The 57,030-nt window shown below is 73.5% G+C and carries 47 protein-coding genes and 3 rRNA genes (2 of these 50 only partly in view); 27 read left to right on the forward strand and 23 right to left on the reverse strand.

From position 1 onward, the window contains the following. The 4 genes from IE326_RS28170 to IE326_RS28185 all read left to right on the forward strand — a co-directional run. Nucleotides 1–38: ribosomal RNA gene (locus IE326_RS28170) — 16S ribosomal RNA — on the forward strand; it begins 1,487 nt to the left of the window's first position. 286 nt (nt 39–324) lie between these two features. Beyond that, nucleotides 325–3,447 (forward strand): 23S ribosomal RNA (locus IE326_RS28175). A gap of 79 nt (nt 3,448–3,526) precedes the next feature. Continuing rightward, nucleotides 3,527–3,643, forward strand: a 5S ribosomal RNA gene (gene rrf / locus IE326_RS28180). Together the 16S, 23S and 5S rRNA genes form the textbook arrangement of a ribosomal RNA operon. 82 nt (nt 3,644–3,725) lie before the next feature. Beyond that, a complete protein-coding gene (locus IE326_RS28185) occupies nt 3,726–4,712 on the forward strand; it encodes a small ribosomal subunit Rsm22 family protein (protein ID WP_190043683.1) in 987 nt (328 codons plus the stop codon). A gap of 10 nt (nt 4,713–4,722) precedes the next feature. Here the strand turns inward: IE326_RS28185 and ddaH are convergent, their stop codons facing one another. Further along, nucleotides 4,723–5,553, reverse strand: a complete 831-nt coding sequence (ddaH, locus tag IE326_RS28190) for a dimethylargininase (protein WP_337776209.1) — start codon at nt 5,551–5,553, stop codon at nt 4,723–4,725. A gap of 180 nt (nt 5,554–5,733) precedes the next feature. On the opposite strand from ddaH, the gene IE326_RS28195 reads away from it, so the two are divergent. Both IE326_RS28195 and IE326_RS28200 read left to right on the forward strand, forming a co-directional pair. Beyond that, on the forward strand, nt 5,734–6,357 hold the full coding sequence (locus tag IE326_RS28195; protein WP_150227886.1) for a TetR/AcrR family transcriptional regulator: 624 nt from the start codon (nt 5,734–5,736) through the stop codon (nt 6,355–6,357). Between the two features lie 112 nt (nt 6,358–6,469). After that, nucleotides 6,470–7,243: a bifunctional DNA primase/polymerase gene (locus IE326_RS28200; protein WP_190043684.1), complete on the forward strand. Its 774-nt coding sequence runs from the start codon at nt 6,470–6,472 to the stop codon at nt 7,241–7,243. 62 nt (nt 7,244–7,305) lie between these two features. Here IE326_RS28200 and IE326_RS28205 read toward each other — a convergent pair whose 3' ends face one another. The 7 genes from IE326_RS28205 to IE326_RS28235 all read right to left on the reverse strand — a co-directional run bounded on the left by IE326_RS28205 (nt 7,306) and on the right by IE326_RS28235 (nt 14,791). Next, nucleotides 7,306–8,334 carry an SCO2278 family lipoprotein gene (locus IE326_RS28205; protein ID WP_190043685.1) on the reverse strand — a complete coding sequence of 343 codons (1,029 nt, stop codon included), beginning with the start codon at nt 8,332–8,334 and terminating at the stop codon, nt 7,306–7,308. Further along, nucleotides 8,294–9,172: an iron uptake transporter permease EfeU gene (efeU, locus tag IE326_RS28210; RefSeq protein WP_150227883.1), complete on the reverse strand. Its 879-nt coding sequence runs from the start codon at nt 9,170–9,172 to the stop codon at nt 8,294–8,296. The genes IE326_RS28205 and efeU overlap by 41 nt, the downstream gene beginning before the upstream one ends. An 18-nt stretch (nt 9,173–9,190) precedes the next feature. Next, nucleotides 9,191–10,462 carry an iron uptake transporter deferrochelatase/peroxidase subunit gene (efeB, locus tag IE326_RS28215; RefSeq protein ID WP_190043686.1) on the reverse strand — a complete coding sequence of 424 codons (1,272 nt, stop codon included), beginning with the start codon at nt 10,460–10,462 and terminating at the stop codon, nt 9,191–9,193. Next, on the reverse strand, nt 10,459–11,613 hold the full coding sequence (efeO, locus tag IE326_RS28220) for an iron uptake system protein EfeO (protein ID WP_150227881.1): 1,155 nt from the start codon (nt 11,611–11,613) through the stop codon (nt 10,459–10,461). Before efeO ends, efeB begins: the two co-directional genes overlap by 4 nt. A 171-nt stretch (nt 11,614–11,784) precedes the next feature. After that, a complete protein-coding gene (locus tag IE326_RS28225) occupies nt 11,785–12,651 on the reverse strand; it encodes a heme ABC transporter ATP-binding protein (protein ID WP_373310294.1) in 867 nt (288 codons plus the stop codon). Then, nucleotides 12,648–13,715, reverse strand: coding sequence for a FecCD family ABC transporter permease (locus IE326_RS28230; RefSeq protein ID WP_229915779.1), 1,068 nt, complete (start codon nt 13,713–13,715; stop codon nt 12,648–12,650). Before IE326_RS28230 ends, IE326_RS28225 begins: the two co-directional genes overlap by 4 nt. A 32-nt stretch (nt 13,716–13,747) precedes the next feature. Further along, complete coding sequence (locus tag IE326_RS28235; protein WP_190043688.1) at nt 13,748–14,791, reverse strand: heme/hemin ABC transporter substrate-binding protein; 1,044 nt, start codon at nt 14,789–14,791, stop codon at nt 13,748–13,750. A gap of 126 nt (nt 14,792–14,917) precedes the next feature. On the opposite strand from IE326_RS28235, the gene IE326_RS28240 reads away from it, so the two are divergent. The 3 genes from IE326_RS28240 (at nt 14,918) to IE326_RS28250 (ending at nt 18,952) form a co-directional block, all read left to right on the forward strand. After that, on the forward strand, nt 14,918–16,348 hold the full coding sequence (locus tag IE326_RS28240; RefSeq protein ID WP_190043689.1) for an HtaA domain-containing protein: 1,431 nt from the start codon (nt 14,918–14,920) through the stop codon (nt 16,346–16,348). A 119-nt stretch (nt 16,349–16,467) separates the two neighbouring features. Next, the gene (locus IE326_RS28245; RefSeq protein WP_190043690.1) at nt 16,468–18,159 is read left to right on the forward strand and encodes an HtaA domain-containing protein; all 1,692 of its coding nucleotides are present in this window, start codon (nt 16,468–16,470) and stop codon (nt 18,157–18,159) included. A 115-nt stretch (nt 18,160–18,274) separates the two neighbouring features. Next, entirely contained in the window at nt 18,275–18,952 is a 678-nt protein-coding gene (locus tag IE326_RS28250) for a PhzF family phenazine biosynthesis protein (RefSeq protein WP_150227876.1), read from the forward strand. A 105-nt stretch (nt 18,953–19,057) separates the two neighbouring features. On the opposite strand, the gene IE326_RS28255 is transcribed toward IE326_RS28250, so the two are convergent. After that, nucleotides 19,058–19,708, reverse strand: a complete 651-nt coding sequence (locus IE326_RS28255) for a biliverdin-producing heme oxygenase (RefSeq protein WP_030755082.1) — start codon at nt 19,706–19,708, stop codon at nt 19,058–19,060. 118 nt (nt 19,709–19,826) lie between these two features. Next, nucleotides 19,827–20,684 carry a type I methionyl aminopeptidase gene (gene map / locus IE326_RS28260; protein ID WP_150227875.1) on the reverse strand — a complete coding sequence of 286 codons (858 nt, stop codon included), beginning with the start codon at nt 20,682–20,684 and terminating at the stop codon, nt 19,827–19,829. Nucleotides 20,685–20,745: 61 nt separating this feature from the next. Between map and IE326_RS28265 the strand changes: the two genes are divergently transcribed. Next, nucleotides 20,746–20,982, forward strand: a complete 237-nt coding sequence (locus IE326_RS28265; protein ID WP_190043691.1) for a hypothetical protein — start codon at nt 20,746–20,748, stop codon at nt 20,980–20,982. A 30-nt stretch (nt 20,983–21,012) separates the two neighbouring features. On the opposite strand, the gene IE326_RS28270 is transcribed toward IE326_RS28265, so the two are convergent. Together IE326_RS28270 and IE326_RS28275 are read right to left on the reverse strand one after the other, a co-directional pair. Then, nucleotides 21,013–22,317, reverse strand: coding sequence for an MFS transporter (locus IE326_RS28270; RefSeq protein WP_190043692.1), 1,305 nt, complete (start codon nt 22,315–22,317; stop codon nt 21,013–21,015). Between the two features lie 175 nt (nt 22,318–22,492). After that, entirely contained in the window at nt 22,493–23,092 is a 600-nt protein-coding gene (locus IE326_RS28275; protein WP_150227873.1) for a hypothetical protein, read from the reverse strand. Between the two features lie 93 nt (nt 23,093–23,185). On the opposite strand from IE326_RS28275, the gene npdG reads away from it, so the two are divergent. Beyond that, complete coding sequence (gene npdG / locus IE326_RS28280) at nt 23,186–23,896, forward strand: NADPH-dependent F420 reductase (protein WP_150227872.1); 711 nt, start codon at nt 23,186–23,188, stop codon at nt 23,894–23,896. A gap of 148 nt (nt 23,897–24,044) precedes the next feature. After that, complete coding sequence (locus IE326_RS28285; RefSeq protein ID WP_150227871.1) at nt 24,045–24,239, forward strand: hypothetical protein; 195 nt, start codon at nt 24,045–24,047, stop codon at nt 24,237–24,239. On the opposite strand, the gene IE326_RS28290 is transcribed toward IE326_RS28285, so the two are convergent. After that, complete coding sequence (locus IE326_RS28290; RefSeq protein ID WP_190043693.1) at nt 24,236–25,030, reverse strand: site-2 protease family protein; 795 nt, start codon at nt 25,028–25,030, stop codon at nt 24,236–24,238. The genes IE326_RS28285 and IE326_RS28290 overlap by 4 nt on opposite strands. 255 nt (nt 25,031–25,285) lie before the next feature. Between IE326_RS28290 and IE326_RS28295 the strand changes: the two genes are divergently transcribed. Further along, the gene (locus IE326_RS28295; protein WP_190043694.1) at nt 25,286–28,615 is read left to right on the forward strand and encodes an ATP-binding protein; all 3,330 of its coding nucleotides are present in this window, start codon (nt 25,286–25,288) and stop codon (nt 28,613–28,615) included. Nucleotides 28,616–28,637: 22 nt separating this feature from the next. On the opposite strand, the gene IE326_RS28300 is transcribed toward IE326_RS28295, so the two are convergent. The 3 genes from IE326_RS28300 to panB form a co-directional block, all read right to left on the reverse strand. Continuing rightward, nucleotides 28,638–29,495 carry an ABC transporter permease gene (locus IE326_RS28300; protein ID WP_190043695.1) on the reverse strand — a complete coding sequence of 286 codons (858 nt, stop codon included), beginning with the start codon at nt 29,493–29,495 and terminating at the stop codon, nt 28,638–28,640. Continuing rightward, a complete protein-coding gene (locus IE326_RS28305) occupies nt 29,492–30,493 on the reverse strand; it encodes an ATP-binding cassette domain-containing protein (protein WP_190043696.1) in 1,002 nt (333 codons plus the stop codon). Before IE326_RS28305 ends, IE326_RS28300 begins: the two co-directional genes overlap by 4 nt. A 124-nt stretch (nt 30,494–30,617) precedes the next feature. Next, nucleotides 30,618–31,481 (reverse strand): 3-methyl-2-oxobutanoate hydroxymethyltransferase, encoded by an 864-nt coding sequence (gene panB / locus IE326_RS28310; protein ID WP_150227866.1) that lies wholly within the window; start codon nt 31,479–31,481, stop codon nt 30,618–30,620. A gap of 331 nt (nt 31,482–31,812) precedes the next feature. On the opposite strand from panB, the gene IE326_RS28315 reads away from it, so the two are divergent. The 4 genes from IE326_RS28315 (at nt 31,813) to IE326_RS28330 (ending at nt 37,046) form a co-directional block, all read left to right on the forward strand. Further along, complete coding sequence (locus IE326_RS28315; RefSeq protein ID WP_150227865.1) at nt 31,813–33,414, forward strand: MFS transporter; 1,602 nt, start codon at nt 31,813–31,815, stop codon at nt 33,412–33,414. A gap of 100 nt (nt 33,415–33,514) precedes the next feature. Next, entirely contained in the window at nt 33,515–34,315 is an 801-nt protein-coding gene (locus tag IE326_RS28320; protein WP_373310347.1) for a TetR/AcrR family transcriptional regulator, read from the forward strand. A gap of 201 nt (nt 34,316–34,516) precedes the next feature. Continuing rightward, nucleotides 34,517–35,530, forward strand: coding sequence for an endonuclease/exonuclease/phosphatase family protein (locus IE326_RS28325; RefSeq protein WP_373310295.1), 1,014 nt, complete (start codon nt 34,517–34,519; stop codon nt 35,528–35,530). Nucleotides 35,531–35,795: 265 nt separating this feature from the next. Next, nucleotides 35,796–37,046, forward strand: coding sequence for an MFS transporter (locus IE326_RS28330; RefSeq protein WP_150227862.1), 1,251 nt, complete (start codon nt 35,796–35,798; stop codon nt 37,044–37,046). On the opposite strand, the gene IE326_RS28335 is transcribed toward IE326_RS28330, so the two are convergent. Beyond that, on the reverse strand, nt 37,000–38,787 hold the full coding sequence (locus IE326_RS28335) for an NAD+ synthase (RefSeq protein ID WP_150227861.1): 1,788 nt from the start codon (nt 38,785–38,787) through the stop codon (nt 37,000–37,002). The genes IE326_RS28330 and IE326_RS28335 overlap by 47 nt on opposite strands. 149 nt (nt 38,788–38,936) lie before the next feature. On the opposite strand from IE326_RS28335, the gene gadC reads away from it, so the two are divergent. The 3 genes from gadC to IE326_RS28350 are packed head-to-tail and all read left to right on the forward strand — an operon-like array spanning nt 38,937 to nt 42,076. Beyond that, nucleotides 38,937–40,418: a glutamate/gamma-aminobutyrate antiporter GadC gene (gadC, locus tag IE326_RS28340; RefSeq protein ID WP_150227860.1), complete on the forward strand. Its 1,482-nt coding sequence runs from the start codon at nt 38,937–38,939 to the stop codon at nt 40,416–40,418. 13 nt (nt 40,419–40,431) lie between these two features. Next, nucleotides 40,432–41,223, forward strand: coding sequence for a DUF998 domain-containing protein (locus IE326_RS28345; protein ID WP_190043698.1), 792 nt, complete (start codon nt 40,432–40,434; stop codon nt 41,221–41,223). Nucleotides 41,224–41,260: 37 nt separating this feature from the next. Continuing rightward, nucleotides 41,261–42,076 (forward strand): alpha/beta fold hydrolase, encoded by an 816-nt coding sequence (locus IE326_RS28350; RefSeq protein WP_190043699.1) that lies wholly within the window; start codon nt 41,261–41,263, stop codon nt 42,074–42,076. Here the strand turns inward: IE326_RS28350 and IE326_RS28355 are convergent. From IE326_RS28355 to IE326_RS28370, 4 genes are all read right to left on the reverse strand, one after another. Further along, a complete protein-coding gene (locus IE326_RS28355; RefSeq protein ID WP_150227857.1) occupies nt 42,061–42,480 on the reverse strand; it encodes a CBS domain-containing protein in 420 nt (139 codons plus the stop codon). The two genes, IE326_RS28350 and IE326_RS28355, sit on opposite strands and share 16 nt — an antisense overlap. 127 nt (nt 42,481–42,607) lie before the next feature. Next, nucleotides 42,608–43,234, reverse strand: a complete 627-nt coding sequence (locus tag IE326_RS28360) for a DUF305 domain-containing protein (RefSeq protein ID WP_150227856.1) — start codon at nt 43,232–43,234, stop codon at nt 42,608–42,610. After that, nucleotides 43,231–43,908, reverse strand: a complete 678-nt coding sequence (locus IE326_RS28365; RefSeq protein WP_190043700.1) for a thioredoxin-like domain-containing protein — start codon at nt 43,906–43,908, stop codon at nt 43,231–43,233. Before IE326_RS28365 ends, IE326_RS28360 begins: the two co-directional genes overlap by 4 nt. A 119-nt stretch (nt 43,909–44,027) precedes the next feature. Continuing rightward, complete coding sequence (locus IE326_RS28370; RefSeq protein WP_150227854.1) at nt 44,028–44,444, reverse strand: hypothetical protein; 417 nt, start codon at nt 44,442–44,444, stop codon at nt 44,028–44,030. Between the two features lie 212 nt (nt 44,445–44,656). Between IE326_RS28370 and glnA2 the strand changes: the two genes are divergently transcribed. Further along, on the forward strand, nt 44,657–46,018 hold the full coding sequence (glnA2, locus tag IE326_RS28375) for a gamma-glutamylpolyamine synthetase GlnA2 (RefSeq protein ID WP_030755173.1): 1,362 nt from the start codon (nt 44,657–44,659) through the stop codon (nt 46,016–46,018). Between the two features lie 289 nt (nt 46,019–46,307). Then, complete coding sequence (locus IE326_RS28380; protein ID WP_190043701.1) at nt 46,308–46,808, forward strand: GNAT family N-acetyltransferase; 501 nt, start codon at nt 46,308–46,310, stop codon at nt 46,806–46,808. A gap of 24 nt (nt 46,809–46,832) precedes the next feature. Here the strand turns inward: IE326_RS28380 and IE326_RS28385 are convergent, their stop codons facing one another. Then, nucleotides 46,833–47,264 carry a VOC family protein gene (locus IE326_RS28385; protein WP_150227853.1) on the reverse strand — a complete coding sequence of 144 codons (432 nt, stop codon included), beginning with the start codon at nt 47,262–47,264 and terminating at the stop codon, nt 46,833–46,835. Between the two features lie 215 nt (nt 47,265–47,479). Between IE326_RS28385 and IE326_RS28390 the strand changes: the two genes are divergently transcribed. Then, complete coding sequence (locus IE326_RS28390) at nt 47,480–48,763, forward strand: cytochrome P450 (RefSeq protein WP_190043702.1); 1,284 nt, start codon at nt 47,480–47,482, stop codon at nt 48,761–48,763. Continuing rightward, the gene (locus IE326_RS28395; protein ID WP_373310296.1) at nt 48,760–50,001 is read left to right on the forward strand and encodes a cytochrome P450 family protein; all 1,242 of its coding nucleotides are present in this window, start codon (nt 48,760–48,762) and stop codon (nt 49,999–50,001) included. Before IE326_RS28390 ends, IE326_RS28395 begins: the two co-directional genes overlap by 4 nt. A 127-nt stretch (nt 50,002–50,128) precedes the next feature. Here IE326_RS28395 and IE326_RS28400 read toward each other — a convergent pair whose 3' ends face one another. Continuing rightward, entirely contained in the window at nt 50,129–52,318 is a 2,190-nt protein-coding gene (locus tag IE326_RS28400) for a PIG-L family deacetylase (protein WP_190043703.1), read from the reverse strand. Nucleotides 52,319–52,698: 380 nt separating this feature from the next. Here IE326_RS28400 and IE326_RS28405 point away from each other — a divergent pair, with 380 nt between their 5' ends. From IE326_RS28405 to IE326_RS28415, 3 genes are all read left to right on the forward strand, one after another. After that, complete coding sequence (locus IE326_RS28405) at nt 52,699–55,686, forward strand: bifunctional [glutamine synthetase] adenylyltransferase/[glutamine synthetase]-adenylyl-L-tyrosine phosphorylase (RefSeq protein ID WP_190043704.1); 2,988 nt, start codon at nt 52,699–52,701, stop codon at nt 55,684–55,686. Nucleotides 55,687–55,744: 58 nt separating this feature from the next. After that, a complete protein-coding gene (gene sigJ / locus IE326_RS28410) occupies nt 55,745–56,689 on the forward strand; it encodes an RNA polymerase sigma factor SigJ (RefSeq protein ID WP_190043705.1) in 945 nt (314 codons plus the stop codon). Nucleotides 56,690–56,813: 124 nt separating this feature from the next. Further along, nucleotides 56,814–57,030: the beginning of an NAD(P)/FAD-dependent oxidoreductase gene (locus IE326_RS28415; RefSeq protein ID WP_190043706.1), read on the forward strand. It continues 980 nt past the right edge of the window; 217 of the gene's 1,197 nt are visible here — the first part of the coding sequence; the start codon lies at nt 56,814–56,816; its stop codon lies beyond the right edge, outside the window.

Consider the following 57,030-nt stretch of genomic DNA (forward strand, 5'->3'; position numbering starts at 1 on the left):
GTAGCCGTACCGGAAGGTGCGGCTGGATCACCTCCTTTCTAAGGAGCACAGTACCGATTGCAGGCAAACGTTCTGCACGGTCAGCTCATGGGTGGAACGTTGATTAGTTGGCGTGATTCTTCAGAGTCTCCGGTAAGTACTGCTTCGGCGTGGAACACCGGATGAACCGAGAAGGTCGCGCCTGGCACGTTGTTGGGTATCTGAGGGTACGGCCGCAAGGTTGTGTCTTCGCGATGCCGGCCCCAGTGAACCTGGTCTGTATGGATCAGGGTGATGGGTGGCTGGTCGTTGCTTGAGAACTGCACAGTGGACGCGAGCATCTGTGGCCAAGTTTTTAAGGGCGCACGGTGGATGCCTTGGCACCAGGAACCGATGAAGGACGTGGGAGGCCGCGATAGTCCCCGGGGAGCCGTCAACCAGGCTTTGATCCGGGGGTTTCCGAATGGGGAAACCCGGCAGTCGTCATGGGCTGTCACCCACTGCTGAACACATAGGCAGTGTGGAGGGAACGAGGGGAAGTGAAACATCTCAGTACCCTCAGGAAGAGAAAACAACCGTGATTCCGGGAGTAGTGGCGAGCGAAACCGGATGAGGCCAAACCGTATGCGTGTGATACCCGGCAGGGGTTGCGCATGCGGGGTTGTGGGATCTCTTTTCTGTCGTCTGCCGGCGACAGGGCGAGTCAGAAACCGTTGGTGTAGTCGAAGGACATGCGAAAGGTCCGGCGTAGAGGGTAAGACCCCCGTAGACGAAACATCAGCGGCTCGTTGGAGAGACACCCAAGTAGCACGGGGCCCGAGAAATCCCGTGTGAATCTGGCGGGACCACCCGCTAAGCCTAAATATTCCCTGGTGACCGATAGCGGATAGTACCGTGAGGGAATGGTGAAAAGTACCGCGGGAGCGGAGTGAAATAGTACCTGAAACCGTGTGCCTACAAGCCGTGGGAGCGTCGGGCTAGGACTTGTCCTAGCCTCGTGACTGCGTGCCTTTTGAAGAATGAGCCTGCGAGTTTGCGGTGTGTTGCGAGGTTAACCCGTGTGGGGAAGCCGTAGCGAAAGCGAGTCCGAACAGGGCGGTTCAGTAGCACGCTCAAGACCCGAAGCGGAGTGATCTAGCCATGGGCAGGTTGAAGCGGAGGTAAGACTTCGTGGAGGACCGAACCCACCAGGGTTGAAAACCTGGGGGATGACCTGTGGTTAGGGGTGAAAGGCCAATCAAACTCCGTGATAGCTGGTTCTCCCCGAAATGCATTTAGGTGCAGCGTCGTGTGTTTCTTGCCGGAGGTAGAGCACTGGATAGGCGATGGGCCCTACCGGGTTACTGACCTTAGCCAAACTCCGAATGCCGGTAAGTGAGAGCACGGCAGTGAGACTGTGGGGGATAAGCTCCATGGTCGAGAGGGAAACAGCCCAGAGCATCGACTAAGGCCCCTAAGCGTACGCTAAGTGGGAAAGGATGTGGAGTCGCAGAGACAACCAGGAGGTTGGCTTAGAAGCAGCCACCCTTGAAAGAGTGCGTAATAGCTCACTGGTCAAGTGATTCCGCGCCGACAATGTAGCGGGGCTCAAGCGTACCGCCGAAGTCGTGTCATTGCAGCACATAAGGGCCAACGCCCGCTGTGATGGGTAGGGGAGCGTCGTGTGCCGGGTGAAGCAGCCGCGGAAGCGAGTTGTGGACGGTTCACGAGTGAGAATGCAGGCATGAGTAGCGATACACACGTGAGAAACGTGTGCGCCGATTGACTAAGGGTTCCTGGGTCAAGCTGATCTGCCCAGGGTAAGTCGGGACCTAAGGCGAGGCCGACAGGCGTAGTCGATGGACAACCGGTTGATATTCCGGTACCCGCTTTGAAACGCCCAATATCGAGCCCATTAATGCTAAGCCCGTGAAGCCGTTCCGGACCCTTCGGGGAATGGAAAGTGGTGGAGCCGGCGAACCAAGGTGGTAGTAGGTAAGCGATGGGGTGACGCAGGAAGGTAGTCCAGCCCGGGCGGTGGTTGTCCCGGGGTAAGGGTGTAGGCCGTGTGGTAGGCAAATCCGTCACACGTTAAGGCTGAGACCTGATGCCGAGCCGATTGTGGTGAAGTGGATGATCCTATGCTGTCGAGAAAAGCCTCTAGCGAGTTTCATGGCGGCCCGTACCCTAAACCGACTCAGGTGGTCAGGTAGAGAATACCGAGGCGTTCGGGTGAACTATGGTTAAGGAACTCGGCAAAATGCCCCCGTAACTTCGGGAGAAGGGGGGCCATCACTGGTGATGACACTTGCTGTCTGAGCTGGGGGTGGCCGCAGAGACCAGCGAGAAGCGACTGTTTACTAAAAACACAGGTCCGTGCGAAGCCGTAAGGCGATGTATACGGACTGACGCCTGCCCGGTGCTGGAACGTTAAGGGGACCGGTTAGTGACCTTTCGGGGTTGCGAAGCTGAGAACTTAAGCGCCAGTAAACGGCGGTGGTAACTATAACCATCCTAAGGTAGCGAAATTCCTTGTCGGGTAAGTTCCGACCTGCACGAATGGCGTAACGACTTCTCGACTGTCTCAACCATAGGCCCGGTGAAATTGCACTACGAGTAAAGATGCTCGTTTCGCGCAGAAGGACGGAAAGACCCCGGGACCTTTACTACAGTTTGATATTGGTGTTCGGTTCGGCTTGTGTAGGATAGGTGGGAGACTGTGAAGCGGCCACGCCAGTGGTTGTGGAGTCGTCGTTGAAATACCACTCTGGTCGTGCTGGATGTCTAACCTCGGTCCGTGATCCGGATCAGGGACAGTGTCTGATGGGTAGTTTAACTGGGGCGGTTGCCTCCCAAAGGGTAACGGAGGCGCCCAAAGGTTCCCTCAGCCTGGTTGGCAATCAGGTGTTGAGTGTAAGTGCACAAGGGAGCTTGACTGTGAGACCGACGGGTCGAGCAGGGACGAAAGTCGGGACTAGTGATCCGGCGGTGGCTTGTGGAAGCGCCGTCGCTCAACGGATAAAAGGTACCCCGGGGATAACAGGCTGATCTTCCCCAAGAGTCCATATCGACGGGATGGTTTGGCACCTCGATGTCGGCTCGTCGCATCCTGGGGCTGGAGTCGGTCCCAAGGGTTGGGCTGTTCGCCCATTAAAGCGGTACGCGAGCTGGGTTTAGAACGTCGTGAGACAGTTCGGTCCCTATCCTCTGTGCGCGTAGGAATATTGAGAAGGGCTGTCCCTAGTACGAGAGGACCGGGACGGACGAACCTCTGGTGTGCCAGTTGTCCTGCCAAGGGCATGGCTGGTTGGCTACGTTCGGGAGGGATAACCGCTGAAAGCATCTAAGCGGGAAGCCTGCTTCGAGATGAGTATTCCCACCTCCTTGAGAGGGTAAGGCTCCCAGTAGACGACTGGGTTGATAGGCCGGATGTGGAAGCCCAGTAATGGGTGGAGCTGACCGGTACTAATAGGCCGAGGGCTTGTCCTCAGTTGCTCGCGTCCACTGTGTTTGTTCTGAAGTAACGAACTCGCCAAGTATCTGGCTGGAGTTCACATCTTCATAGTGTTTCGGTGGTCATAGCGTTAGGGAAACGCCCGGTTACATTCCGAACCCGGAAGCTAAGCCTTTCAGCGCCGATGGTACTGCAGGGGGGACCCTGTGGGAGAGTAGGACGCCGCCGAACAATCATTGTGGGAAAGCCCCGCACCATCTGGTGCGGGGCTTTCCTGCGTTCCGGGGTCCTACGTGACTTTTATACTGGAGCGGTGAATGCCTCCTCCGCCTCAGCCGACTCCCTGCGCGCCGCTCTCGCCGGACTGCTCGACGGGCTGCCGCCCTCGCAGGCCGCCAAGGCCGTGGACCGGCTGATCGCGCACTACCGGGGGACGACCCCGACCGACGCGCCCGTGCTGCGCGACCGGTCCGACGTGGCCGCGTACGCCGCCTACCGGATGCCCGCCACCTTCGAGGCCGCCCGGGGCGCCCTCGACGCGCTGCGGGACGCCGCGCCGGAGTGGACTCCCGGCAGCCACACGGACGTCGGCGGCGGGACCGGCGCCGCGAGCTGGGCCGTCGCGGAGGCGTGGGACGGGGCCCCGCCGCGTACCACCGTCCTCGACTGGGCCGAGCCCGCGCTCGCCCTCGGGCGGGAACTGGCCGGCGGGGTGCTGGACGCCGAGTGGCGGCGGGAGCGGATCGGGACCGCGCTGCGGCTCGACGACACCGACCTGGTCACCGTCTCGTACGTGCTCAAGGAACTCACCGAGGGGGACAGGGCCGCGCTCGTCGCCGAGGCGGCGCGGGCCGCGCGCGGCGCCGTCGTCATCGTCGAACCCGGCACCCCGGACGGCTACGAGCGGATCATCGCCGCCCGCACCGTCCTCGTCGACGCCGGCCTCACCGTCGCCGCGCCCTGCCCGCACAGCGGCGCCTGCCCCATCGAGCCGGGCACCGACTGGTGCCACTTCTCGGCGCGGGTCAGCCGTTCCTCGCTGCACCGGCAGGTCAAGGGCGGGTCGCTGCCGTACGAGGACGAGAAGTACGCGTACGTCGCCGCCACGCGGTTCCCCGTGACGCCCGCGCCCGGCCGCGTCACCCGCCGGCCGCAGATCCGCAAGGGGCTCGTGCTCCTCGACCTCTGCGGGCCCGACGGGCTCCGCCGCGACACCGTCAGCAAGCGCCACGGGACCCTCTACAAGCAGGCCCGTGACGCCGAGTGGGGCGACTCCTGGCCGCCCGCCGACGAGGACTGAGGGCCGCGGCCTAGGGGCGCAGCTCCTGGGTGCAGCACTTCACGCTGCCGCCGCCCTTGAGGAGTTCGCCCAGGTCGATGCCGACCGGTTCGAAGCCGCGGGCCCGCAGCGGGTCGAACAGGCCCGTCGCCGTCTGCGGCAGCAGCACGTGCAGGCCGTCGCTGACCGCGTTGAGGCCCAGGGCCGCCGCGTCCTCCGCGGTGGCCCGCAGGGCGTCGGGGAAGAGCCGGGCCAGGACGGCCCGGCTGCCGGGGGAGAACGCCTCGGGGAAGTACATGACCTCGTCGCGCTCCTCGTCGAGGACGCACAGCGCCGTGTCCAGGTGGTAGTAGCGCGGGTCCACCAGCTCCAGGCCGATCACCGGCCGACCGAAGAACTCCTGCGCCTCGCCCCGGCAGAGCGGACTGGACCGGAAGCCGCTGCCCGCCAGGATCCACGAGGCCGTCACGGCGAAGTCGCCCTCGCCCTCGTTGACGTGGTCCGGGACCCTCAGGTCCTCCTCCGCCCAGCCGTTGCGGCGGAACCAGGCGAGGTGCGCGTCGGCCTCGGCGGCCCGCTCCGGATACGCGAAGCGGGCGCCGAGCACCCGGCCGCCGACCACGGTCGCGCCGTTCGCCGCGAACACCATGTCCGGCAGCCCCGGGTCCGGGTCGAGGAGTTCCACCGTGTGCCCGAAGGCCCGGTAGCGGTCCCGCAGGTCCTCCCACTGGGCGAGGGCGAGCGGCAGGTCGACGGGCTTCGCCGGATCCATCCACGGGTTGATGGAGTACGTCACCGCGAAGTGCGCCGGTGGGCACATCAGATAGCGGCGGGGCGAGGACTCGCGCGGAGTGGGGCGCAATCGGGCCTCCTCACGGACGGGCGGCCCGCGGGACGGGCCGTGCTTCGGTGGAGCCATGGTCCGCTCTCCGGGGCCCGCGCGCAGTGGACCGTTCGGGTGGTTCGTGCCGCGCACACCCGATCGACACCCGACCGCCCCCTCGCGAGACGGCTCGTCTCGCCTGGTGGTAGATTCGGCGCCATGTCCGAGCCCAAGGCCCCCGACGCCTCCCGCCGCAGCGAGCGCTCCCGCCGCGCCATCTTCGACGCCGCCCTCGCCCTCGTCTCCGAGGCGGGCTACGCGAAGACCACCGTCGAGGGCATCGCCGCCCGCGCCGGGGTCGGCAAGCAGACCATCTACCGCTGGTGGCCCTCCAAGGCGGCCGTCCTCCTCGACGCCTTCCTCGACCTCGCCGCCCGCGCCGCCGAGGAGGCCGGGGCCGCGCCCGGCGAGACCGAGCTGCCCGACACCGGGGACCTCGCCGCCGACCTCCGGCTCGTCCTGCGCGCCACCGTCGACGAGTTCAACGACCCCCGCTACGACGCCCCCACCCGGGCGCTCGCCGCCGAGGGCAGCACCGACCCCGAGCTCGGCGCCCGCCTCACCGCCGCCCTCCTCGAACCCCAGCTGGACGCCTTCGCCCGCCGCATCGAGGCCGCCAGGGAAGCCGGTCAGGTCGACCCCGGCACGGACGCCCGGCTCGCCACCGAGCTCCTCGTCGGGCCCCTCCACCACCGCTGGCTGCACCGCACCGGCCCCCTCACCCACGCCTACGCCGACGCCCTCGTCGCACAGGCGCTGCGCGGCCTCACACCCCGCCCGTGACGAGCGTGAGCGTCGTCACCGGCCCCCGGTTCCCCACTCCGGTCACCCGGGGCGCAGGATGGTGGGACCATGGGCAGAGCCGAACAGGCGAGCATGAGGTGTGAGGGGATAGATGGGCGACGGCATCGGCCGCTACCGCGGCACGGAGGGCAAACTCGCACAATGGCTGCGCAGGCGCCCCAAACGGACCGCGGCCGACGACGGGAACGCCCGAGAGACGCTGCTCCTGGCCGTCGCCGCCGCCGGACTGCCGCTGGCCCCCGCCGCCCACCCCGTCGGCTACAGCTGTTCCTGTGAGCGGATCGGCTGTCCCACCCCCGGCCGGCACCCGGTCTCCTTCGCCTGGCAGACCCAGTCGACCACCGACCGCGCCCAGATCGAGCGCTGGGCGCGGAACGAGCCCCGGGCGAACTTCATCACCGCCACCGGCATGGTCCACGACGTCCTCGACGTGCCGCTGGCCGCCGGCCGGGCCGCCCTCGAACGGCTCCTCGCCGAAGGCGTCGACGTCGGGCCGGTCGCCGAGTCCCCCGACAGCACCGGCGACGGCGGCCGGATGCTCTTCTTCACCGCCACCCGGGGCACCCCCGAGGACGAGGACGAGTGGTGGCCCTGTGAACTCGACTGCCACCCCGAGACCATGGACGAGCACCCCGGCCTGCGCTGGCACTGCCGCGGCAGCTACGTCCTCGTCCCGCCCGCCCGGCTGCCCGGCGACGAGGACGACCACCCGGCCGTCGGCTGGATCCGCGGCCCCGAGCACGCCCTGCCCGACCCGCTGAACCTCCTGGAGACCCTCACCGACGCCTGCGCCCGGCACCTGGCCGAGCGGGACGGCGGGGACGGCCACGAGGCCCACGAGATCGCCTGGCCCCTCACCCGCTGAGCCCGGGGCCCGGACCCGGGACCCGTGGAGCCCGCCGGCCCGGCGGGACCGGAGCCGTACGGTCAGGAGCCCTCGACGGACACCACGCCCTGGAGCCGGCCCGCGAACGTGACCGCGTCGCGGTCGGTGCCCGCCGGCTTCACGAGCACGGCCTGGCTCGACACCCACTCCTTGGTCACCGTGTTCACGACCTCGCCCTTCATCAGGGCCTTCAGCTCCGGACCCACCTTCGGCCGGTAGCCCTTCGCGGTCGTCTGCCGCTCGAAGTGGCGGCTCGCGAAGAAGACCAGCGCCCCGCCGTCCTCCGTGGCGAGCGCCAGCGGCGCGAAGTCGCCCGTGTCGGCGGCCCGGTCGATGAACTGCGTGGCCAGGCCGGGCTTGCGGGCGGTACGGGCCCGCTTCTCGCGCCACTGGCTGGTGTGCGGACCGGCGGCGAACGGACTCGCGCCGCCGTTCCCCAGGTACGCGGCGTACCGCTCGCTCAGCGCGGCGGGCGGGACCGCGAGCGCGTCCGTGCCGGCGGCGACCGGCACCGCGTCCCCCTGCTCCCCGGCGAACTCCGGCACGTCGTCCTTGCCGAGGATCACCAGGTGGGCGGCCTTCCACTGCTGGTCGGGGCCGCCCCGGACGAAGGCGACCAGCCAGCGGTCGTCCGCCTGGGGCGTGCCGTCGTCGCGGCTGGCGTCGGTGTCCGCGACGAACCAGCGCGGCCAGCCCGCCTTCCTGGGGATCAGGAAGCGGGCGTCGCGCAGCTCCAGCGGCCGGTGGTCCGGATTGCCCTCCGGCTGGGTCACCGACTTCGCCTTCAGCCCGGCCTGGTTGATCGCCCCCAGCGGGCCGGTCACCCGGCCGGCGTCGAGCGCCGGGTCGTTGGCCTTGTCGGCGCGGTTGAAGGCGGTGACGAAACCGGCCAGGGCCGCCGTCGCCTCGTCGGGCGTCGCCCCCGGCACGACTGCGGTCTCGCCGTGGACGGTCACGCAGCCGCTCGCCGTCAGTGCCACGGCGGTCGCCGTGGCGACCGCCGCCAGGGTGCCGCCCCGGCGCCGTACCTCAGACCGCCGGGTCTGCCGCTTCGGCCTCAGCCTTCTCATCGGTCGCCTTCTGCTTCTCCACGCGCACGGACGGACCCGACCCTATCGGGGCGAGGAAGAGCGCGAGCGTCGGGACCAGATACAGCGCCCACACCGTGACCTGAAGGACCGTCGGGTCGGGCTGGAAGTTGAACACGCCCTTGAGGAGGGTGCCGTACCAGCTGTCCGGCGGGATCGTCGCCGAGACGTCGAAGGCCCGGTCGGCGAGGCCGCCGAGGAAGCGGGCCTCCTGGAGGTCGTGCACGCCGTACGCGAGGACGCCCGCCGCCACCACGACCAGCATCCCGCCGGTCCAGGTGAAGAACTTCGCCAGGTTGATCCTGAGCGCGCCCCGGTAGAACAGCCAGCCGAGGAACACCGCCGTCAGCAGGCCCAGCACCACGCCGGCCAGCGGGGCGTGGCTGCCGTCGGAGGAGGCCCGTACCGACGCCCACACGAACAGGGCGGTCTCCAGGCCCTCCCGGCCCACGGCCAGGAAGGCGGTGGCGACCAGCGCGCCGGTGCCCATCGCCAGGGCCGCGTCCAGCTTGCCGTGCAGCTCCGCCCTCAGGTGCCGGGCGGTCTTCTTCATCCAGAAGACCATCCACGTCACCAGGACCACGGCGAGGATCGACAGGGACCCGCCGAGCAGCTCCTGCGCCTCGAAGGTCAGCTCCTGGGAGCCGAACTCGAGGCCGGCGCCGAAGGCGAGCGCGATGCCGACGGCCACGCCGATGCCCGTCCAGATCGGCTTCAGGGCGTCCCGGCGGCCGGTCTTCACGAGGTAGGCGATGAGGATGCAGACGACGAGGCTGGCCTCCAGGCCCTCGCGGAGGCCGATCAGGTAGTTGCCGAACACGGCGGGCTCCTTCTGGGGTTACGAGAAAAGGGCGCGGCCCCACCAGTCGTCCGCGTCGCGGACGCCCGGCGGGACGGCGAAGACCGCCGAACCGACGTGCTGGATGTACTCGTTGAGGGCGTCCGACTTGGCCAGGGCGGTCTGCACCCGGACGAAGCCGGCCCGCACGTCCTTCTGGTACGCGAGGAAGAACAGGCCCGCGTCCAGCCGGCCGAGGCCGTCCGTGCCGTCGGTGAAGGAGTAGCCGCGGCGCAGCAGCGTCGCCCCGCCGTTGGAGTCCGGGTGGGCGAGCCGGACGTGGGAGTCCGGCTTCAGCGCCTTCAGGAACGGCTCGTCGTGCTCCTTCGCCTTGCCGACGGCCGCGCCCTCCTTCTTGTCCCGGCCGAAGATGTCCTCCTGCTCGGCGAGCGGGGTGCGGTCCCAGGTCTCGACGTTCATCCGGATCCGGCGGGCGACCAGGTACGAGCCGCCGGCCAGCCAGGAGGCGCCGCCGGCGGCCTCCGCCGGACCGACCCACACGTGCCGGTCGAGGGCGGCGGCGTCGCTGCCGGAGACGTTCCGGGTGCCGTCCTTGAAGCCGAAGAGGTTGCGCGGGGTCTGCGCGTTCGGGGTGGTCGAGGACGTCTTGCCGAAGCCCAGCTGGGACCAGCGGACCGCGACCGTGCCGAAGCCGATCCGGGCGAGGTTGCGGATGGCGTGCACGGCGACCTGCGGGTCGTCGGCGCACGCCTGCACGCACAGGTCGCCGCCGCTGCGCGCCGGATCGAGGTTGTCGCCCGGGAACCTGGGAAGCTCCACCAGGTCCCCGGGCCGCCTGTCCTTCAGCCCGAAGCGCCCGTCGAAGAGCGAGGGGCCGAAGCCGATGGTGAGGGTGAGCCGGGACGGCCTGAGGCCGAGCGCCTCGCCGGTGTCGTCCGGCGGGGCCTCCGGCAGTCCGCCGTACGCGCCCTCGCCGACCTCGCGGCCCGCCGTCATCCGCTCGGCGGCGCGGGTCCACTCCTTGAGGAGCTTCACCAGCTTCTCGCGGTCGTCGGTGGTGACGTCGAAGGCGGCGAAGTGCAGCCGGTCCTGGACGGCGGTGGCGATGCCGGCCTGGTGGGCGCCGTGGAAGGGGACGGCGGCGCCGCTGTCGGCGACGGGCGTCGTGGCGTCGCCGTCGCGGGTCAGCGCCACGGCGCCGCCGGCCACGGCGGCACCGAGGGCGAGGCCGCCGCCGGCGGCGAGGACGGTGCGCCGGGCCGGGCCGGGCGCGGCCCCCGGCTCGTCCGCGCCGGTCGTCCCGGGGGTCACTTGACGACCGCCGCGGCGAGCTTGGACAGCGGCTCGGCCAGCGCGTTGACGCCGTCGGACAGCTCCTTGCGCTGCTCCTTGCCGACCTTGTCGTAGGAGGTGAAGTCGTAACCCGTCTTGTCCGCGCGGTACTTGTCGAGCAGCGCGTTCAGGGCGGCGAACTGCTTGTCGAGGTCGGCGACGAGGGCGGGGTCGTTCTTCGAGGCGACCGGCTTGAGCAGGTCGAAGGACATCTGGGCGCCCTCGACGTTGGCCTTGAAGTCGACCAGGTCGGTGTGGGAGTAGCGCTCCTCCTCGCCGGTGACCTTGCCGGTGGCGACCTCGTCGAGGAGCTCCTTGGCGCCGTTGGCCATGGAGGTGGGGGTGATCTCGGCCTTGCCGACGCGCTTCACCCAGTCCGCGAGGTCCTCGTCGAGGAGGTCGGCGAGCTGCTTCTCGCGGGCGGTGATCTTCCCGTCCTGCCAGAGCGCCTTCTCCAGGCGGTGCCAGCCGGTCCAGTCCTTCGCCGGGTCCTGCCCCTCCTCCAGGCCGTCCTCGCGGACGTCGACCTTCGGGTCGATGTCGCCGAAGGACTCGGCGACGGGCTCGGTGCGCTCCCAGCCGATGCGGGAGGAGGCGTACGCCTTCTTCGCGGCCTCCAGGTCCCCGGCGCGGACGGCGTCGGTGAAGACCTTCACCTTGGGCAGCGTCGCGTCGGCCTGCGCCTGGACGTACTGGCGGTACGAGGCGACGGCGGCGTCCATCTCGGCGGAGCGCTTCGGGGCGGAGGCGCCGCCGGTGAGGGTCACGGCCTGGCGGATGCCGGAGCCGGTCATGCCGGGCTTGCAGACGATCGCGTACGAGCCGGCCTTGATCTCGGCGGTGAGCGTGGCCTTGGTGCCGGGGCCGATGTTCTCGCGCTCGGTGACGATCCGGTCGTCCGGGTAGAGGACGTACACCTCGGTGACCTTGGAGCCGCGGTTCTCCACGTTCAGGGTGACGTGGCCGGCCGGGAACTCCTTCTTCGACAGCTCGCAGGAGTCGTCCTTGGCGGTGACGGTGATGCCGTCGGCGTCCGCCTTGGCGTCGCTCTTCGCGGTGCATCCGGTGACGGCGGCCAGGACGGCTGCGCCCGCCAGGGCGGTGACGGCGGTGGTGCGGACGGCTCGCATCGACGGCTCCAGGACGAGGAGAGGGGTGGGAAAGGCGCTGAGGCGGACCTAACTTAACCGAGGCTTACCTCACTCATGCCCACCCGTCCAGTGATGTGACTCTCACGTCCGGCGCACCGGACACGGGGCGGTCACGGGTGGGCCATGGCCGCCCCATGGCCGGGTCAAGCCTCAGTCAAACGAGGCGTTTTGGGGTGATTTGGCGATCTGGGGGTTCCGGTGCGGGACGACCAGCGGGACGCCCGTCCGCGGGTGCGGGAAGACCTCCACCGGCTGCCGGTAGACCCGGCCGAGCAGCTCCGCGCCGAACACCCCGTCCGGCGGCCCGTCCGCGGCGACCCCGCCGCCGTGCACCACCCCCACCCGGTCCGCGTACGCCGCCGCGAGCCCCAGGTCGTGCAGGACGACCACCACCGCGTCCCCGGCCGCCGCCCGCTCCCGGCAGACCCGCAGCACCAGTTCCTGGTGGCGGAGGTCGAGCGCCGCCGTCGGCTCGTCGAGCAGCAGCAGCCCGGTCCGCTGGGCCAGCACCCGGGCGAGCGCCGCCCTGGCCCGCTCCCCGCCGGAGAGCGCGGCGAAGGGGCGGGCGGCGAGGGCGGTCACCTCGGTCGCGGCCATCGCCTCCGCCACCGCCTCCTCGTCCTCCGCCGCCCGCGCGGTCCCCGCCCACGGGGCGCGGCCCATCCGGACCACCTCCTCGACCGGGAAGGGGAAGGACAGTTCGGCGGTCTGCGGCAGCACCGCCCGCCGCAGCGCCAGCTCGGGCGCGCTCCACGCGCCGGCGGACCGGCCCCCGATCCGTACCGTCCCCGCCGAGGGCGCCAGGTCCCCGGCGAGCACCGACAGCAGCGTGGACTTCCCGGCGCCGTTGGGCCCCACCAGGGCCAGCACCTCCCCGGCGCGCACCGCGATCCGGGCCCCGTCGAGCACGGCCCGGCGGCCCCGCACCACCCGCACCCCGTCCGCCCCGGCGACGAGCCCGCCGGGCTCCACGGCCGCCGGCAGCTCCCGCACCCGCCTCCTGAACACGCCGATCACGCCCAACCACCCTGCTTCCTGCGGGTCCTGCGGAGCAGCCAGAAGAAGAACGGGCTGCCGATGAGGGCGGTGAGGACGCCCAGGGGGAGTTCGGCGGGGGCCGCGAGGGTGCGGGCCGCCAGGTCGCCCGCGGTGAGCACGGCCGCCCCGCCGAGCGCGCTGCCGGGGATCAGGAAGCGGTGGCCGGGGCCGTGCGCCATCCGCAGCACGTGCGGGACGACCAGGCCCACGAAGGTCACGATGCCGGAGACCGCGACCGCCGCCGCCGTGAGCAGCGCCACCACCAGGACCAGCGCGACCCGCAGCCGCTCCACCTCCACGCCCAGGTGCCGGGCGGGCCGCTCGCCGAGCGCGAGCAGGTCGAGCCGGCGGGCGTACAGCGGGGCGACGGCGAGGCCGAGCAGCGCGCACGGCAGGACCGCGAGCACCTTCGGCCAGGTGGCCTGCGCGAGCGAGCCCAGCTGCCAGAAGGTGATCTGGCTGATCTGCGCGTTGTCCGCGAAGAAGACGAAGAGCCCGATGAGCGCGCCCGCGAAGGCGTTGACCGCGATGCCCGTGAGGATCAGGGTGACGACCTCGGTCCGGCCGCCCGAGCGGGACATCGCGTACACCACGACCACGGTGAGGAGCCCGCCCGCGAAGGCGAAGACGGTCACCGTCCAGGTGCCGAGGAAGCCCGCGCCGAGGACGATCGCGCCGACCGCGCCGACGGCGGCGCCCGAGGAGATGCCGATGACGCCGGGCTCGGCCAGCGGATTGCCGAAGACGCCCTGCATCAGCGCCCCGGCGCAGCCGAGGGAGGCGCCGACGAGGACGGCGAGCACCACCCGGGGCAGTCGGATGTTCCACAGCACGCTCTCGGCGGTCCGGTCGAGGGCGTGCCCGCCGAGCCCCGTGCGGTGCAGCACCGAGGCGAGGACGTCGCCGAGCGGGATGCCGTACGCGCCGACGCCGGCGGACAGCAGGGCGAGCAGCAGCAGCGCGGCGAGCAGCCCGCCGGTGAGCAGCGCGGTCCGGCCGCGCCGGGGCGCGGGGGGCTCCGCGGGCCGGGCGGGGGGCTCCACCGCTCCGGAGGGGCGCGCCTCCTGGAGGGCCGTCACTTCCGCTCCCCGTACAGCTGGTCCACGAGCGAGGCGAGCACCCGGTCGGTGCGCGGGCCGTAGGAGAGGAGGACGCCGTCGTCGACGGAGACGATCCGGCGGTCGGCGCCGGCCGGGGTCTCGGCGACGCCGGGGAGCCGGAGGAGGCCGTCGACGCCGCCGACCGACCGGAGGCCCTTGCTCATGACGAGGAGCGCGTCCGGCGCGGCCTTCGCGAGGGCTTCGCTGGTGAGCGGGATGAAGTCCTCGGCGAGGCCGGACTCCTTGCCCGCGTCGACGGCGCCGGCGGCCTCCAGGAGGGAGGCGGCGCCGGAGTCGGCGCCGCCGAGGAGGTAGACGGCGGCCGAGCCGCGCAGGTAGAGGAAGGCGACGCGGGGCCGGTCGGCGCGGGCGGGGATCCGCTTCCGCACGGCGGCGAGGCGCTCGGCGGTCCGCTCGCGCAGCGCGGTGCCCGAGGCGGGGACGCCGAGGGCGGCGGCCACGTCCTCGGCGCGGTCGTCGAGGTCGCCGAGCTCCTTCGCGGGCGGGACGACGACGAGGGGGACGCCCGCGTCGCGGATCTGGGCGATCGCCTCGGCCGGGCCGGTGGTGGACTCGGCGAGGACGAGGGTCGGCCGCAGCGAGAGGACGTTCTCGGCGGAGACGTCGTGGGCGCGGGTCACCACCGGGAGCCCGGCGGCCTGTTCGAAGGTGGTGGTGACGTCCCGGGCCACCACGCGGTCCCCGAGGCCGAGGGTGAAGACGAGCTCGGCGAGGGAGCCGCTGAGCGGCACGATCCGCTCGGCCGAGGCGACGGTGACCCGCCGGCCGTCCGCGGAGGCGACGGTGACGGGCAGGCGGGGGGAGGCGGGGGAGGGGAGCGGCTCGACCCGGTCGGCGGTCGTCGCTCCGGGAGCCGTCGCTCCGGCGGCGGGGGCCTGTGCGGCCGGGGCCTGTGCGGCGGGGGTGGTCGCCGGGGCGGTTCCGCCGCCGCATCCGGTCGCCGCGAGGGCGAGGGCGAGCACTGCTGTCAGCGCTCCCGCGAGGCGAGTTCTGCGCACCGGACACCGTCCTGTCGTTCCGTTCGGAAGTTCGTCGCCCGGCGCTCGGGGGGATGGGTACCGGCCGGGACGGGATGGAGTTTAGGTTAGCCTTACCTAAGTCGCCAGCCCTCGGAGGGGTGCCCCATGCTGCTGTCCAGACCCTGCCGCGCACTCGCCGCGACCCTGTTCGCGGCCCTGCTCGCCGCCCTCGTCCCGGCCGCCGGCGCCCACGCGGAGAGCCGCCCCGTGCAGGGCGGACGACTGGACTGGGGCATCAGATCCTCCTTCCAGAGCTACGTCACCGGGCCGGTCGCACAAGGGAGTTGGGAGCTCACCGGCGCCGCCGCCACGGTCGGCCCGCAGTACCGCTTCCACTCCGCGCAGGGCTCGTACGACCCCGCCACCGGCACCTTCGAAGCCGCCTTCTCCGGCGGCGTCCACTTCACCGGCCACCGCGCGGCCGACGGCACGCACGAACTCGACCTCGCCATCAGCCGCCCCCGGATCCTGATCCGCGGCGGCACGGGCACCCTCTACGCCGACATGGCCAGCCGGCCCAAGGGCGGTGGGCGGACGACCGTCCGCGCCCAAGTCCCGCTCGCCGCGCTCGACACCGGCGGCCTCGACATGCGCGGGGCCACCGGCCCCGTCTCCCTCGCGGGCGTCCCCGCCACCCTCACCGCCCAGGGCGCCGCCGCCTTCGCGGGCTACTACCCGGCCGGCACCGCGCTCGACCCGGTCTCCCTCACCGTCGACGTCCGTACGGCCCCGAGCCGGGCCCCGAGCCCGACCTCGAACCCGGCTTTGAGCCCGTCGCCGAGCCGGACCCCGGCCCCGACCTCGGCCACGGCCCCGGCCCCGGGATCCTTCCGCGCCGCCGCCGTCGACTGGGGCGTCCGCCGCACCTTCCGCGAGTACGTCACCGGCGGCATCGCGCAGGGGAAGTGGACCCTCACCGGCGGGGCCCGGGACGGCGGGGCGCTCTTCCGGTTCCCCTCCGCCACCGGCACCTACGACCCCGCCACCGGCACCCTCGACGCCTCCTTCGAGGGCGGAGTCCGCTTCACCGGCACCCACCTCGACCTCGCCCTCGCCGGCGTCACCGTCCGGGTGGCCGGAGGCACCGGCACCCTCGCCGCCGACGTCACCAGCGCGGGGAGGACCGAGGAGGACGTCCCGCTCGTCACCTTCGCCGCCCGCGGCCTCGTCCCGGAGGACGGCCTCGCCGTCGTCGCCGAGGCGCCCGCCGTCCTCACCGAGGCCGGAGCCCGCGCCTTCGGCGGGATGTACAGGGCGGGCACCGCGATGGACCCGGTCTCCCTCGCCGTCTCCGTCGACCCGGCCGCCGCGCTCCCCGCCCTGCCCGACCTCGGCAGCGAACCCACGGCCCCGCCGGCCACGGCCACTGCCTCCCCCGCCCCCGCCGCTCCCGTGCCGGCCGCCGCGGCCTCCCCGGACCCCGGCGCCCCCACGGGCGTCTACGCCGGGATCGGCGCGGGCGCCCTGGCCGCCGCCGTCGCCGCGTACCTCCTGGTCCGGCGCCGCCGCCGGGCGGGGGAGACCCCCGCCCCCTGACCCGCCCCCGACCCTTCCCCTCCCGGACTCCCCGCACGGGCCCGCGCACGACGCCCCTGCGGCGGCCCGCCACACCCCCGTACCCCCGAACCCCCCTTCCCGTCTAGGAGATCACCGCCATGGCCACCCGCATGCGCCGCCCCGTCACCCTGGCCGCCGCCGTCACCACGGCCGCCGCCCTGGGCGCCGGTGCCCTGACCCTCGCGCTCCCCGCGTCCGCCGCCGAAGGCGCGGCCCCGCCGATGCCCCTCGTCGACGGCACCCTGGACTGGGGCGTCAAGCAGTCCTTCCGCTCCTACCTCGCCCAGCCCTTCGCCAAGGGGAGGATCACCCTGGAAGGCGGCGCGACGCAGGCGGCGGGCAACGGCGTCTTCACCTTCGCCGACGGCACCGGCACCTACGACACGGCCGGTCACGCCACCGCCACCGCCTTCAAGGGCGGCGTCCGCTTCGAGGCCCACGAGGGCGCCCTCGACATCCGGATCTCGGACGTCCGGCTCAGGACCGCCGGTTCGGCCTCGCCCACCGGCGAGATCACCGCCGACGTCGTCACCAAGGAGAAGGACGGCTCCTTCACCACCCGCGACGACGTCTCCTTCGCCGCCCTCGACATGAGCGGGGTCCGGCCCGGCCAGGGCGCCGGGGGCGCGATGGTCTTCAAGGACATACCGGCCGCGCTCACCAAGGACGGCGCCGCCGCCTTCGCGGGCTTCTACAAGGAGGGCGACGCCCTCGACCCGGCGACCCTCACGGTGAAGGCCGGCGCCCGGCCGACCACCCCGCCCACCACGCCGCCGACGACCCCGCCCACGATGCCGCCCACCACCGCGCCCACGACGACCCCGCCCACCACGGCCCCCACCACGGCCCCGACCACCCCGGCCACCACCCCGCCGACCACGACGGCCCCGGTGCCGACCGCCACGGCCCCCACCACCCCGGCCCCGACCGGCACGGCCACGGCCACGGCCACCCCGTCGTCCTCGCCCTCCGTCGTCGCCGGACGGCTCACCTGGGGCGTCCTGGAGCGCTGGCGGGTGTACGTCGCCGAGCGCTGCGGCGGCACCGTCACCCCGGCCGCCGGGGCGGTCCGGTCCGGCTCCGCGTACGCCTTCCAGGCCGACGGGGCCGAACTCGACGCGGACGCCCGCACCCTCGCCGCCTCCTTCGGGGGCCGGGTGGACTTCGTCTGCGCCGCCCACGGCATCGACTGGCGGATCAGCGGCGTGAAGGTCTCCGCGAGCGGCACCACGGGCACCCTCACCGCCGACGTCACCACGGCCTCCGGCACCCGGAAGGGCGTGCGCTTCGCCGAGCTCGACCTCGCGGAGGCCGACTGGAGCCCGAAGGACGGCGTCGTCACCCTCGCCGCCCTCCCGGCGAAGCTGACCGCGGCCGGTGCCGCGCTCTTCGCCGCGCCCGGCGGCGCCTCGTACTACGAGGCGGGCCTGGCCCTCGACCCGGTGACCGTCTCCCTCGCCGTCGACGAGGACGCCACCCTCCCGGCCGACACGGGAACCGGCGGCACGGGAACCGGCGGCACGGGCGACGCCGGTGCGGGCGACGGCGCTTCGGGAAGCGGCGGTTCCGGCACCACGGCCTCCGGCGCCACCGGCGCGGGCACGATCGGCGGCGGGACCGCCGGAGGGGGCGGCACGGTCGGCGGCGGGAGCGCGGGCGGCGGCGGTGTGCTCGCCGCCACCGGCTCCTCCGCCCCCACCGGCCTCCTGGCCGGCGCCGCCGCGCTCGTCGCGGGCGCCGGGGCGGCCGTCGTCGTCGCCGTCCGCCGCCGGGCGGGCGCCGAGGGCTGACCCCCCGCGTCCCCCGCTCCTCTCGCGTCCCCCCCCCCGCGTCCACCGGGCAGGGCCGCGCCCCGGAAAACGGGGCGCGGCCCTGCCGCACGCTCCTGGATGGTTCAATTCCGCCATGAACACGACTGAGGAGACCGGCACCGAGATCGACGTCCTGCGGGTCTTCTGCGCGGGCGACGGACGCCACGGCAACGCCCTCGGAGTCGTACGCGACGGGCGCGTCCACCCGGACGAGGCGTCCCGGCAGGCCCTCGCCAAGGAACTCGGCTTCAGCGAGACCGTGTTCGTCGACGACCCCGAGCGCGGGATCGTCGACATCTACACCCCCGGACTGCGGCTCCCCTTCGCCGGGCACCCGCTCGTCGGCACCGCCTGGCTGCTCGACCTGGAGGTGATCTGCCCGCCCGCCGGAGAGGTCTGGGTGCGCGGCGACGGCGAGTTCACCTGGATCGAGGCGCGCGCCGAATGGGCCCCGCCGCGCACCCTGCGCCGCTACGGCTCCGCCGCGGAGGTCGACGCGCTGGAGGTGCCCGAGCCGGGGGAGTGGATCTACGCCTGGGCGTGGGAGGAGGAGGCCGCCGGACGGATCCGGGCGCGCGCCTTCCCCGGCCGGGGCGACGGCATCGACGAGGACGAGGCCACCGGCGCGGCGGCCCTGCTGCTCACCGCCGAGCTGGGCCGGGCCCTGAACATCACGCAGGGCCGGGGGTCGCAGCTGCTGACCGCCCCCGGCCCCGACGGGATCGTGGAGTTGGGCGGACGGGTCCGCCTGGAGCGCACGCTCATGCGCTGAGGGACCCCGCCCGGGGTCCCGTGGCCCCTCTGTGCCGAGAAGGCTCCGCCCGGGGTCCGGCGGCGCCCGCGCACCGACCGGACCCCGACCGGGGCCCCGTGGCGCCTACGCGCTGAGGGGGAACTCCCCGCCCAGCTCGCGGAAGACGGCCGTGTTGAAGGCGAAGGCCCGCTTGCACTCGTCGACGATCCGCTGCTTCTCCAGGTCGTCGGCCCGGACCCCGTCGAGGAGTTCGCGGTAGGTCCGCTTGAACGCCGCCGGGTTGCCGATCGCGTCGAAGACGTAGAACCGCACGCCGTCGCCCTTGCGGTCGAAGCCCCAGGTCCGCTCGGCCTTGTCGCGGATGATCTGACCGCCCGACAGGTCGCCCAGGTAGCGGGTGTAGTGGTGGGCGACGTAACCGGCGGGCCACGTGCGGGCGCACTCGGCGACCCGCTCCGCGTACGCCTCCGTGGCGGGCAGCGCCGAGGCCCCGGCGCGCCACTCCGGGCCGCGCAGGTGGGCGAGGTCCGCCTCCAGGGCGGCCGTGCGGAAGAGCTCGGGCTGTATGAACGGCCCGGCGACCGGGTCCTCGCGCAGCGCCTCCGCGCCCTCCTCCAGGGCCCGGTACACGAACCACAGCTGCTCCGTGTAGCGGGCGTAGGCGTCCACGCCCAGCCGTCCGCCGAGGAGGTCGCCCATGAAGGACGAGGTCTCCGCCTCCGTGTGCTGCTCGTGCGAGGCCGTGCGGATGAGGGTGGAGAAGGGGGTGTCCAAGGCGTGCCTCCGGGACCGATGGGGCGGGAACCAGCTGACCCGATGGTGCCAAGTTAGGCTTACCTAAGTCAACTGGTTCCCGACAGCCTGTCGGTAAGGAGATGTACCCCGTCGGGGGTCAGGGCAACGTAAGGATGTCCGCCCCGGTCTCGGTCACCACCAGGGTGTGCTCGAACTGCGCCGTCCGCTTGCGGTCCTTGGTCACCACGGTCCAGCCGTCGTCCCACATGTCGTACTCGTGGGTGCCGAGGGTCAGCATCGGCTCGATCGTGAAGGTCATGCCGGGCTGGATGACGGTGGTGTGGTGGGGCGAGTCGTAGTGCGGCACGATCAGGCCGGAGTGGAAGGACGAGTTGATGCCGTGCCCGGTGAAGTCCCGCACCACGCCGTAGCCGAAGCGCTTGGCGTACGACTCGATGACCCGGCCGATGATGTTGATCTGGCGGCCCGGCTTCACCGCCTTGATCGCGCGGTTCAGCGACTCCCGGGTCCGCTCCACGAGCAGCCGCGACTCCTCGTCGACGTCCCCGCACAGGTAGGTGGCGTTGTTGTCGCCGTGGACGCCGCCGATGTACGCCGTCACGTCCAGGTTCACGATGTCGCCGTCGCGCAGCACCGTGGAGTCCGGGATGCCGTGGCAGATGACCTCGTTGACCGAGGCGCACAGCGACTTGGGGAAGCCCCGGTAGCCCAGGGTCGAGGGGTAGGCGCCGTGGTCGCACATGTACTCATGGGCGACCCGGTCGAGCTCGTCGGTGGTGACGCCCGGGGCGATGTGCTTGGCGGCCTCCTCCATCGCCTGCGCGGCGATGCGGCCGGCGATCCGCATCCGTTCGATCGTGTCGGAATCCTGCACCTCGGGCCCCGTGTACGGGGTGGGGGCGGGCTTCCCGACGTACTCGGGACGGCGGATCGAGCCCGGGACGGAGCGGGTGGGGGAGAGCTCCCCCGGTACGAGAAGCGACTGGCCAGACATGCCAGCGAGTCTAACGACCGCGTCTGGGGCAGCATGGTCACGAGGGAAGGAGCCGACGACCATGGCCCTGTTCAAGAAGCGCACGGCCGGAAAGCCGGGCGAGTGGTACTACTGCCTGGAACACAAGAAGGTCGAGGAGGGGCCGGAATGCCCGGCGAAGAACCGGTTCGGCCCCTACGCCACCCGTGAGGAGGCCGCCCACGCCATGGAGACCGCCCGCGAGCGGAACCTGGAGTGGGAGACCGACCCCCGCTGGCACGACGCGCCCGGCCCGGACGAGGACCGGGACCAGGGCTAGGAACGGTCCGGCGACGGCGGCCGGGGCCCGTCACACGGCCCCGGCCGCCGCCGTCGCCTCCTGCTGGGCCTTGCGGCGCAGCGCGTCCGCGTCCGTGGCGGAGTCGTACCGGAGCAGCCTCGGCAGCGCCAGGCACAGCAGGCCCACCGAGGCCACGCAGGCGACGCCGCCCGCCCAGACGGCCGTACGGGTGCCGGTCCAGCCCGCCATGACGCCCGCCCGCACCTGGCCGAGCTGCGGACCCACGCTGTACGAGAGCACCTCGATGCCCGCGAGCCGGCCGCGCAGCTCCTCCGGGATCGTCTGGTTCCAGATCGTCGAGCGGCCGAGCCCGCTCAGCATGTCGCCGGCGCCCGCGAACGCCAGGCAGACCAGCACCAGCCACACGTTCCCGAACCAGCCCGCGCCCGCGACCGCCAGGCCCCAGCCCGCCGCGCCGCCCGCCACGAGCAGCCCGTGCCGCCGCACCTTCGAGGTCCAGCCGCTGGTCAGCCCCAGCACCAGGGAGCCGACCGAGCCCGCCGCGTACATCAGGCCCAGCGACCAGGGGGCGTCCAGCTCGTCCGCGAGGAAGGGGAAGACCGCGTTCGGGAAGGCGAAGACCATCGCGGCCAGGTCGACGGCGTACGTGCCCAGCAGCACCGGCCGCGACCAGGCGTACCGCGCGCCCTCCGCGACCGACCGCAGCGAGGGCTTCTCCGCGTCGTGCGCGGGCGGCGCGGGGGACAGCCGCCGGCACATCAGCACCGACACCGCGAAACCCGCCAGCGTCACCGCGTACGCCGGTGCGTGGCCCGCGTAGGCCACCACCAGGCCCGCCACCGAGGGGCCCGCGATCGCCCCGACCTGCCAGCGCAGCGAGTTCAGCGCGGCGGCCGCCGTCTGCTGCTCGTGCGGCACGATCCGGGCGAGCAGCGAGTCCAGCGCGGGCCGCTGGAGTCCCGCCAGCGCCGACACCCCGGCCGCCACCACGTACAGCGGCCACAGCATCGGCCCGGTGAGCAGCGCGTTCACGAGCAGCAGCAGGGCCAGCAGCCCCAGGCCCGCCTCCGTCGCCACGATCACCCGGCGCCGGTCCACGGCGTCCGCCAGCGCCCCGCCGTACAGCCCGAAGACCACCAGCGGCACCAGCTCCACCGCGCCCATCGCCCCCACCGCGAGCGGCGAGTCCGTCAGCTCCTTGATCTGGAGGGGCAGCGCGACCATCGCCATGGCACTGGCGAAGTACGTGACGAGCCCCTGTGTCCACAGCAGCCGGAAGTCGGCGGAGGACCGCCAGGGCGAGGTGTCGGGAAGCACGGCCGCGAGCCGGGCACGCAAGGAGGAGGACGTCACGGGCCCTCATGCTCCGGACGCGCCCGCCCCGGGGCAACCGATTTCCCGGCCGGTTCCCGGGGGCCTCCCGCCCTGCGAGCCTCCCGCCCCGGGGGCCTCCCGCCCCACGAGCGGGCCGCCCCACGAGCCCGTGGGCCCGCCACCGACGGGAGGGCGTGCCACCAACGGGGGCGTGCTACCAGCGGGCCGGCGGCGGGGACGTCAGGCGGTCCGCCAGGGTGGAGAGGCGGTCGCGGAGCCGGCGGCCGCGCGGGCCCGGCAGGCTGTTCTCCCCGGCCGCCGCGCTGACCAGGTGCTGGACCGTGTCCAGGTCCACCTCCGCGCCCTCCGCGACCGTCAGCGCCTCGTGGGCCAGGCCCCGCACCTCCGGGTCGCCGCCGTCCAGCGACAGCACCGTCGCCCCCGCCCGGCGCGCGTCGTGCACCCGCTGGAGCAGTCCCGCCCCCGGCCGCTCCGGTGCCACGACCAGGAGCGTCGCACCCCGGCCCGCCGCTTCGAGACGGCCGAGACCCACCGCCAGGTGTGCGGGCCGCCCGGCCCGCACCCGGTGCCGCACCAGCGTCGGCGCCAGCTCCGGCTGCCCCGACCAGGCCGCCTCGTCCACCAGGTGCGCCGCGAGGTGCCAGGGCTCGTACTCCTCCGTGCCGACGAGCAGCAGCCCGCCCCGCGCCGGCACCACCGACGCCCGCAGCGCCCCGGCGAAGCGGCGGGCGGCGCGCGGCCACTCCGTCCCGGCGAGCACTTCCCGCAGCAACGCGACCCGTACGGCATCCATGGCGCCGCATGATGCCCCGGTGGCGGGCCCCGCGCGGGCGGGTTGTCGGCGAACCACCCGAACGGGTCCCGAACCGGTGGGTAGGGTCGCCCCATGACTTCCTCGACCGCTCCCCGTCCCTCGAACCGTCCCGCGAAGGACCCCTGGGACCTCCCCGACGTCTCCGGCCTCGTCGTCGGCGTCCTCGGCGGCACCGGCGACCAGGGCCGCGGCCTCGCCTACCGCCTCGCCGCCGCCGGCCAGCAGGTGATCATCGGCTCCCGCGCCGCCGACCGCGCCGCGGCCGTCGCCGCCGAGATCGGCCACGGCGTCGAGGGCGCCGACAACGCCGAGTGCGCCCGCCGCAGCGACGTCGTCATCGTGGCCGTCCCCTGGGACGGCCACGCCAAGACGCTGGAGTCGCTGCGCGAGGAGCTCGCCGGCAAGCTCGTCGTCGACTGCGTCAACCCGCTCGGCTTCGACAAGAAGGGCGCCTACGCCCTCAAGCCCGAGGAGGGCTCCGCCGCCGAGCAGGCCGCCGCGCTCCTCCCGGACTCCCGGGTCGCCGCCGCCTTCCACCACCTGTCCGCCGTCCTCCTCAAGGACACCTCGATCGCCGAGATCGACACCGACGTGATGGTCCTCGGCGAGGAGCGCGCCGACGTCGAGATCGTGCAGGCGCTGGCCGGCCGCATCCCCGGCATGCGCGGCGTCTTCGCCGGCCGGCTGCGCAACGCCCACCAGGTCGAGTCGCTGGTCGCCAACCTGATCTCGGTGAACCGCCGCTACAAGGCCCACGCGGGCATCCGGATCACCGACATCTGAGCCGGCCGTCGGGCGCCCGTCCGGGCGCCCCCGGGTGTCCGCCCGGGTGTCCGGCCCGCCCGGGGGGCGGAGCCGGAGAAGGGACGCTTCGGGGCATGGGGGACACTGGTCGGGCACCGTCAGCCGTACCCGACAGGAGCCGACCCCCATGCCCCGTCTCGCCCTCTACTCCCTCGCGGTCTGCGCCCTGGCCGTCGCCGCGGCCGTGATCTCCTTCGTGAACGGCAGCTTCATCGGCGTCGTCTGGGTGCTCCTCGCCGGCCTCTCCTCCAACATGGCCTGGTACTACGTCCGCCGCGCCAGGGCCGAGAAGGCCGACGCCGCCCCGGCCGCCCAGGTCTAGAGCGGGCAGCCCGGCGGCGTCCCCTCCCAGAAGCGGAACAGTGCCGAGCCGCAGGCGCGGTCCAGGACGCCGACGTCCAGGGACCGCAGCAGGGCGTCGACCGCGTCGAAGAAGGCGCCGTTCAGCACCGGCACGAAGAGCAGGACGATCACGGCGAAGAAGCCGTACGGCGCGTACGGCGCGATCTTCCGCTTCAGCTCGTACGACAGCCAGGGCTCCACGATGCCGTAGCCGTCGAGCCCCGGCACCGGCAGCAGGTTCAGCAGCGCGGCCGTCACCTGGAGGAACGCCAGGAAGGCCAGCGCGTACCGGAAGGCGGCCGGCACCCCGTCGAGCGCGTCCAGCCAGAACGGGGCCGTGCACACCACCGCGAACAGCACGTTCGCCAGCGGGCCCGCCGCCGAGACCAGGCTGTGTCTCCAGCGGCCCTTGATCCGCCCCTGGTCGATGAAGACGGCCCCGCCCGGCAGGCCGATCCCGCCCATGATCACGAAGAGCACGGGCAGGACCACGCTCAGGACGGCGTGGGTGTACGCGAACGGGTTCAGGGTCAGATAGCCCTTGGCGCCCACCGTGACGTCGCCGCTGTGCAGCGCCGTGCGCGCGTGCGCGTACTCGTGCAGACAGAGCGAGACGATCCACGCCGAGGTGACGAAGAGGAAGACCGCCACTCCGGGCAGCGCGGCGAAGTCCGTCCACACCCCCCAGCCGGCGGCCGCCATGACGGCGAGGACCGCCAGGAAGACGGGACTGATCCGGCGCTCCCGGCGGCGGACGGCGGCCGAACTCATCACGGGCTCCCCCGAAGGCGTGTCCGCGCGGACGCGGTGCGGATCGTACGGCGTGGTGCGGGTCGCGCGGCGTGGTGCTGTGCGGTGCGCGGGCGTGGTGCGGTGCGGGTGGGGCGTTCCGGGCCGTGCGGGTCGTACGGACGCGCGCGGGCGCGTACGGACCCGGTGCGGGTCCCGTGTGCGGGAGAACGTACCGTCCCGCGCCGGGGTTCCCCGCGTGCCGGGGCGTGCCGGGTCCTCACGGAGAATGGGGGCGTGCGCTACTGCCTCCTCGGACCGACCCGGGCGCTGGCCGCCGACGGGACCGAGCCGCCCGTCGGCGGCCCCCGCGTCCGCGCCCTGCTCGCCGCGCTCGCCCTGCGGCCGGGCCGGGCGCTGCCCGTGACCGTGCTCGTCGACGAGGTCTGGCACGGCGACGAACCGCCCGCCGACGCCGTCGCCGCCCTCCAGGCGCTGGTCGGACGGCTGCGGAAGGCGCTCGGCCGGGACCGGGTCCGCTCCGCCGGCGGCGGCTACCTGCTCGACGCCGGCCGCGAGGACGTCGACCTCTTCCGCTTCGAACGGCTCGCCGCCGACGGCGCCGCCGCGCTCGCCGCCGGGGACCCCGGGCGGGCCGCCGCCCTCCTGGACGAGGGCCTCGCCCTGTGGACCGGGCCCGTCCTCGCCGACCTGCCCGACCGGCACGCCGAGGCCGCCCGCTGGGAGGCCCGCCGGCTCGACGCCCGCCGCGCCCGCCTCGGCGCCGCCCTCGCCCTGGGCCGGGCCGCCGACGCCCTGCCCGAGCTCACCGCGCTCTGCGCGGACCGCCCGCTCGACGAGCCGCTCCAGGCCCTGCGGATCCGGGCCCTGCGCGACGCGGGACGGACGGCCGAGGCGCTGGTCGCGTACGAGGAGGTGCGGCGGACGCTGGCCGGCCGGCTCGGCGCCGACCCCGGCCCCGAGCTGCGCGCCCTCCACGCGCACCTCCTCGCGGACGAGCCGCCCGCGCCCATGGCCGCACCGGACCCCGTACCGGCATCGGCTCCGGATCCGGCTCCCGTGCGGGCTCCCGCGCCCGGCAACCTGCGGGCCCGGCTCACCTCCTTCGTCGGGCGCGAGGAGGAGATCGACGCGCTGCGCGGGGACCTGGCCGCCGCCCGGATGGTGACCCTGCTCGGGCCCGGCGGCGCCGGCAAGACCCGGCTCTCCCAGGAGGCGGCCGAACGGTCCGCCGCCGCCTGGCCCGACGGCGTCTGGGTCGCCGAACTGGCCCCCGTCCGCGACCCCGAGGCCGTGCCCGAGGCCGTCCTCGCCGCCCTCGGCGCCCGCGAGACCGTCCTGCGCGGCGCCGGCGCCGAGGAACTGCGCGGCGACGGCGACGCCCTCTCCCGGCTGGCGGAACACTGCGCGGGCCGCCGGATGCTGCTGCTCCTCGACAACTGCGAGCACCTGGTGGAGGCCGCCGCCCGGCTGGCGGAGGCGCTCCTCGCCCGCTGCCCGGGGGTGCGGGTCCTCGCGACGAGCCGGGAGCCGCTGGGGGTGCCGGGGGAGCGGGTGCGGCCGCTGGGCCCGCTGCCCGAGGCGACCGCGCTGCGGCTGCTCGGGGAACGCGGCGCCGCCGCGCGACCGGGCTTCGACGTGGCCGGGGACCCGGAGGCGGCGCGGGAGATCGTGCGGCGCCTCGACGGACTGCCGCTGGCCGTGGAGCTGGCGGCGGCCCGGCTGCGGATGCTGTCGCCGCGGCAGATCGCCGACCGGCTCGACGACCGCTTCCGGCTGCTGACCTCGGGCGCGCGGACCGTGCTGCCCCGCCAGCAGACGCTGCGGGCGGTCGTCGACTGGTCCTGGGACCTCCTGGAGGAGCCGGAGCGGGCGGTGCTGCGCCGTCTCGCCGTCTTCACCGGCGGCTGCGACCTGGAGGCGGCCGAGGCGGTCTGCGCCGGACCGGAGGACGCGGACGTCCTGGACGTGCTGGGCGCCCTCGTCGACAAGTCGCTGGTGGTCGCCGCGCCGGAGGAGTCCGGCATGCGCTTCCGGCTCCTGGAGACGGTCGCCGAGTACGCGGGGGAGCGGCTGGACGAGGCGGGCGGGCGGACGGCCGCCGAACGGGCCCACCTCACGTACTACCGCGAACTCGCCCGCGCCACGGACCCCGAGCTCCGCGGCCCCGGACAGCTCGCCGCCATGGCCCGCTTCGACGCCGAGTACGGCAACGTCCGCACCGCGCTCTCCCGGGCCGTCGCCCTCCGCGACGAGGACGAGGCGCTCGTCCTCGTCCACTCCCTGCTCTGGTACTGGCAGCTGCGCGACCTGCGCTCCGACGCCCTCCAGGGCGCCCGGGCCGCCGCCGGGCTCGGCCCCGACCCCTTCGCGCCGCCCGCCGCGCCCGTCGTTCCACTCCACGAACCGTGCACGGCCGCCCCGCCGCCGCTCTCCGCCGAGCAGCGCTGGGAGGCCCGGCGGGGGGTCAGGCTCCTCGAACTGATCAACATGGACCACGAGACGGGCCGCTGGACCACCCCCGAGGGCACCGCCCGGCTCCGCGAGATCACCGCCGTCTACCCGCCCGGCCTGCCGCAGACCTGCCGGCTCCCCGGCTCCTTCGCCGTCTTCGCGGTCATCATCACCGGTGAGGCCGGCCGGCTGCGCGAACTCCTCGACACCACCGTCCGGGCGTGCCGCGACCACGGCTACGACTGGGAACTCGCCAACATCCTGCACATGCGCGCCAACATCCTCGCCAACCGCGGCGAATGGACCGGCGACGCCATCGCCGACGCCGACGAGAGCCTGGAGATCTTCGAAAGGCTCGGGGACGCCTGGGGGATGGCCGAGGCCCTCTCCTCCCGCGCGGAGGCCCACGAGCGGCAGCTCGAATTCGACGAGGCCGCCGCCGACTTCGTCGCCGCCATCGGCTACGCGGAGAAGATCGACGCCCCCTCCCAGCAGGCCCTGCTGCGCGCCCGGTACGCCGACATCCTGGTCGAGACCGGCCGGATCGAGGAGGGCGAGGCGATCCTCCGGGAGGTCCTCGACGGCCGCCACGGCACCGGCCACGAGTCCCAGCTCGGCGCCCGGCTCTTCCTCGCCCACGCCCTCGGCCGCACCGGGCGCACCGCGGAGGCCCGCCGCCACCTCCTCGCGCTCCGGGAGGAGTTCGGCAGCGAGACCCTGTCCGTCTTCGACGGCTTCATCCTGGCGGGCCTGGCCTGGGCCGACGTCCTGGAGGGCGAGTACGAGGCCGGGCTCCGCAACGCCGTCGAGGGGTACGGGCGGTCCCTGGGCGCGCTGGCGATGATGGTCGCCCCGCAGATGCCCGCGGGCCAGCTCACCCTCGCGGCCTGGGCGCTCGCCGGGCTCGGCGGCGCCGGGGCCCGCACGGCGGCCGTGCTCCTGGGCGCCCGCGAGAACCTGATCCCGGCCGGACACCGCCGCCCGTCGCTGGAGCAGGAACACCTGGAGCGGGCCACGGAACTGGCCCGCTCCGCCCTCGGCGGGGCGGAGTTCGCCGCCGCGTACGCCGAGGGCGGCGGCCTCTCCTTCGAGGAGGCCGCCGCCCTGCTCGGCAGCGCCGCCGACGCGATCGATGGGCGCGCCGAGTCCTGAACCCCCGTGCCGGGGCGGCGCCTCAGGTCTTCTTGCGGAAGCGGGAGACCGCGAGCGGCGCCGTGACGAGCGTGATCGCCAGCGACCAGCCGAGGGTCATCCACACGGAGTGGGCGACCGCGCCGCCGTTGATGAGGTTCCGGGCCGCGTCGGCCAGGTTGGAGAGCGGGTTGTAGTCCGTGAAGGTCTCCAGCCAGCCGGGCATCGTCGTCGTCGGCGCGAAGATCGAGGAGCCGAACTGGAGCGGCATCAGGACCAGCATCGCCATGCCCTGGACCGCCTGCGCGGACTTCAGGCTCAGACCGAGCAGGATGAAGATCCACATCAGGGAGGCGCCGAAGACCACCGACAGGCCGATGGCGGCCAGCAGGTGCAGCACCGAGGTGTGGATCGACAGGCCCAGCAGGAAGCCCATGCCGAGGAGGATCGCGGTGGCGATCATCATCCGGCCGAGTTCGACGACGATCTTGGCGATGAGGACCGAGGAGCGGGCGATCGGCATCGTCCGGAACCGGTCCATCACCCCCTTCTTGAAGTCGTCGTTGATGCCCACGCCGACGCCCATGGCGATGTTCATGCCCATCATCGCCATCAGGCCGGGCGTCACGTAGTTCACGTAGACGTCGTTGTTGCCCTTGCCGGATATCGCGCCGCCGAAGACGTACACGAACAGCAGGATGAAGATGATCGGCATGAACACGGCGTCGAACATCGACTCCGGGTCCTGCTTGATCTGGAGCGCGTTGCGCCGGGCCAGGGCGCCGATGTGGCGCAGGTTGGCCCGCAGGCCGATGCGGCCGTCGGCGTCGGTGCGGACCGGCCGGACCGGGGCGGGGCCCGCGGCGCCGGCGGGGGACTTGGTGACCGTGGTCGTGCTCACGCGGCGACCTCCTCGGTGATCTCGTCGGCCGCGGTGCTCTTCTGGCCGGTGATGGCCAGGAACACCTCGTCCAGGCTGGGCAGATGGGTGCCGATGTGGGCGATGCCGAAGCCGCGCGCCCCGAGCAGGGAGACCACCGCGGTCAGCTGCTGGTCGGTGAGGATCGGCACGTACAGGGCGTCCTCGTCGGGCACCACGGTCGCGCCGGCGACGCCGTCCAGGCCGGTCTCGCGGAGCGCGGCCGCCATCGCGGGCAGCTGCGCCGGGTCGATCGGGCGGACCTTCAGCGTCCGGCCGCCGACCTTCGCCTTGAGCTCGTCGACCTCGCCGTTGGCGATGACCTTGCCGCGGTCGACGACGGTCAGCTCGCTCGCGAGCTGCTCCGCCTCCTCCATGTACTGGGTGGTGAGGAGGACGGTGACGCCCTCCGACACCATCCGCTTCACCTCGTCCCACACCTCGTTGCGCGTGCGGGGGTCGAGGCCGGTGGTCGGCTCGTCCAGGTAGAGCACGGCGGGCTGCCCGATCATCGAGGCGGCCAGGTCGAGGCGGCGCCGCATGCCGCCGGAGTAGTTCATCGCCGGGCGCTTGGCGGCCTCGGTGAGGGAGAAGCGCTCCAGCATCTCGTCGGCGCGGCGGCGGGCCTCCGCGCGGGACAGGTCGAGCAGCCGGCCGATCATGTACAGGTTCTCGAAGCCGGAGAGCTTCTCGTCGACCGAGGCGTACTGGCCGGTGAGGCCGATGGTGCGGCGCAGCTGGCGGGGCTGGCGCACCACGTCGTAGCCGGCGACGACGGCGGTCCCGGCGTCCGGGACGAGGAGGGTGGACAGGCAGCGGACGAGGGTGGTCTTCCCGGCGCCGTTGGGCCCGAGGACGCCGAGGACGGTGCCCTCGCGGACGTCCAGGTCGACCCCGTCGAGGGCCTTCGTCTCGCCGAAGTGCTTCACGAGGCCCCGGACCTCGACGGCGTTGGTCTGTGATCGCGTCATGTCCACCATGGAACAGGGCGCCGCTGACAGTCCTCCGACATTTCTCCGACAGACGGCCGACAGCCCGCCGACGGGGCGTCGGCGGGCTGTCGGCCGTGCGGGAGCGCCTGGTGGGAGCGGGGCGCGGGAGCTCCTAGTGGAAGGTGTGCTCCTCGGCGGGGAAGGACCCGCCGGCCACGTCCTCGGCGAAGGCGCGGGCGGCGTCGCCGAGCGTCTCGCGGAGGTTGGCGTACTGCTTGCTGAAGCGCGGCACCTTGCCGCCGGTGAGGCCGGCCATGTCGGTCCAGACGAGGACCTGGGCGTCGGTGTCGGGGCCCGCGCCGATGCCGATGACCGGGATGTGCAGCGAGCGGGTGACCTCGGCGGCCAGCTCGGCCGGCACCAGCTCCAGGACGAGCGCGAAGGCGCCCGCGTCCTGGGCGGCCTTGGCGTCGCGCAGCAGCTTGTGCGCGGCCTCGTCGGAGCGGCCCTGCACCCGGTAGCCCATGGTGTTCACGGACTGCGGGGTGAGGCCCAGGTGGGACATGACGGGGATGCCGGCCTGGACCAGCATCTCGGTCTGCGGCAGCGAGCGCTCGCCGCCCTCCAGCTTGACCGCCTGCACGCCGGCCTCCTTGACGAGGCGGGTCGCGCTGCGCAGGGCCTGGACGGGCCCCTCCTGGTACGAGCCGAAGGGGAGGTCGCCGACGACGAGGGCGCGCCGGGTGCCCCGGACGACGGCGGCGGAGAGCAGGGCCATCTCGTCCATCGTGACGGGCACGGTGGTGTCGTAGCCGAGGTGGCAGTTGCCCATGGAGTCGCCGACGAGGATCACCGGGATGCCGGCCTCGTCGAAGACGGACGCGGTCATGGCGTCGTAGGCGGTGAGCATGGGCCACTTCTCGCCGCGGGTCTTCGCGGCGGCGATGTCGTGGACGGAGAGTCGGCGCGAGCCCTTGCCGCCGTACAGCGTCTTCGTACCGTCGGCGGGCGGCTTCTGGGCAGCCTGAAGCGTCATGGTGAACGGCTCCTTCGTCATCTCGAGGCGCCCTGACGGCGTCCCCGGACCGCTTCCATGGTGGCACTTCGTCCGGCGGGCGGGGAAGTGGGGCGGGGTGTCGCTGTTCACACGGACCGGACGGGTGCGGGGGGTTTCGCGCCGGACGGGCACGGAGGGCTCCCGGCCGGGCCGGCGTCGAGGCTCTCGGGACGCACGGGCGCGGGGGCCTTGGGACGCACGGGCGCGGAGGGTCTCCGGCCGGGCCGGCACCGGGGGTTTCGGGCCGGACCGGCGCGGGGATTTTAAATACGAGACGGTCCCGTTTCGAAAAGAGGTTACAGTGGTGCGCATGCCAGAGCCGTCCCCTGTTCCCGCCCCCGCGCCGCCCCGCGTGCCCGAGGCCGTCCACCGCCGCCGCTGGGCCGTCCTCGGCGTGCTGATGCTCAGCCTGCTGATCGTCGTCCTCGACAACTCGATCCTGAACGTGGCGGTCAAGACGATCGCCTCCCCGGCCCCCACCGGCCTCGGCGCCACCCAGAGCGAGCTGGAGTGGGCGATCAACTCCTACACGCTCGTCTTCGCCGGCCTGCTCTTCGCCTCCGGTCTCCTCGGCGACCGGCTCGGCCGCAAGAAGTCCCTCCTCTTCGGCCTCACTGTCTTCGGCGTCGGCTCCGCCCTCGCCGCCCTCTCCGGCTCCCCGGGCGAGCTGATCGCCTACCGGGCCGTGATGGGCCTCGGCGCCGCCTTCGTCATGCCCGCCACCCTCGCCGTCCTCATGAACGTCTTCGAGCGCGACGAGCAGCCCAAGGCCATCGGCATCTGGGCCGGCAGCGTCGGCCTCGCCATCGCGATCGGCCCGATCACCGGCGGCATCCTCCTGGAGCACTTCTGGTGGGGCTCGATCTTCCTCATCAACGTGCCCGTCGTGCTCCTCGGCCTCGGCCTGATGGCCTGGCTCGTCCCCGAGTCGAAGGACCCCGCGCCCGGCCGGATCGACCTCGTCGGCGTCCTCCTCTCCGTCCTCGGCCTCGTCCTCCTCGTGTACGGGATCATCCGCGGCGGCGAGCAGGCGTCCTTCACCGAGCCGGGGGTCCTCGCCCCGGTTCTCGGCGGCCTCGCCGTCCTCACCGCCTTCGTCCTGTACGAGAGGCGCAGCGACCACCCGGCACTGGACGTCTCCTACTTCCGCAAGCCGGTCTTCTCCGCCGCCGTCGCCGCCATCGCCCTGGTCTTCTTCGCCCTCATGGGCGTGACCTTCTTCTCCGCCTTCTACCTCCAGAGCGTCCGCGGCTACAGCGCCCTCGACTCCGGCCTGCTCCTGCTGCCGCTCGCCCTCGCGCAGATGGTCTTCGCGCCCCGGGCCCGGCTCGCGGTCGCCCGCTTCGGCGCGCGGGCGGTCTGCGCCACCGGCATGGCCGCCGTCGCCCTCGGCCTCGGCGCCTTCGCCTTCTTCGACGCGGACACCCCGGTCTGGGTGATGGCCCTGGTCTTCCTGGTGCAGGGCGCGGGCATGGCGCACATCATGCCGCCGGTCACCGTCGCGATCATGCAGACGCTGCCCCGGGAGAAGGCGGGCTCCGGCTCCGCCGTCAACAACACCTTCCGCCAGGTCGGCGGCGCGCTCGGCGTGGCCGTCCTCGGCTCCGTCCTCTCCTCCGTCTACCGGGGCGAGATCGAACCGCACCTCGACGTCCTGCCGCCCGCCGTCCGCACCACCGCGGGCGAGTCCCTGGAGGCCACCCTCGCGGTCGCGGAGAAGCTCCACGCCGACGCGCTCGTCGCCCCCGCGTACCAGGCATTCCTCGACGCGATGCACGTCACCGCGTACGCCTCGGCCGGCATCGCCGCGGTCGGCGCGGTCGTCGTGGCCCGCTTCCTGCCCGGCCGCACCCCGGCCCCGGACGCCCCGGCCCCGGCCGCCGCGAAGGCCCCGGAACCGGCCGGCCGCTGACGCCCCGAGGGGCGGGCCCGTCCCGGCCCGCCCCCGGGAGGGCGAGAATGAAGGGGTGGCAGACCCCCGCACACCCACGAGAGACGGAGCCCGCGTGCCCCTGGCGGACGGCGACACCCCCGAAGGCCCCCGCCCCGCCCCCGGGCCCGCCTCCGGAACCACCGGCGCGCCCGAGCCCGGTCACGTACCCGAGCCCGGTCACGCGCCCGGCTCCGGGCCCGGGGCCGCGCGCGAGCGCGCCTCCGCCTCCGCGCCCACTCCCGTTCCCGCCTGCACTCCCACCCCCACCCCCGCCCCCGCCCCCGATCCCTGCGACGGGCCGCGGCGGGGCCGGCCGCGGAGCGAGGGGGTGGAACAGGCGGTCTTCGACGCCGTCGTGGGGCTGCTGGAGGGCGGGGTCCCGCTCGGGGACGTCTCCATCGAGCGGATCGCCCGCACGGCGGGCGTCGGCAAGGCGACGATCTACCGGCGCTGGTCCGGCAAGGAGGACCTGCTGGTCGAGCTGGTCCGCTCGATCGAGCCGCCGGACCCGGAGCTGCCCGGCACCTCGGTCCGCGACGACCTGGTGATGCTCCTGGAGTTCATGCGGCGGCGAGGGCTCGCCAAGCGGACCTCCGCGCTGCTGCGGAACATGTTCGCCCAGATGCAGGCCCACCCCCGGCTCTGGGAGCACTACCACCGCACGGCCATCGAACCCCGCCGCCGCCGCGGCATCGAGGTCCTGGAGCGGGGCGTCGCCACCGGGGAGGTCCGGGCCGACCTCGACCTGGACCTGGTCAACGACCTGTTCATCGGACCGCTCCTGCTGCGCACGGTCCTCCAGCCCGACGCCGACCTGTCGCCCGACTTCCCGGCCCGCGTCGCCGACACCATCCTCGACGGGGTCAGGCCCAGACCGTGACCCGGGCCCCGACCTGCGCAAATGTGCGCGTTCTGTCACAGCCCGGCCGAACCGGCGCGCCGCCGGAACCCCGGCGCGCACCCCGTCCGTCCTTGGGGGAGTGCACGGGGCCCGGCATCGCCTAGGGTCGAGTCCGGGTCCGGAGCACGACGGCACGACGGCACGGCAAGGCGAGCGAGGGCAGCGATGGCGCGGGTGGACATGACGGGGACGGAGCACGGCGGGACGGAAGGCGGGCGTTCCGGATCCCGCGGCCGGTTCCGCTCCTCCCTGGGCCGTCTGCGCCGCGATCCCGGCATCTGGCGGCGCGGCGTCCTGCTGGCCGTCTGCGCCCTCGTCCTCACGCTCCTGATGGCCTTCCACGCGCAGATCCCCAACCGCGTCGGCAACCTCGGCAGCCTCACCGAGACCTTCCTGCCCTGGGCCGGCCTCCTCGTGCCGCTGCTGCTCGTCCTCGCGCTGCTGCGCCGCTCCGCCACCGCGCTGCTCGCGCTGCTCCTCCCGGCGGTCGTCTGGCTCAACCTCTTCGGCGGGCTCGTCGCCGACAAGTCGGCCTCCGGCGGCGACCTCACCGTCGCCACCCACAACGTCAACGCCGACAACGCCGACCCGGCGGGCACCGCCCGCGTCCTCGCCGCCTCCGGGGCCGACGTGCTCGCCCTGGAGGAGCTGAAGGCCGACGCGGTGCCGGTCTACGAGCGGGAGCTGGCGGCGGAGTACCCGTACCACTCCGTCCAGGGCACCGTCGGCCTGTGGAGCCGGCTGCCGCTGCGGGACCCGCGGCCGGTGGACATCCACATGGGCTGGACCCGCGCCATGCGCGCCACCGTCGTCGCCCCCCAGGGCGAGGTCCGGGTGTACGTCGCCCACCTCCCCTCCGTACGGGTCAACCTCGACGCCGGCTTCACCGCCAGCCAGCGCGACACCAGCGCCGACGCCCTCGGCGAGGCCATCGCGAACGACCGGGCGCAGCGGGTCGTCCTCCTCGGCGACCTCAACGGCACCATGAACGACCGCGCCCTCAACGCCGTCACCGCGCAGATGCGCTCCACCCAGGGCGCGGCGGGCGACGGCTTCGGCTTCTCCTGGCCGGCCTCCTTCCCGATGGCCCGGATCGACCAGATCCTGGTGCGCGGCGTCGAGCCGGTGTCGTCCTGGGCGCTCCCGCGGACCGACAGCGACCACCTGCCGCTCGCCGCCCGCGTCACCCTCTGACCCGGTCGGCCTCGCCCTCCGGCCGGGTCCGGAGCAGCCTCCGGTCCGGGTCGCATCGCCTCCTCGCCGCGGCCCGCGTCGCCCTCCGACCCGGTCCGCGTCACTCTCCGACCCCGTCCGTGGCGCCCTCCGGCCCTGCCGAAGCCAGGCGTACGGCGGCCGAAACCTTTTCTCCATCCCCCGGAAGCCGGGGGACCCTCCGGGATCTGTCACAATTTGTTTTGTCAGAAAACAAAACCCTGGATCCGGAAAGGGTCTCCCACCCATGCCCGTGGCCCTGCTCGCCCTGGCCATCTCCGCTTTTGGCATCGGCACCACCGAGTTCGTGATGATGGGCCTGCTGCCCGACGTCGCCGCCGACCTCGGCACCACCGTCCCGACCGCGGGCCACCTCGTCTCCGCCTACGCCCTCGGCGTCGTCGTCGGCGCCCCGCTGCTCACCGCCCTCGGCTCCCGCGTCCCCCGCAAGCGGATGCTGCTCCTGCTGATGGCCCTCTTCACCGTCGGCAACCTCGCCTCCGCCCTCGCCCCCGGCTACGGCTGGCTGATCGCCGGCCGGGTCCTCGCCGGCCTCCCGCACGGCGCCTTCTTCGGCGTCGGGGCCGTCGTCGCCGCTCGGCTCGTCCGCCCCGACCGGCAGGCCCGCGCGGTCGCCACCATGTTCCTCGGCCTCACCGTCGCCAACATCCTCGGCGTCCCCGCCGCCACCCTGCTCGGCCAGCGCCTCGGCTGGCGCGCCACCTTCCTCGTCGTCGCCGTCATCGGCCTGGTGGCGCTCGCCGCCCTCGCCCGGCTGGTCCCGCGGCTGCCGGTGGACGAGCGGCAGGGCGTGGGCCGCGAGCTGCGCGCCCTCGGCCGTCCGCAGGTGCTGCTGGGCCTGCTCACCGCCGTCTTCGGCTTCGCCGGGGTCTTCGCGGTCTACGCCTACCTCGCCTCCATGACCACCGAGGTGATGGGCTTCGGCGCGTCCACCGTCACGGTCGTCCTCGCCCTCTTCGGCCTCGGCATGACGGCCGGCGCGCTGGCCGCCGGGCCGCTCACCGACCGCGCCCCGCGCCCCACCCTCTACGGTTCGCTGGCCGCCCTCGCGCTGACCCTGGTCGCCTTCCGCTTCACCGTCCACGTGCCCTGGCTGGCCCTGGTCACGGTGGTGGTGCTCGGCGCCGTCGGCTTCATGACGACCACCCCGCTCCAGATGCTCGTCATGGAGAAGGCGAAGGACGCCCCCACCCTCGCCTCCGCCTCCAACCACTCCGCCTTCAACCTCGCCAACGCGGGCGGCGCCTGGGCCGGCGGCGCGGCCGTCGCCGCGGGCTGGGGCTGGACCTCCCCGGCGCTGGTCGGCGCGGGCCTCGCCGCCGCGGGCCTCGCGATCGCCGTCACCGCCGGCGTCCTCGACCGCAGGAGCCGTACGGAAGAGGGGGCCTCGCACGTCGTCGCGCGAAGCCCCCTCGCCGCCGGGGAACCGGTCAGGACGCCGGCGGCGGTGTCGGAGTCTCCCGCCAGCGGTTCGTGATCGGCAGCCGCCGGTCCTTGCCGAAGCCCTTCGCCGAGATCTTGGTGCCCGGCGGGTACTGGCGCCGCTTGTACTCCGCCGCGTCCACCATCCGCAGCGTCCGCGCCACCAGCTCCGGGTCGAAGCCGGCCGCCACGATCGCGTCCGTGCCCTCGTCCCCGTCCACGTACCGGGCGAGGATCCGGTCGAGCACGTCGTAGTCCGGCAGCGAGTCCGTGTCGACCTGGCCGGGCCGCAGCTCGGCGCTGGGCGGCTTCACGATCGAGTTCTCCGGGATCGGCGGGGTCTGGCCGCGCTCCTCGGCGGCCCGGTTGCGCCAGCGGGCCAGCCGGAAGACGTCCGTCTTGTAGACGTCCTTGATCGGGCCGTAGGCGCCGACGGAGTCGCCGTAGAGGGTGGAGTAGCCCACGGCCAGCTCGGACTTGTTGCCGGGGGCGAGGACGAGGTGGCCCTCCTGGTTGGAGACCGCCATCAGGGTGGTGCCGCGCAGCCGGGACTGGAGGTTCTCCTCGGCCAGGCCGGTCAGCTCCAGGGCCGCCGTGTAGGCGTCGAACATCGGCTCGATGGAGACGGTGCGGAAGCGCAGGCCGGTGCGGCGGGCCAGCTCGGCCGCGTCGTCCCTCGAGTGCTGGGAGGAGTACTTCGACGGCATCGACACCCCGTGCACCCGGTCCGCGCCCAGCGCGTCGCAGGCGATCGCGGCGACGAGCGCCGAGTCGATCCCGCCGGAGAGGCCGACCAGCACCGAGCTGAAACCGTTCTTCGCCACGTACGCGCGGAGCCCGACGACCAGCGCCGAGTAGACCTCCTCGTCGTCGTCCAGCCGCTGCGCGTAACCGCCCGTCAGCTCCGGCTCGTACGCCGGGAGCACCTCCCCGGCCTCCCCGGCGAGCACCGCCCGGTCGATCCGCAGCCCGTCGTCCACCACCGTGCCCGGCGCCGGCGCCTCCGGGTCGGCCGCCGGCAGGTCCAGGTCGAGGACCACGCTGCCCTCGGTGAACTGCGGGGCCCGCGCGATCACCTCCCCCGCCGCGTCCACCACGATCGAGTCCCCGTCGAAGACCAGCTCGTCCTGCCCGCCGGTCGTCGCCAGGTACGCCGTCGTGCAGCCGGCCTCCTGGGCCCGCTTGCGGACCAGTTCGAGCCGGGTGTCGTCCTTGTCCCGCTCGTACGGCGAGGCGTTCACCGACAGCAGCAGCCCGGCCCGGGCGCTGCGCGCCGCCGGCACCCGGCCGCCCTCCTGCCACAGGTCCTCGCAGATCGCGAGCGCCACGTCGACCCCGCGCACCCGCAGCACCGGCAGGGTGTCGCCCTGCACGAAGTAGCGGAACTCGTCGAAGACGCCGTAGTTCGGCAGGTGGTGCTTGGCGAAGCGGAGCACGGCCCGGCCGCGGTGCAGCACCGCCGCCGCGTTCTCCGGGGAGCCCGCCGGGCGGCCGAGCCGGGGCACCGCCCGCTCGGTCCGGTCGAGGTAGCCGACGACCACCGGCACCTCCCCGAAGCCCTCGTCGGCGAGCCGCTCCGCGAGCGCGAGCAGCGCCGCCCGGGAGGCCTCGACGAAGGACGGCCGCAGGGCCAGGTCCTCGACGGGGTAGCCGGTCAGCGCCATCTCGGGAAAGGCGACGAGGTGCGCGCCCTGGCCGACGGCGTGCCGGGTCCAGTGGACGATCGCCTCGGAGTTCCCGGCGACGTCCCCGACGGTCGAGTCGATCTGATTCAGCGCGAGGCGTAGTTGAGGCATGTCCCCAGTCTAATCGTCAGATCGACGCTATGTCCTGGAAAGCATGGCCGATTCCCGTCGGCTTCCCGCCGCGCCGACCGTCTCCACCCGGACGGGTGCCCCCTTCCGCCCGACATGCGGAGAACGCCCGCCCATCTGATCATGGGCCCATGACGACCACTGACGATCCGGCGGAGTCGGCCCGACCCGCCTCGGGCGAGGACGCGGCGGTCCTCCAGGACGACGGCACCAAAAGGCAGTTCATCTCCTGGCTGACGCTCGCCTTCATGACCACGGCGTCCGTCGCCTCCCTGCGGCCCGCGCCGACCATGGCCATCTACGGCCTGGCCGCGATCTTCCTCTACCTCCTGCCCGCCATCGTCTTCCTCCTCCCCACCGCCCTCGTCGGCGCCGAACTCGCCTCCGGCTGGTCCGGCGGCATCTACCGCTGGGTCAGCGAGGCCCTCGGCAAACCGCTCGGCTTCCTCGCCGTCTGGTGCCAGTTCGCCATGACGATCGCCTACTACCCGAGCCTGCTCGCCTACGTCGCCTCGACCTTCGCGTACGTCATCGACCCCTCGCTCGCCGAGAACGGCCTCTACGTCGCGATCGTCATCGTCACCGTCTACTGGGCCGGCGTCTGGGTCTCCTCGCGCGGCACCCGCGCCATCGCCGGGCTCTCCTCCTTCGGCCTGATCGTCGGCACCCTGATCCCCGGCGTGCTCCTCGTCCTGCTCGGCATGGTCTTCCTCGGCCAGGGCAACCCCTCCGCCCAGCCGATGAGCCCCGACCACTGGCTGCCGCCGTGGACCGGCCTCGCCAGCCTCGTCCTCATCGTCAACAACTTCCTGTCCTACGCGGGCATGGAGATGAACGGCGTCCACGTCTCCTCGCTGCGCGAACCCAAGCGCGAGTACCCCAAGGCGATGTTCCTGGCCACCGGGCTCGTCCTGCTGATCTTCATCCTCCCGGCCCTCGCCATCGCCTGGGTCATGCCGTCCGACCAGCTCAGCCTCACCGCCGGCCTCATGCAGGCCTTCGGCGCCTTCTTCGACCACTTCTCCATCGGCTGGATGACCCGGGTCGTCGGCGTCATGCTGGTCTGCGCCGCCCTCGGCGGCATGCTCACCTGGCTCTCCGGACCCGCCAAGGGCCTCGTCCTGCTCTCCCGCCAGGAGGGCTACCTCCCGCCCGCCTTCCAGAAGTTCAACAAGGCGGGCTCGCCGACCAGCATCATGGTCGCCCAGGGCGTGATCACCACCCTGATCGGCGTCCTGTACGCCTTCAGCGACAGCGTCTCCAGCTCCTACTGGATGTTCTCCGTCATCACGGTGCAGATCTACCTGATCGCCTACCTGCTGATGTTCGTCGCCGTCGTCAAGCTCCGCCGCACCCAGCCCGACGTCGAGCGCGGCTTCCGCGTCCCCGCCGTCACCTGGGTCGCCGCCGTCGGCTTCGTCGCCTCCGTCCTCGCCCTCGTCATCGGCTTCGTCCCGCCCGACCAGTTCGACGGCGAACCCCTCTGGCGCTACCTCCTCGTCGTCGGCGGCGGCCTGGTCGTCCTCGGCCTCCTCATCCCCGGGCTGCTCCTCAAGTACCGCAAGCCCGAATGGGTCCACCCCGACCACCGGGAACCTTCCGGCACTCCCTGACGTCTGACCCCGTATGCCCGGAAAGGTCACGCGCGCGTCCGCCGTCCTGCTGTTCCTGGGGGCGCTCGCGTACACCGCCTGGGTCCTCGAAGTCGTGGTGCGGACCGGTCTCGACCCGGTCCGCACCTACGTCTCCGAGCTGGCCGCCGCCGACCAGCCGCTCGGCGGCCTCTTCCGCGCCACCGACCTCGCCGCCGGGCTCCTCGTCCTCGCCGGCGCCGTCACCGGCCTCCTCGCCACCCGCGCCGCCGGCCCCCCGGCCGAACCCGGCGTCCCCAGCTGGGCCCGCACCGCCCCCGGGGCGGGCCGCCGCCCCTGGCTCCTCGCCGGCTGGGCCGCCCTCGCCCTCTTCGGCGCCGCCACCGCCGTCGACTCCCGCCTCCCGCTCAGCTGCGCCCCCACCACCGACCCCGAGTGCGCCGCCCGCGAGACCGCCGGACTCGTCCCCGCCACCCACACGGCCCACGCCGTCAGTTCGAGCCTCGCCCTGACCGGCGCGCTCCTCGCCATGGTCGCGCTCACCGTCGCCGCCCGCCGGTACGGCCTCTGGCCGCCGCTGGCCCGCAGCGGCCCGGTCCTCGTCGCCCTCGAAGCCGCCGCCACCGTCTGGACCCTCGCCGCCGTCGCCGCCTTCGAAGCCGGAAAGGGCCTGTGGTCCCTCGGCGCGGGCCAGCGCCTCCAGGTCCTCCTCGTCGCCGTCTGGACCGCCGTCCTCGCCGTCTCCCTCGCCCGCGAGCACCCGCGCACGCCGACGGGGGACCGGCGGGACCGCCGGGACCGGCGCCGGGAGAGGACCCGCGGATGACCCCCGTACCCCCGCAGCGCGGCGAGAGGACCCGAGGATGACCTTCGTACGTCTCGGGGGCACCGCCCACCACGTGGTCGTCGACGGGCGGGGGCCGGTCTGCGTGCTCTCCGCCGGACTCGGCCTCGGCTGGTTCGACTGGGACCCGGTCGCGGCGCTGCTCGCCCCGCACCGCACCGTCGTCCGCTTCGACCGTCCCGGCCACGGCCTCTCCCAGGGCAGCACCGCGCCCCCCACCCTGGCGGGCGAGGCCGACCGGATCGCCGGCCTCCTCGACGCCCTCGGCCTGCCCGGGCCCGTCACCCTCGTCGGCCACTCGATCGCGGGCCTCCACGCCGAGGGCTTCGCCCGGCTCCACCCGGACCGCACGGCCGCCCTCGTCCTCCTCGACTCCTCCGTGGAGGACCGCCCCCGCACCACCGGCTCCGCCTGGACCGTCCCCGCCGGGACCGTCCTCACCGCCCTCGGCCTGCCCGCCGCCCTCGGCCCGGCCCTCCGCCGGCTCGCCCTGCGCCCCGACACCGCCCCGCCCGCCGAGGTCCGCCGCGTCTACCGCACCTCACGCGCCTGGCGCGGCCCGCTGCGCGAGAACGCCCGCTACGGCGCCGTCGCCGCCGAACTCCTCGCCCTGCGCCGCACCCGCCCGCTGCCCCCCGGCGCCCCCGTCACCGTCCTCGCCGCCCCCGACGGCTCCGCCCGCTGGGAGCGCCGCCAGCGCACGCTGGCCCGACGGCTCGGCGCCCGCTACGAGGCGGCCGTGCCCTCGGGCCACCTGGTCATGCGGGACGACCCGGGCACGGTGGCCCGGGTCGTCCTGGAAACGGGCGGGGCGGGCGGTCAGGAGGCGGCGTAGACGCTCGCGCAGAACGCCTTCAGCTGCTCGTCCGACAGCCGCTGCGCCAGATCGGCCTCGCTGATCATGCCGACCAGCCGCTTGTTCTCGATCACCGGCAGCCGCCGGATCTGGTGGCTCTGCATCTCCTCCAGGACCGCGCCCACGTCCGCGCCCGCGTCGATCCAGCGCGGGGTGCCCTGCACGATCGAGCCGCAGGTCACCTTCGCCGGGTCGTGGCCCATCGCCACACAGCGGACCACGATGTCGCGGTCGGTCACGATGCCGCAGAGCCGTTCGTTCTCGTCGGCGACAGGAAGCGCCCCCACGTTCAGTTCGCGCATCAGCTGCGCCGCGCGGTCGAGAGTCTCGTGTTCCGGGATCCAGCGGGCCCCCGGGTGCATGATGTCCTTCGCCGTGGTCATGGGGTGCGTGCCTTTCGTCGGACGTCCTTGGGCGTACGTCGGTCCCCGAGCGCCTTCATTCTGCGGGCACGCGTCGGCCCCCGCGACCGCAGCGGGTCACGGGGGCCGGGAACGTCCTGCGGACGCCTCAGGCGGTGGCGCCGCGCTTGCGGAGCATGTCCGCCATCAGCAGGATCTCCGACTCCTGGGCGTCGACCATGCCCTGGGCGAGGTTCCGCTCGACCTCCACCGAGCACCGCTCCACGCACCCCTGGGCCATGTGGACCCCGCCCCTGTGGTGGGCGGTCATCAGCCGCAGGTAGAGGATCTCGGCCTCCTTGCCGGACGCCTTCCGCAGGGCGTCCAGCTGCGCCTTCGTCGCCATGCCCGGCATCAGCGCGCCGTCCCCGGAGCCGGTGGCGGGCATGTCCATCCAGGTCATCGGCGCGGTGCCGGACTCGACCTTGGGCAGCTTCCACAGGTCGAGCCAGCCGAGCATCATGCCCCGCTGGTTGGCCTGGGTGTTGGCGATGTCGTACGCGAGCCGGCGGACCTCGGGGTCCTCGGTCCGGTCCCGGACGATGAAGGACATCTCGACGGCCTGCTGGTGATGGACCGACATGTCCCGGGCGAAGCCGGCGTCCGCGGAGGCGCTGACGGGGGTGCCGGGCGCCTCCTCGCGGTCCGCCGAGGCGACCGTGACCGCGCCCGCGGCGAACAGCACCGAGAGGGCGACCGCGGTGACCGCGGCGTACCGCGTGCGGCGGCCGTTCACTGGCCCATCCCCGCGCCGCCCACGCCGTCGGCGCCGACGCCGCCGGTGCAGGCCGCGCCCGGCTCGGGGGTCTGGGCGCCCTGCACGTACTTGGTGAAGAAGGCGTCCACGCGCGGGTCGGTCGCGCTGTCCACGGTGACCTGCTTGCCCCAGGCGCTGAGCATGATCGCGCCGGTCTGGTCGTCGACCGGGCTCATCAGCGTGTAGGGGGTCTTGGAGACCTTGTCCTTCAGCTTGTCCAGGTCGGCCGCGGCGGCCTTCTTGGTGTACGTCACCCAGACGGCGCCGTGCTCCAGGGAGTGCACCGCGTTCACCTCGGGGACGGCCTTGTCGTAGACGTCGCCGTCGCAGTTCAGCCACACCGGGTGGTGGTCGCCGCCGACCGGCGGCTTCATGTCGTACTTCACGGCCGTCTCGACGTGGTTGCGGCCGAGCTTCTTCGCGTCCCAGGACTTCTCGCCGACGATGGGCGCCTTGGCGGCGGCCTCCTTGGCGTCCTCCTTGTCGGACTGCGTCTTGAGCACGTAGCCGCCGAAGCCGACGAGGCTCAGCACGACGACGGTGGAGATGCCGATGGTCAGGAAGCGGTTGCGGCGCTCGCGGGCCTGCTCGGCGCGGCGCATCTCCTCTATTCGGGCACGGCGGTCGGCGGAGGTGGAGCGGTTGGCGGCCATGGTGGTGTCGTCCTTCTGGGAAAGAAAAAACAGGGGGAAATAGGGGGGAGGCGTCGTTCGGGCGGCGGGCGCCGCAAGGCACGGCCCGGGGCGGCCCGGCAGGCTCCGAAGGACGCGGCCTAGGTCCGGAGGACTTGAAGGACGTGCAGGTCCGGGGCGCGCGGCCGCGTCCCGGGGTCCCCCGTCGCGCCCTCGCCGGCGCGCGCGTCGCCGCGCGGCGGCCGGCCCTCCGCGTGCAGCGGCGGATCGAGGGGCGGCGCGCTGAGCACCGCGGGGGAGAGCGAGGGGAAGAGGGAGCAGTCGCCGCGGTCGTACGGGCAGACGTACGCGGCGGGCTCGGAGACCGGGGTGGCGGCGGGACCGGCCGGGGCCGTGAGCGCCGTGGCACTCCCCCCGCCGTGCCCCGGATGCCCGCCGGAACCGCCCGGACCGCCCCCCAGGCAGACGAAGAGCGCGGCGAGGAGCGTCGCCACGGCACTCACCAGTGCCAGGGGACGCGCGTGCTGGTACGGGCGTTCGAGCCGTAGGGCTCCCATGGGCGCAGATCGTAGTGGGCGAGCGGCCTCCGTGGGCCGAACGGGGTACGACTTCCGGTGACACCCGGGGGGTGCTCGGTTATCTGTGTCACACCCGAACAGGCAGTATGGGTGTGCAACGTGCGCGAAACCATGTGGTGGGATGCTCAGGTGCCCCCCTGTGCCCGAGGCGGTGGGAGCAGGCGGCCTGACCAGCGAGGATGGGTGTGGAAATGGACAAGCAGCAGGAATTTGTGCTCCGTACGCTCGAAGAGCGTGACATCCGCTTCGTGCGCCTGTGGTTCACCGACGTGCTCGGCTTCCTGAAGTCGGTCGCCGTCGCCCCCGCCGAGCTGGAGCAGGCCTTCGACGAGGGCATCGGCTTCGACGGCTCGGCGATCGAGGGCTTCGCCCGCGTCTACGAGTCCGACATGATCGCCAAGCCGGACCCGGGCACCTTCCAGATCCTGCCCTGGCGGGCCGAGGCCCCCGGCACCGCCCGGATGTTCTGCGACATCCTCATGCCGGACGGCTCCCCGTCCTTCGCCGACCCGCGCTTCGTCCTCAAGCGGGCGCTGGCCAAGGCGTCCGACCTCGGGTTCACCTTCTACACCCACCCCGAGATCGAGTTCTTCCTCCTGAAGGACAAGCCGCTCGACGGCTCGCGCCCCACCCCCGCCGACAACTCCGGCTACTTCGACCACACCCCGCAGAACGTGGGCATGGACTTCCGCCGCCAGGCCATCACCATGCTCGAATCGATGGGCATCTCGGTCGAGTTCTCCCACCACGAGGGCGCGCCCGGCCAGCAGGAGATCGACCTCCGCTACGCCGACGCGCTCTCCACCGCCGACAACATCATGACCTTCCGCCTGGTCATGAAGCAGGTGGCCCTGGAGCAGGGCGTCCAGGCGACCTTCATGCCGAAGCCGTTCTCGGACTACCCGGGCTCGGGCATGCACACCCACCTCTCCCTCTTCGAGGGCGACCGGAACGCCTTCTACGAGTCGGGCGCCGAGTACCAGCTCTCCAAGGTCGGCCGCTCCTTCATCGCGGGCCTCCTGAAGCACGCGGGCGAGATCTCCGCCGTCACGAACCAGTGGGTCAACTCGTACAAGCGCATCTGGGGCGGCTCCTCCCGCACCGCCGGTTCCGGCGGCGAGGCCCCCTCCTACATCTGCTGGGGCCACAACAACCGCTCCGCCCTCATCCGGGTCCCCATGTACAAGCCCGGCAAGACCGGCTCCTCCCGCGTCGAGGTCCGCTCCATCGACTCCGGCGCCAACCCCTACCTGACGTACGCGGTCCTCCTCGCCGCCGGCCTCAAGGGCATCGAGGAGGGCTACGAACTCCCCGCCGGCGCCGACGACGACGTCTGGGCCCTCTCCGACTCCGAGCGCCGCGCGATGGGCATCGAGCCCCTCCCGCAGAACCTCGGCGAGGCCATCGCCCTCATGGAGAAGTCCGAACTGGTCGCCGAGACCCTCGGCGAGCACGTCTTCGACTTCTTCCTCCGCAACAAGAAGCAGGAGTGGGAGGAGTACCGCTCCGAGGTCACCGCCTTCGAGCTGCGGAAGAACCTGCCGGTCTTGTAGCCGCAGGTCACGCCGGGTAGGGTACCGAATCAGCACTCAGGGCCGACGTTCGCAAACCGTCGGCCCTGAGTCGTTCCCGGTCGCCCTGGACCGTCTCCGGGCCGTCAGGCGCCGGACCGGGGCCCTCGTGGAACCCGTCCGCGGCCCGGCGGGCCCGTCCGTCGCCGCTCGGCATGAGGTGCGGGTGGACCCGGAGCGTGGACCCGGGGCCGCCGTGACCGGGGCGCGAGCCGAGGGGCCGGACGGAAACGCCTTGCCGGGTGGGGGCGGTGTGTCCAGACTGCCGTTCGTGAAGATCGAGACCGTCGCCACCGAGCGGCTCCTCCTGCATCCCCTGACCGTCGCCGAGGGCGAGCGGGTCGCCGCGCGCGAGCCGTCGCCGGGGGAGCGGTGGGGGGAGGGGTATCCGGGAGCGGGGGACCTCGCGTCGGTGGGGGCGTTCCTGCGGAGGTGCGCGGAGGAGGGGGATCCGGGGGCGTTCCGTACGTATCAGGTGCGGCTCGCGGAGAGCGGGGTCGTCGTCGGGGGGATCGGGTTCCACGGGCCGCCGGGGGCGGACGGGGCGGTGACCGTGGGGTACGGGATCGTGCCGGGGGAGCGCGGGAAGGGGTACGCCTCCGAGGCGCTCGCCGCGGTGGTCGGCATCGCCCGCGGGGCCGGGGCCGCGGTGCTGCGGGGCGATGCCGATCCGGCCAACGCCGCCTCCCACCGGGTGATGGAGCGGGCCGGGATGCGCCGCGAGGGGGAGCGGGACGGGCTGGTGCGGTTCCTGGTGGAGCTCGGGGAGTAGGGGGCGGGGGAGCGCGGGGGCGGTTCAGCGTTCGGAGAGTTCCGAGGGGGCCTCCTGGACGATCCAGCCGTTGCCGTCGGGGTCCTCGAAGGAGAGGAAGGAGTTCCAGGCGCCTCCCTTGCCCTCCGCCCAGCCGGCCGGGCCGACGTGCCGCACCGGCGAGGCGTCGACGCCGGCGGCGACGAGCGCGGCCCGGGCCGCCTCGATGTCGGTGACGCACAGCTGGAGGCCGTGCAGGCTGCCGGGGGTCATGGTCCGGGTGCCGGGCATCTGGGGCATGCCGGAGATCAGCGCGACGGAGCAGCGCGAGCCGGGCGGGGTGAGCTGCACGATCCGCACGCCGGGCGCGACCTCGTCGTCCAGGTCGACGGCGAAGCCGCACCCGTCCGCGTAGAACTCCTTGGCCCGGTCCAGGTCGGTGACGGGCACGGGGACGACTTCCAGGGTCCAGTTCATCGGGCCACAGTTCCGCATCCGGCCGGACGGCGCCGCACACCTCGTCGACTTGACGGAAAAACGCCTTTCTTTGTGCTTGCTGACCTGATCATTTCGTCAAGCGTGTGGAAATGATCGCGAACGACCACTCCGGTGACACACAACCTCCCTATAGTGACGACGCGTTGGCCCCACCGGCCGTGTCGACGACATGTCCGCCACCGGAGACAGGACCCATGACGCGCACCCCCTCTGCCGAGCCCACGTCCAGCGCCTTAACGCCGTCCGGCTGCCCCGCCGCCGTCCCGCTGTCCGGCCCCGGCTTCCACGCCGACCCGCAGTCCCTCTACCGGTCGATGCGCCGCGAGCACGGTCCCGTCGTCCCCGTCGAACTCCCCGGCGGCTTCCCCGCCTGGCTGGTCATCGGCTACCGCGAGGTCCACCAGGTCACCAGCGACCCCGAGCTCTTCCCCCGGGACGTCGGCCTGTGGAACCAGTGGCCGCACGTCCCCGCCGACTGGCCGCTCCTCCCGATGGTCGGACAGCCCCTGCCCTCCATCTACTTCAGCGCGGGCGAGGAGCACCGCCGGCACGTCCGGATGGTCGTCCCCGCCCTGGAGGCGGCCGACCCCTTCGAGATCCGCGGTCACGGCGAGCAGCTGGCCGACCGGCTGATCGACGCCTTCTGCGCGCGCGGCACCGCCGACCTCGTCGCCGAGTTCTGCGAACCCCTCCCGGTCCTCGTCCTCGCCCGTCTCGTCGGCTTCCCCGACGACGAGGGCGCCGACATCGCGCGGGTCCTGAAGGACCTCGCCGACGGCGGGCCCGGCGCGCAGGAGGCGCACCAGCGGTTCGCCGGCCACATGGCCCGGCTGGTCGCCGCGAAGCGCGCCGAGCCCGGCGAGGACGTGACGAGCCGGATGCTCGCCTTCCCCGAGGAGTTCACCGACGAGGAGTACATGCTCGACCTGATGGCGATCACCGCCGCCGGGCACCTCACCACCGCCGACTGGATCGGCAACTCCGTCCGGCTGATGCTCACCGAGGGCGACTTCGCCGACTCGATGGCCCGCGGCCGCCGCAGCGTCGCCGACGCCATGACCGAGGTGCTGTGGGAGGACGGCCCCACCCAGATCCTCGCGGGCCGCTGGCCGGTCCGCGACACCCGGCTCGGCGAGCACCGGATCAAGGCCGGGGACATGCTGCTCCTCGGTCTCGGCGCCGCCAACACCGACCCCCTGATCCGCCAGGGCGCCGCCGGCGCGGGCGCGGCCGGGCAGGGCGGCAGCGGCGCCCACCTGGCCTTCAGCCACGGCGAGTACCGCTGCCCCTTCCCGGCCCAGGAGATCGCCGAGATCATCGCCCGGACCGGCATCGAGGTCCTCCTCGACCGGCTGCCCGACCTCGAACTCGACGTTCCTGTCGAGGAGTTGGTCCGACGGCCCTCCGCCTTCCTGCGCGGCACCACCGCACTCCCCGTCCGGTTCAGCCCCGTTCCCACGACAGGAGACCTCTTGTGACCTGCCCTCACGCCGCCGCGGCGGGAACGCCCGTCGTCGTCGACCCGATGGTCCGGGACCTCGACGGCGAGACCGCGCGGATCCGCGCCGCCGGCCCGCTCGCCCGCGTCGAGCTGCTCGGCGTCCCCGCCTGGGCCGTCACCCGCCACGCCGACGCCCGGCGCCTCCTCGTCGACCCCCGGCTCGTCAAGGACCTGAACGCCTGGGACCTGTGGACCAGCGGCGCGGTCACCCACGCCTGGCCGCTCATCGGGATGGTCGACGCCGGCCGGTCCATGTTCACCGTCGACGGCGAGGAGCACCGGCGGCTGCGCACCAAGACCTCCCAGGCGCTGACCCCCCGCCGTCTGGAGGCGATCCGCCCCGACATCGAGAAGTTCACCGCCGAACTCCTCGACGCCCTGGAGGAGGGCGGCCGGGACGGCGCCGTCGTCGACCTCAAGGCGGTCTTCGCGCAGCCGCTGCCCATGCGGGTCGTCGGCATGCTGATGGGCGTCGACCCCGAGGCCAACACGATGCTGACCCGGCAGTACAAGAAGTTCTTCTCGATGCTCACCCCGCAGGAGGAGCGGCTCGCCCTCCTCGCCGAGCTCGACGTCTTCTACACGGACCTCGTCCGCGCGAAGACCGCGCTGCCCACCGACGACCTGACCTCCGGGCTCATCCTCGCCGACGAGGGCGGCGAGCCGCTGACCGAGGAGGAGGTCGTCGGCAACCTCAAGGCGATGGTCGCCGCAGGCCACGAGACCACCATCGGCCTCGTCCTCAACGCCGTGCGCGCCCTGCTCTCCCACCCCGACCAGCTGCGGAAGGTGCTGGCCGGCGAGGTGTCCTGGGAGACGGTGATCGAGGAGACCCTGCGCTTCGACACCCCCACCACCCACCTGCTGATGCGGTTCGCCACCGAGGACGTCGAGGTCGGCGGCGGAGTGATCGCCAAGGGCGAGGGCGTGGTGATCTCCTACCGGGCGATCGGCCGCGACCCCGAGCAGCACGGCCCGGACGCCGACGCCTTCGACATCACCCGCCCGACCCCCATCCGGCACATGACCTTCGGCCACGGCCCGCACATCTGCCCCGGCGCGGCCCTCTCCCGGATCGAGGCGGGCATCGCCCTGCCGGCGCTCTTCGCCCGCTTCCCCGACCTGGCCCTCGCCGTCCCCGACGCCGAGCTGCGCAACCTCCCGGTCATGACCCAGAACGACCTGGAGTCCTTCCCGGTCCGCCTGCACGGCTGACCGGAACGCCCCGGGGCCTCCACGGCCGACCGGCGCGTCTCCGTGCCGGACCGGAAGGACCGCGGCCGGACCGGAAGGCCCGCGGCCGGACCGGAAGGCCCGCGGCCGACCGGACCTCCGGCCCGGGTCAGCGCGGTGCCGGGATCCAGTGCAGCCGGCCGTCCTGGCCGAGGGCGGCCACCCCGTCCGGGCCCGCCGCCGGGGCGCCCGCCAGCGGGAAGCCGGAGAGGCGCCAGGCGCCGCCGGACAGCGGCGCCACCGCCAGGTGGCCGGTCCGCGAGCGGGCCGCCACCAGGACGTCGGACCCGCTCACCGGGCCGAAGCCCGCGACGCCGCCGGCCGGGGCGACGACCGGCGCGAGCCGGGCCGTGCCCGCGAAGTCGGCCGCGGTCGGCTGCCCGGTGGCGGGCACCCGCGACCAGAGCCGGACGCCGTCGCCGGTCGGCGAGGGGCCCGCGCTCAGCGCCAGCGTCGTCGCCGGCAGACCGGTCGGCAGCGGCCCGGCCACCGGCCCGCCGCCGGACGCGCCGGTCCACATCAGGACCGTGCGGGGCGTGCCCGCGAAGGCGTACGTCCGCCCCCGGGAGTCCGTCGCCGCCACCGGGTCGCCGTGCAGGTCAGCCCCGCCCAGGGCCCGCCACGGGGTCCAGGCGCCGGCGGGCGTCCGCTCCCGCCCGGCGAGCCGGTGGTCGCCGTCGCGCAGGAAGAGCGAGACCCGCCCGGTGCCGTCCACGGCCACCGCGGGCGCGCTGATGTCCGGCGTCCGGTCGGCCTCGTCCCGCGCACCCGGCGTGCCCAGCGAGCGCCACGCCCCGAAGGCGCCGCCCGGCGCGGTCTGCTCGGTCGTGACGACCTCCCGGCGGTACCCCGAGGGGCCCTCGAAGGAGGTGCGGGTGCCGAAGACCGCGACCCGCCCGTCCGTCAGCCGTACGGAGCTCACGCCGCCGTCGAGCCCGCCGCCGGGCAGCAGCTCGGGACCCCGCCAGGTGCCGCCCACGGGCTCCCGGTGCCAGACCGCGAGCCGCCCGTCCTGGACGCCGAAGGCGAGCGGACCGCCGTCGGCGGCCGGCTGGAGCCAGCCGGTCGAGGAGCCGCGGGCGTACCGCACGGTCCCCGTCCAGCCGCGCCCGGACGGCCGGCCCGACGCCTTGAGGTCGCCGCAGCCCGCCGGGCTGCCGCAGTCCTCCCCGTCCAGCCAGGAGTACGTCTTCAGGCTGCGCAGCTTCTCCTCGGCGGTCCGGCTGTCCAGGGCCCGGGGCAGGTCGGTGTTCGGGTAGCCCATGTAGCTCTGCACGCCGACGTGCGGGTGCCCGGGCAGCCCGGCGTAGCGCGCCAGCGCCGCCTGGACGAAGCGCGCGCCGTACGCGTGGTCCTGGTGGTCCCGCAGCCGACCCGTCTTCGCGTCCGTGCCGGGCGTCGGGTCCAGGGTGCGCACGAAGGTCGGCCGGAAGCGTTCGAGCAGCCCGGTCAGCGTCGAGGTGACCTGCTCCTTCGAGTACGCGAAGTCCGCGGCGACCGGCGTCCCGGAGGAGCGCTGCGAGCCGAGCGCCGCGATCCGGCCTTGCCACAGGCCGCGCAGGCTCACCGGGCGGTCGGCGGAGGTCGAGCCGGCCTCGCGGAGCTGGAGCCAGACCAGCCGCACCCCGGGCCGGGCCCGCAGGACGTCCAGCTCGGCCTCGCCGCCGCCGGCGGTGGGGATCACGGTCCGGTCCCAGGGGCTGGTGCGGTCGCCGGTGACCATCTCGGCGTACGCGGCGCGTATGCCGTTCTGCCGGGCCTCGGCGAAGGCGGGCTTGTCCGGCGCGGTGACGGCGGCGGCCTTCCCGGAGCGGGCGTTGACGCCGTTCGACTCGCCCGCCGTCAGGTAGACGGTGGTCAGCGGGGTCCGGTCGGCCAGGGACTGCGCGGTGTCCGGGTTCATGAAGTACAGGTCGTCGTCCGGGTGGGAGACAAACTGCACCACGGACGGCGGGACGGCGGTCCGCCCGGCCGCCTCCGCGGGGGTCTCCTCCCCGCGGGTGCCCCGGCCCGGTGCGGGGGCCGCCTCCCGGGCCGCCTCCCGGCCGGGGCGGCTGCTCGGCCGCGGGTCCGGGGCGGACGGCGTCCGCGTCCCGGCGGAGGGGGTGCCGGCGGAGGGGGCGCCGGTGGGGGCGGGGGCCTGCGCCACCGCCGCCGCGGTGCCGTGCGCGGGGTCGGCCGTCGCCGTGAGGACGCCCGCGAGGGTGCCGCCGGTCAGCGCGGCGACCGCCGCCGCGGTCACGACGGACCGGCGGTGGCGGAAGGGGCGTATGAGGGAGGAGAGGCGGCGGACGGGCATGGGCGCGGGAGGCTTTCTCTACCTGGGCGACAAGGTTCGGGTCGCGGAGCGACGGCCGTTCGTGACGGCGACGGCGACGGGACGAACGACTCACATGGGTACAGGGCCGGAGCGTCCGAAGCGTTCCGAAAACGGCCCGATGTGCCCGACGTCACGTGTGATCCGTACCGGATCCGGGCAGACGAACGAGGTTCGACCCCACCCCGCGAGACCCCGTGCGGGCCCCTCGCGAGCCCCCGCCGGCCCCCGTGCCCGCGCCCGGAAGGACACCGGTACCGGAAGGACCCGGTCCCGCCTTCCCGGGCCCGCCCCGCACGCCTCCGCGCGGCGCTGCGGATAGGCTCGATCCGTCGGGCGTGCGGGTGGAGGGAGCGGCGGAGATGACGGTGCCGGGGCGCAGGAGCAGTACGTTCTCACGGCTGCTGCGGCACGGGTTCACCGACCCGTCCGGTGCCGAGCGGCTCCTGGACCTGCCCGAGCTCTCCGCGCTCCGCGGGGACTCCGTGCTGCTCGACGCGCTGGGCGCCACCGCCGACCCCGACCTCGCGCTGCGCGGCCTGGTCCGGCTGGTCGAGGCGCAGGCCGAACCGGAGCGGCAGACCTTCACCACCACGCTGCTCTCCGCCAAGCCCTTCCGGGACCGGCTGCTCGGGGTCCTCGGCACCTCGGAGGCGCTCGCCGACCACCTGGCCCGGCACCCCAGGGACTGGGAGACGCTGGTCACCTACGAGGCGACCGACCTGCACCCGGGGATCGCCGAGTTCGAGCGGGGCCTCGCCGGGGCGAACGACCCGGTGACCCTGCGGATCGCCTACCGCCGCTGCCTCCTCGGGATAGCGGCCCGGGACGTGTGCGGCACCACCGGCGTCGCCCAGACGGCCGCCGAGCTGGCCGACCTGGCCACCGCCACCCTGCGGGCCGCGCTCGCCCTGGCGAGTGCGGCCGAGCCCGCCGACGCCGCCCAGTGCAGGCTCGCCGTGATCGCCATGGGCAAGTGCGGCGGACACGAGCTGAACTACGTCTCCGACGTCGACGTGATCTTCGTCGGCGAGCCCGCGGAGGGCGCCGACGAGGCGAAGGCGATCCAGGCGGCGACCCGCCTCGCCTCCCACCTCATGCGGATCTGCTCCGAGACCACCGTCGAGGGCACCATCTGGCCGGTCGACGCCAACCTCCGCCCCGAGGGCCGCAACGGCCCCCTCGTCCGCACCCTCTCCTCCCACCTCGCCTACTACCAGCGCTGGGCGAAGACCTGGGAGTTCCAGGCCCTCCTCAAGGCCCGTCCGGTGGCCGGCGACCCGGAGCTCGGCAGCGCCTACGTCGACGCCGTCTCCCCGATGGTCTGGCAGGCCGCCGAGCGGGAGAACTTCGTCACCGACGTGCAGGCCATGCGCCGCCGGGTCGTCGACAACATCCCGGTCGCCCAGGTGGACCGCGAGCTGAAGCTCGGCCCCGGCGGCCTGCGCGACGTCGAGTTCGCCGTCCAGCTCCTCCAGCTCGTCCACGGCCGCAGCGACGCCACCCTGCACAGCGGCTCCACCCTGGACGCCCTCGCCGCCCTCGCCGCCGGCGGCTACGTCGGCCGCGCCGACGCGGCCCAGCTGGACGAGGCGTACCGCTTCCTGCGCGCCATGGAGCACCGCATCCAGCTGTACCGGCTGCGCCGCACCCACCTCGTCCCGGAGGGCGAGGCCGACCTGCGCCGCCTCGGCCGCTCGCTCGGCCTGCGCACCGACCCGGTCGCCGCGCTGAACAAGGAATGGCGCCGGCACGCCTCCGTCGTCCGCCGCCTCCACGAGAAGCTCTTCTACCGCCCGCTGCTCGACGCCGTCGCCCAGCTGACCCCCGGCGAGACCCGGCTCAGCACCAAGGCGGCGGGCCAGCGCCTCGAAGCCCTCGGGTACGCCGACCCGGCCGCCGCCCTGCGCCACCTGGAGGCGCTGGCCTCCGGCGTCAGCCGCAAGGCCGCCATCCAGCGCACCCTGCTGCCGGTGCTGCTCGGCTGGTTCGCGGACTCCGCCGACCCGGACGCCGGCCTCCTCGGCTTCCGGAAGGTCTCCGACGCGCTCGGCAAGACCCCCTGGTACCTGCGGCTGCTGCGCGACGAGGGCGCCGCCGCCGAGAACCTGGCCCGGGTCCTCTCGGCCGGCCGGCTCGCCCCCGACCTGCTGCTGCGCGCCCCCGAGGCGGTCGCCATACTCGGAGACCCCGAGGGGCTGAAGCCGCGCGGCCGGGACCACCTGGAGCAGGAGGTCCTCGCCGCCGTGGGCCGCGCGGACGGCGCCGAGCAGGCCGTCGCCGCCGCCCGCGGGGTGCGCCGCCGCGAGCTGTTCCGCACCGCCGCCGCCGACCTCATCGACTCGTACGGCACCGAGGACAGCCCCCGCACGTCCGACCCGGGCGCCCTGGTCGACCGGGTCGGAGGGGCCGTCACCGACCTCAACGCCGCCACGATCGCCGGTGCGCTGCGGGCCGCCGTCCGCGCCGAGTGGGGCGACGAGCTGCCCACCCGCTTCGCCGTCATCGGCATGGGCCGCTTCGGCGGTCACGAGCTGGGCTACGGCTCCGACGCCGACGTCCTCTTCGTCCACGAGCCGCGCGAGGGCGTGGACGAGCAGGAGGCCACCAGGGCCGCGAACCGGGTCGTGGCCGAGATGCGCAGGCTCCTCCAGCTGCCCACCACCGACCCGCCGCTGCTGATCGACGCGGACCTGCGGCCGGAGGGCAGGAGCGGTCCCCTGGTCCGCACCCTCGCCTCCTACGCCGCCTACTACCGCCGCTGGTCGCTCGTCTGGGAGTCCCAGGCGCTGCTGCGGGCCGCGCCGATGGCCGGCGACGCCGACCTGGGGCGGCGCTTCGTCGAGCTGGTCGACCCGCTCCGCTACCCCGCCGGGGGCCTCGGCGAGGAGGCGGTCCGCGAGATCCGCCGGCTCAAGGCCCGCATGGAGTCGGAGCGGCTGCCCCGCGGCGCCGACCCCACCCTCCACGCCAAGCTCGGCCGAGGCGGCCTCAGCGACGTCGAGTGGACCGTCCAGCTGCTCCAGATGCGGCACGGCTGGGCCGAGCCGGCCCTGCGCACCACCCGGACCCGCCCGGCCCTCGCCGCCGCCCACGCCGCCGGGCTGATCCCCGCCGAGGAGGCGCGGACCCTCGACGAGGCGTGGGTGCTGGCCAGCCGGGTGCGCAACGCGGTGATGCTGGTCCGCGGCCGCCCCGGCGACACCTTCCCCACCGACCCCCGCGAACTGGCCGCCGTGGGACGGTACCTGGGCTACGGCCCCGGTCACGCCGGCGAGATGGTCGACGACTACCGCCGGATCACCCGCCGGGCCCGCGCGGTCGTGGACGAACTCTTCTACGAGGACTGAGGGTTGGGCCCGGCGACGCCCCGTCGCCGGGCCGGGACCGGCCCGATACGATCACCGCATGGCCCTGCTGACGAGTGACGTGGACCGGTTCGAGAAGGCACGGCCCCGCCTGGAGGCCATCGCCTACCGCATGCTGGGCTCCTCGGCCGAGGCCGAGGACGCCGTGCAGGAGACCTTCCTCCGCTGGCAGGCCGCCGACGTCGGCCGCGTCGAGGTGCCCGAGGCGTGGCTCACCAAGGTCCTCACCAACCACTGCCTCAACCAGCTCACCTCGGCCCGCGCCCGCCGCGAGACCTACGTGGGGCAGTGGCTCCCCGAGCCGCTGCTGGCCGGCGACCCGATGCTCGGCCCCGCCGACACCGCCGAGCAGCGCGAGTCCGTCTCGTACGCCGTGCTCGTCCTGCTGGAGCGGCTGACCCCGAACGAGCGGGCGGTGTACGTGCTGCGCGAGGCATTCGCCTACACGCACCGGGAGATCGCCGAGATCCTCGACATCGGCGAGGCCGCCAGCCAGCAGATCTTCCACCGGGCCAAGAAGCACCTCGCGGACGGCAGGGCCCGCACCGAGATCGACGAGGCCGCCGCCCGCAGGATCGTCGAGGAGTTCCTGGCCGCCGCGACCAGCGGCCGTACCGAACCCCTCGTCCGGCTGCTCACCCAGGACTCCCTGGTGGTCGGCGACGGCGGCGGCAAGGTCCCCGCCCGGGCCGGCGCCTTCGGGGGCGCCCTCGCGGTCGCCCGCTTCCTGCGCGGCCTGTTCAGGCCGAGCGACGCCAAGCGGGCCCTGGTCGGCGGGTCGCCCGCCTTCTACGCCTCCACCGCCAACGGCGGACCGGCGATCGTCGCCGTCGTGGACGGCCGGGTCATCGGGATCACCTGCCTGGACGTCACCCCGGACGGCATCGTCGCCGTCCGCAGCCAGGTCAACCCCGACAAGCTGGACCGGGCCACCGAGCGCTGGGCCGCCGGGGGGCACGAGGAGGTCCCGCTCTTCACCTTCTGACCCCCTCCAGGGATATGTGACGGGGGTCACATCTGCAACCTGTCAGGAAACGCGGGGCCGCCCGGTTCAAGGTGCGGAACCACGCCGGAGAGACGGCGCGGACCTCGCAGACAGGAGACCGGTCATGCAGCACCGCATCATCGTCCTCGGAGCCGGCTACACCGGAGCCGTCGCAGCCGGCCGCCTCGCCCGCCGGCTGCACCGCGAGGACGTGAGCATCACCCTCGTGAACCCCGAGTCCGACTTCGTCGAGCGGGTCCGGCTCCACCAGCTGGCGGCCGGCCAGGACCTCGCCCCCCGCCCCTTCGCCGAGATGTTCGCCGGCACCGGAGTCGAGCTGA

The sequence above is a fragment of the Streptomyces filamentosus genome, from assembly GCF_014654895.1.
Lineage (GTDB): Bacteria > Actinomycetota > Actinomycetes > Streptomycetales > Streptomycetaceae > Streptomyces > Streptomyces filamentosus.

What these genes read in the sequence shown, in the direction of transcription:
- IE326_RS28195 (WP_150227886.1), top strand. Translation starts at nt 5,734, where the DNA reads ATGTCCGAGCCCAAGGCCCCCGACGCCTCCCGCCGCAGCGAGCGCTCC.
- IE326_RS28200 (WP_190043684.1), top strand. Translation starts at nt 6,470, where the DNA reads ATGGGCGACGGCATCGGCCGCTACCGCGGCACGGAGGGCAAACTCGCA.
- IE326_RS28205 (WP_190043685.1), bottom strand. Translation starts at nt 8,334, where the DNA reads ATGAGAAGGCTGAGGCCGAAGCGGCAGACCCGGCGGTCTGAGGTACGG.
- efeO (WP_150227881.1), bottom strand. Translation starts at nt 11,613, where the DNA reads ATGCGAGCCGTCCGCACCACCGCCGTCACCGCCCTGGCGGGCGCAGCC.
- IE326_RS28240 (WP_190043689.1), top strand. Translation starts at nt 14,918, where the DNA reads ATGCTGCTGTCCAGACCCTGCCGCGCACTCGCCGCGACCCTGTTCGCG.
- IE326_RS28245 (WP_190043690.1), top strand. Translation starts at nt 16,468, where the DNA reads ATGGCCACCCGCATGCGCCGCCCCGTCACCCTGGCCGCCGCCGTCACC.
- IE326_RS28250 (WP_150227876.1), top strand. Translation starts at nt 18,275, where the DNA reads ATGAACACGACTGAGGAGACCGGCACCGAGATCGACGTCCTGCGGGTC.
- map (WP_150227875.1), bottom strand. Translation starts at nt 20,684, where the DNA reads ATGTCTGGCCAGTCGCTTCTCGTACCGGGGGAGCTCTCCCCCACCCGC.
- IE326_RS28265 (WP_190043691.1), top strand. Translation starts at nt 20,746, where the DNA reads ATGGCCCTGTTCAAGAAGCGCACGGCCGGAAAGCCGGGCGAGTGGTAC.
- IE326_RS28275 (WP_150227873.1), bottom strand. Translation starts at nt 23,092, where the DNA reads ATGGATGCCGTACGGGTCGCGTTGCTGCGGGAAGTGCTCGCCGGGACG.
- npdG (WP_150227872.1), top strand. Translation starts at nt 23,186, where the DNA reads ATGACTTCCTCGACCGCTCCCCGTCCCTCGAACCGTCCCGCGAAGGAC.
- IE326_RS28285 (WP_150227871.1), top strand. Translation starts at nt 24,045, where the DNA reads ATGCCCCGTCTCGCCCTCTACTCCCTCGCGGTCTGCGCCCTGGCCGTC.
- IE326_RS28290 (WP_190043693.1), bottom strand. Translation starts at nt 25,030, where the DNA reads ATGAGTTCGGCCGCCGTCCGCCGCCGGGAGCGCCGGATCAGTCCCGTC.
- IE326_RS28305 (WP_190043696.1), bottom strand. Translation starts at nt 30,493, where the DNA reads ATGGTGGACATGACGCGATCACAGACCAACGCCGTCGAGGTCCGGGGC.
- panB (WP_150227866.1), bottom strand. Translation starts at nt 31,481, where the DNA reads ATGACGCTTCAGGCTGCCCAGAAGCCGCCCGCCGACGGTACGAAGACG.
- IE326_RS28315 (WP_150227865.1), top strand. Translation starts at nt 31,813, where the DNA reads ATGCCAGAGCCGTCCCCTGTTCCCGCCCCCGCGCCGCCCCGCGTGCCC.
- IE326_RS28325 (WP_373310295.1), top strand. Translation starts at nt 34,517, where the DNA reads ATGACGGGGACGGAGCACGGCGGGACGGAAGGCGGGCGTTCCGGATCC.
- IE326_RS28330 (WP_150227862.1), top strand. Translation starts at nt 35,796, where the DNA reads ATGCCCGTGGCCCTGCTCGCCCTGGCCATCTCCGCTTTTGGCATCGGC.
- IE326_RS28335 (WP_150227861.1), bottom strand. Translation starts at nt 38,787, where the DNA reads ATGCCTCAACTACGCCTCGCGCTGAATCAGATCGACTCGACCGTCGGG.
- gadC (WP_150227860.1), top strand. Translation starts at nt 38,937, where the DNA reads ATGACGACCACTGACGATCCGGCGGAGTCGGCCCGACCCGCCTCGGGC.
- IE326_RS28345 (WP_190043698.1), top strand. Translation starts at nt 40,432, where the DNA reads ATGCCCGGAAAGGTCACGCGCGCGTCCGCCGTCCTGCTGTTCCTGGGG.
- IE326_RS28350 (WP_190043699.1), top strand. Translation starts at nt 41,261, where the DNA reads ATGACCTTCGTACGTCTCGGGGGCACCGCCCACCACGTGGTCGTCGAC.
- IE326_RS28355 (WP_150227857.1), bottom strand. Translation starts at nt 42,480, where the DNA reads ATGACCACGGCGAAGGACATCATGCACCCGGGGGCCCGCTGGATCCCG.
- IE326_RS28365 (WP_190043700.1), bottom strand. Translation starts at nt 43,908, where the DNA reads ATGGCCGCCAACCGCTCCACCTCCGCCGACCGCCGTGCCCGAATAGAG.
- IE326_RS28370 (WP_150227854.1), bottom strand. Translation starts at nt 44,444, where the DNA reads ATGGGAGCCCTACGGCTCGAACGCCCGTACCAGCACGCGCGTCCCCTG.
- glnA2 (WP_030755173.1), top strand. Translation starts at nt 44,657, where the DNA reads ATGGACAAGCAGCAGGAATTTGTGCTCCGTACGCTCGAAGAGCGTGAC.
- IE326_RS28385 (WP_150227853.1), bottom strand. Translation starts at nt 47,264, where the DNA reads ATGAACTGGACCCTGGAAGTCGTCCCCGTGCCCGTCACCGACCTGGAC.
- IE326_RS28390 (WP_190043702.1), top strand. Translation starts at nt 47,480, where the DNA reads ATGACGCGCACCCCCTCTGCCGAGCCCACGTCCAGCGCCTTAACGCCG.
- IE326_RS28400 (WP_190043703.1), bottom strand. Translation starts at nt 52,318, where the DNA reads ATGCCCGTCCGCCGCCTCTCCTCCCTCATACGCCCCTTCCGCCACCGC.
- IE326_RS28405 (WP_190043704.1), top strand. Translation starts at nt 52,699, where the DNA reads ATGACGGTGCCGGGGCGCAGGAGCAGTACGTTCTCACGGCTGCTGCGG.
- sigJ (WP_190043705.1), top strand. Translation starts at nt 55,745, where the DNA reads ATGGCCCTGCTGACGAGTGACGTGGACCGGTTCGAGAAGGCACGGCCC.